The sequence below is a fragment of the Pseudomonas sp. MUP55 genome (genome assembly GCF_034043515.1).
Lineage (GTDB): Bacteria > Pseudomonadota > Gammaproteobacteria > Pseudomonadales > Pseudomonadaceae > Aquipseudomonas.
Map to the genome: position 1 here is coordinate 3551556 of NZ_CP138214.1, position 56413 is coordinate 3607968.

Genomic DNA, 56413 nt, shown 5'->3' on the forward strand with positions numbered 1-56413 from the left:
TTTCTGACTTTCGTATTTCCCCTGATCGGTTTCCTGCTGCTGTCGTTCTCTCGTGGACGCTGGTCGGAAAACCTCTCGGCCCTGATCGGCGTGGGCTCCATTGGCCTGTCGGCCATCGTCGCCGCCTACGTCATCTGGCAATTCAACGTGGCGCCGCCGGAAGGTGGTCACTACACCCTGGTGCTGTGGCAATGGATGTCGGTGGAAGGCTTCAAGCCCAACTTCGCCCTCTACGTCGACGGCCTGTCGATCACCATGCTCGGCGTGGTGGTGGGTGTAGGCTTCCTGATCCACCTGTTCGCCTCCTGGTACATGCGCGGTGAAGCCGGTTACTCGCGTTTCTTCTCGTACACCAACCTGTTTATCGCCAGCATGCTGTTCCTGGTGCTCGGCGATAACCTGTTGTTCCTGTACTTCGGCTGGGAAGGCGTGGGCCTGTGCTCGTACCTGTTGATCGGTTTCTACTACAGCAACCGCAACAACGGTAACGCGGCACTCAAGGCGTTCATCGTTACCCGTATCGGCGACGTGTTCATGGCCATCGGCCTGTTCATCCTGTTCCAACAGGTGGGCACGCTGAACATCCAGGAACTGCTGGTGCTGGCACCGCAGAAATTCCAGGTCGGCGACTTCTGGATCACCCTGGCGACCCTGATGCTGCTGGGCGGCGCCGTGGGTAAATCCGCGCAACTGCCGCTGCAAACCTGGCTGGCGGATGCGATGGCCGGTCCTACTCCGGTGTCGGCACTGATCCACGCCGCGACCATGGTGACCGCCGGCGTCTACCTGATCGCCCGTACCCACGGCCTGTTCACCCTGGCGCCGGACATCCTGCACCTGGTAGGCATCGTCGGCGGTGTGACCCTGGTACTGGCCGGCTTCGCCGCGCTGGTGCAGACCGACATCAAGCGTATCCTCGCCTACTCGACCATGAGCCAGATCGGCTACATGTTCCTGGCCCTGGGCGTTGGCGCCTGGGACGCGGCGATCTTCCACCTGATGACCCACGCCTTCTTCAAGGCCCTGCTGTTCCTGGCCTCCGGTGCGGTGATCGTTGCCTGCCACCACGAGCAGAACATCTTCAAGATGGGTGGCCTGTGGAAGAAACTGCCGTTGGCCTACGCCAGCTTCATCGTCGGCGGTGCCGCGCTCGCCGCGCTGCCGCTGGTGACCGCCGGTTTCTACTCCAAGGACGAAATCCTCTGGGAAGCCTTTGCCAGCGGTAACCAGAACCTGTTGTACGCAGGCCTGGTGGGTGCGTTCATGACCTCGCTGTACACCTTCCGCCTGATCTTCATCACCTTCCACGGTGAAGCCAAGACCGAAGCGCACGCCGGCCACGGTATCTCGCACTGGTTGCCACTGTCGGTGCTGATCATTCTGTCGACCTTCATCGGCGCCCTGATCACTCCGCCACTGGCCGGTGTACTGCCGCAGAGCGTCGGCCATGCCGGCGGCGACGCCAAACACAGCCTGGAAATCGCCTCGGGTGCCATCGCCATTGCCGGTATTCTGCTGGCGGCCCTGTTGTTCCTCGGCAAGCGTCGCTTCGTGACCGCCGTGGCCAACAGCGGTATTGGCCGCTTCCTGTCGGCCTGGTGGTTCGCCGCCTGGGGCTTCGACTGGATCTACGACAAACTGTTCGTCAAGCCTTACCTTGCGATCAGCCATGTACTGCGCAAAGACCCGCTGGACCAGACCATCGGTTTGATCCCACGTGCAGCCAAGGGCGGTCACACCGCACTGAGCCGCAGCGAGACAGGGCAATTGCGTTGGTATGCAGCTTCCATGGCGGCCGGTGCCGTGCTGGTGATCGGCGCCATCGTAGTGGTAGCGGTCTGATATGAACTTTGCGAACTTGCGAAAGGAAACGAGCCTGTCATGATTCTGCCCTGGCTAATCCTGATCCCCTTTATCGGCGGCCTGCTCTGCTGGATGGGTGAACGCTTCGGCGCCACCCTCCCCCGCTGGATTGCGTTGCTGACCATGTCCCTGGAACTCGCGCTCGGCCTCTGGCTGTGGGCCCATGGCGACTATTCATTCGCGCCGGCTCCGGGTGTCGATCCAACCTTCGCGCTTGAATTCAAGCACGTGTGGATCCAGCGCTTCGGCATCAACGTGCACCTGGCCCTCGACGGCCTGTCGCTGTTGATGATCCTGCTGACCGGCCTGCTGGGTATCCTCTCGGTACTCTGCTCCTGGAAAGAGATCCAGCGTCACGTGGGCTTCTTCCACCTGAACCTGATGTGGATTCTGGGCGGTGTGGTCGGCGTGTTCCTGGCGCTGGACCTGTTCATGTTCTTCTTCTTCTGGGAAATGATGCTGGTGCCGATGTACTTCCTCATCGCGCTCTGGGGTCACAGTTCTTCGGACGGCAAGAAAACCCGGATCTACGCGGCGACCAAGTTCTTCATCTTCACCCAGGCTTCCGGCCTGATCATGTTGGTGGCGATCCTGGGTCTGGTACTGGTCAACTTCAACAACACCGGCGTGATTACCTTCAACTACGCCGACCTGTTGAAAACCAAGATGTCCCTGACCACCGAGTACATCCTGATGCTGGGCTTCTTCATCGCCTTCGCGGTGAAGCTGCCGGTGGTGCCGTTCCACTCCTGGTTGCCCGATGCCCACGCCCAGGCGCCAACCGCCGGTTCCGTGGACCTGGCCGGTATCCTGCTGAAAACCGCTGCCTATGGCCTGCTGCGTTTCGCCCTGCCGCTGTTCCCGAATGCCTCGGCCGAGTTCGCGCCGATTGCGATGACCCTGGGTCTGATCGGGATCTTCTACGGTGCGTTCCTGGCCTTCGCCCAAACCGACATCAAGCGTCTGATCGCCTTCTCGTCCGTTTCCCACATGGGTTTCGTACTGATCGGCATCTACTCCGGCAGCCAGCTGGCGTTGCAGGGCGCGGTGATCCAGATGTTGGCCCACGGCGTCTCGGCCGCTGCACTGTTTATCCTCAGTGGCCAGCTGTATGAGCGCCTGCACACCCGTGACATGCGTGAAATGGGTGGCGTGTGGTCGCGCATCGCTTACCTGCCGGCAATCAGCCTGTTCTTCGCCGCCGCCTCCCTGGGCTTGCCGGGTACCGGTAACTTCATCGGCGAGTTCCTGATCCTGATGGGTGCCTTCGTGCAGACGCCATGGATCAGCGCCATTGCCACCTCCGGCCTGGTGTTCGGTTCGGTCTACTCGCTGATCATGATCCACCGCGCCTACTTCGGCCCGGCCAAGTCCGACACCGTCCTGCAAGGGATGGATGCGCGCGAACTGATCATGGTGCTCGGCCTGGCGGTACTGCTGATCTACATCGGCGTATACCCGCAGCCGTTCCTGGACACTTCTGCCGCAACGATGCATGGCGTACAGCAGTGGTTCGGCACCGCCTTCTCTCAACTCGCTTCGGCCCGGTAAGAGCGCTATGGAATTCACGATCCAACACTTTATCGCGCTTGCGCCGCTGCTGATCACCAGCCTCACCATCGTGGTGGTGATGCTGGCGATCGCCTGGCGTCGCAATCACTCGCAAACGTTCCTGCTGTCCTGCGCCGGGCTGAACCTGGCCCTGCTGTCGATCATCCCGGCCCTCAAGGTCGCGCCACTGGCGGTTACGCCGTTGATGATGGTCGATGACTTCGCGCTGCTGTACATCGCGCTGATCCTGGTCGCGACCCTGGCCTGCGTCACCCTCGCACACGCCTACCTCGGCGAAGGCGGCACCGGCTATCCTGGCAACAAGGAAGAGCTGTACCTGCTGATCCTGCTGGCTGCGGCCGGTGGTATCGTGCTGGTCAGCGCGCAGCACCTGGCGGGCCTGTTCATCGGCCTGGAACTGCTGTCGATCCCGACGTACGGCCTGGTGGCCTATGCCTTCTTCAACAAGCGCTCCCTGGAAGCCGGCATCAAATACATGGTGCTGTCGGCCGCCGGTTCCGCGTTCCTGTTGTTCGGTATGGCCCTGCTCTACGCCGAAGCCGGCAGCCTGAGCTTCACCGGTATCGGCCACGCCCTGGCCGCCACCAACAGCCCTGCGCCAATCGCCCAACTGGGTCTGGCAATGATGCTGATCGGCCTGGCGTTCAAGCTCTCCCTGGTGCCGTTCCACCTGTGGACCCCGGACGTGTACGAAGGCGCCCCGGCGCCGGTGGCCGCGTTCCTGGCCACGGCCTCGAAAGTGGCGGTGTTCGCGGTGATGGTGCGGTTGTTCCAGATCTCGCCTGCCGCCAATACCGGTGTGCTGAGCAACGTGCTGACGGTGATCGCCATTGCGTCGATCCTGTTCGGCAACCTGCTGGCACTGACCCAGAACAACCTCAAGCGTCTGCTGGGTTACTCGTCCATCGCTCACTTCGGCTACCTGCTGATCGCCCTGGTGGCGAGCAAAGGCCTGGCCGTGGAAGCCATCGGCGTGTACCTGGTCACCTACGTGATCACCAGCCTCGGCGCGTTCGGGGTAATCACCCTGATGTCGTCGCCGTACAAAGGCCGTGACGCCGACGCCCTGTACGAATACCGCGGCCTGTTCTGGCGCCGTCCGTACCTGACCGCCGTGCTCACCGTGATGATGCTGTCCCTGGCGGGTATCCCGCTGACGGCCGGCTTTATCGGTAAGTTCTACATCGTTGCCACCGGCGTCGAAGCTCACGAGTGGTGGTTGGTAGCGTCCCTGGTACTGGGCAGCGCCATCGGCGTGTTCTACTACCTGCGCGTAATGGTCACCCTGTACCTGATCGAGCCAAACCTGCGCCGTGTGGATGCCGAGCTGCATTGGGAACAGAAGGCAGGCGGCGTCATGCTGCTGGCCATCGCCCTGCTCGCGTTCTTCCTGGGCGTGTACCCACAACCGTTGCTGACGCTGGTGCAGCACGCGGTGCTGGGGGTTTGATCGCTTAAGTTGATGCAGCAAACAAAACGGCGCCTTCGGGCGCCGTTTTGCGTTTCCAAGGCCTGGTTCTCGCCCTTCCCTGCTCGCTGACTTTTCCTTCTTGACCCGCCTCCTCATCTGGCATCTACCCGCTGGACGCGGCCTTAAGGTGGTTGCGTTTTAAGAAAGTTCCCACAGCAAGGTCACTTGACCCGTTGCGAGTGGGCCACCAAACTATACGCAGGCTACGTACAGAACATGGATGCTCTATTTATCGAACTGCCGGCATTCGAACGGCATCGCAGGGACTATCTGAGTGACGAGCTTTTCCAGGGTTTTCAACAAGAACTGATGAAAAACCCGGAAGCGGGAGACGTGATCGAAGGAACGGGAGGGTTACGCAAGGTTCGCTTCGTCGATGAGCGACGAAACAAAGGCAAGCGCGGTGGCCTGCGGGTCATTTACTACTGGTGGTCAGGCGGCACGCAATTCTGGTTATTCACTTTGTATGGCAAACACGAACAGAGCGACCTGACACCCCAACACAAGAAAGCCCTTAAACACATGCTGGACAGGGAAATCAAAGCGAGAGCACACAATGAAACGTGAAATTTTTTCCGAATTGGTCGAGGGCTTTGACGCCCTGGCCGACGAACGCCAAGGCAAAATCACCCTGCGCACCCATAAAGTCCACCTCAACAAACTGGCGCCGCTGACTGCCGACGAAGTGATCGCAGTGCGTCAGCAACTCAACCTTTCTCGGTCGGTATTTGCGATGTATCTGCGTACCAATACCCGCACCTTGGAGAATTGGGAGCAAGGACGAGCAAAACCAAACGCACAGGCCGTTACCCTGATTCGCCTGGTGGCGCGTTTTCCGGAAACCGTGGCGCAACTCGCTGTATTAAATTGAGAGATGCTCGTTAGGGAATGTGGGGGTTGGCCCCCCACATCCAGGGCAGTGCCTTAGAACGCGATACCGACCTTGAAGCCGTACTCGTCACGCTTGAGCTTGGTGTTGTCAGCGACATAGGAGTCGTCATCAAGCTTGTATTCGGTGCGAGTGTAGTAAAGGCCCGCCATCACCGGCATGTTGCCCTTCTGGTTCATCAGCAGGCTCACTTCGGCGTATGGGTTGGTGCGGTCCTTGAGGTCCACGCTGTCGCTGCCGATGCCGTCTACCTTGAGCTTGGCGCGGCCATCAATGGTGTGACGGGCGCCGGCTTCAACGCGCAGGGTCATGTCATCGAACTGGTGGTTGTAGCCCAGCGCCGCCTTGGCGAACGGCGACTTGTTGGTGAGCTTCATGTCGTAGCCATTGGTGTCCGGCTCGTAACGGGTCCAGGTGTAGCCACCGCCGACGATCACGTCGACGAAGTTGCGTGCATCCAGCGCGGCACGCCAGCCGAGGTCGAGGTCAGCCTGGCCTTCCTTGAGCTTGTTATCGCTTTTCTCGCCGTACTTGGCTTCGATACCGGCCTGGTAGATGAAGCCCGATTCGGCGGTGAGCTTGTTGCCGAAGTTGTAGAACAGGCCCGCCTCGGGCATGTGGTCCTTGTCGCTTTCGCTACCGCCTTCGAGTTTGAAGTCGTTATAGCTGCCCAGGATACCGAAGGTGGAAATCGGGTCGGTGGACGGTGCAGCGAACACCACGGTTGGCGCCGCTACCAGGGCCAGCAACGAAGTGTTCTTGAGGAATTTTCCGAATAGTCTGGACATCGTTTTACATCTCCATTTTTTGAGTGGGCAAAGTATTCAGGAACCGGTTCGAACCTTGGCGTTTGCAAAAAGTTCGAACGGATTTGCACCAAAATGAAGAAAAAACGGTTCAGCGAAGGCTCTAGGTCAATACTCTTGGCTTTGGGCCAGGACCAAGCCTTCAAGTGCCGCGTGTAACTGCGGATGATCCGGCAGGCGAATGGCAAAGGTGTCGCGCAGCAACGCGAGCATCTGGTCGGCACTTTTGATAGCGCGCTTTTCGCTGGGCCGATCCAGATAATGGGTCGCATAGTGGGCGTTGGCCAGGGTATGGCGCTTGCCAGGGACCAACAGCGCCGCTTTCAGTTGCCCCATGAACGGTGAGCCAGGGTGGGTGGAGACGTACCAGTTGCCCACTTCATAATCGATGTCGGTTTGCACCTGCAGGTCGAACACGTACAGGCCGCGCCACGCCTGGGCGACCTGGGCCCAGAGCGTGTAGTGGCCCTCATTCAAGGTCAGCCGGTAGGGTTCATGGGCGGTGGCCTGGGGCGCGTCGCTGTCCAGCCGTAATGGGCTGCTGGGCACCATGCCGCCAAAGCCGACATCGCTGATGTAACGCACGCCGTCCACGGTCACCAGGCTCAGGCGGTGGGTGCGCGCGGTGCGTGCATCCGGCGGGCCGCCCATGACCACCCATCCGGTGATACCGCGGGCATCAAACCCCAGCTCCAGCAACAGCGCGAGGAACAGCTGGTTCAATTCGTAGCAATAACCTCCGCGCCCGTCGAGCAGCACTTTTTGTTCGACGCTGGGCAGGTCGATCGGCACCGGCAGGCGTAGAAGGGTCGACAGGCTTTCAAAGGCAAAGGTGCACACATGGCGCAGTTGCAGGTCGCGCAGGGTCTGCAGAGTGGGCGGCGGCGGCGAGTCGTAGCCCAGGCGTTGCAGGTACACGCGGCTATGGGTGAGCGAGGTCATGGCGCGCTCCTTCGACGCAGTCTGAAGGCGCCACTATGCCGTGCATCGGCGCGAATTGTCATTTTGAATGAACCTTTGGCGGCGCCTGCCTATCCATCTATAACAAGACAGGGAGGCAACATGAGTACCGCTAAAATCTACACCATTCGCTATCAGCTGCACGGTAAACCCAAGTCTTTCGTAGTGCGCGCCGAGGTAATGAACAGCACTGAGGCCTGGCACTGGGCGGCAGTGGATGCCGATATTGCACATGTCAGTCGCATCGGCCGCGTCGGGCACGAGCAGGTGAAAAAGACCACCCGGCCCTGGGCGGAAAAGTTCGGCATCACTGACGTCAGCTGGAACCCACCAAAATAAACACAGCCCCGCACCTGTGCGGGGCCTGGTTCATTTCTTCAAGTCGCCCAGCGGATCGTAAGGCGGCTTTTTTTCCGACTGCTTTTGCTTGTCCAGCGGTGCAATGGCCGGGCCGATGGGGTCGACCTGCGGGTCGGCCAAGTCCGGCGAGTCGGGATCGAACCCCAACTCTTCCTTGCCGCTGGCATGTTCATCGGAACGCGGGCCGTTCGGGGGATTACTCATAAACACCTCCTTGCTTACAGCGGACGGGCTTTGTCGTGGAGGTTTTCCAGGTCTTGTTCGACCCGCTCCACATCGTCGTGATCCTGACGTTCCGCCGGATCGTTAGGGCGCAGTGCATCGTTATCGCGCTCCTCTTCGCCGGGGGTGCGATTGGGATCGGGCGTGCCAGGCGGCGGTTGCTTGTGTTCGGACATGGTCGTGACCTCATGGAGACTTCATGGATTTAGAGGAACCCCCGGTGGCCATCGTTCAACTTGATTGCTTCAAGCATGAGAAGATGCCTCCCCGCTCCGGAGACCTGACCCGCATGTTCGAGCTCAAACCCTGTGACCCCGCCCTCTATCGACAGCAGACCCGCCGCAGCACGTTGATCATCGCCATGGTGTTCCTGGCCCTGGCCATGTTGCTGTCGAGCCTGGCGGTGATGCTGTTCGGTGAACCGGGCGGCGATAACTTTCGCTTCAATGTCGGCGGTGTGTTTACCGGGGTGTTGATCACCGTTGCCCTGGTGCGTGGCCCCTTGCGGACCCAGCCGTGGATGGCAGCGGCGGTATACGGCTGGCAGCTCAAGCGCAGCCTGATGAGCGTGACCAATGTGATGCACAAGGTCAGCGAACGAGTACAGGCCAATGACCCGACCGCTATCAAGCTGTTGCGCTTCTACCACCTGGGGCTCACGCAGATGCACGCTCTGGACGCCAATTCCAGCGCACAGGCGCAACTGGCCGGTGAGATAGCCGCACACAAGGCGAACATGCAGGCACTGGGGATCGAGACGGAACAAACCCGCCTTGACCCTCTCTGGTTGGACAGCGTTAAAGGCGCTTGAGCCTCTCACCTCGTCAGAGCGAAACCCTGGCCCGCCAGCAAAACACCGCGCTGACGGCAATCGCCGCACCCGCGATGCCAAATACCCATTGCGCCGATGCAATCGGCAGCAGCAGACCCGCCAGCAACGGCCCCAGCCCCGCGCCGATATCTCGCCACACGGCGTTGGACGCCAGCGCGGACACGCGCATTGAGCCCGGATTACGCTCGGCCACCAACGTGGTCACCAGCGGCAATTGCAGCGCCCGCAACACCAACACCACCGCAGCGCCGACAATCACCCAATAACTGCCGAACGCCGTCAGTGCCAAGGCGCTTAAAAACGAAAACAGCAGCAGCATCGAGGTGGCACCGAAGCGCTGCGCGGCGCGCCCGCCCAAGGGGCTAAGCAGCAGTTCCGAGAGGTAACGCAGAGCCATTAGCCCGCCGGCAATCAAGACCGCGTCACCGCCCATGATTTTTTGTGCCTGGACCGACAGACCAAAGATAAACAAACCATCCAGCGCCACGCCTTCGATAAACGACCACATCGCAACGCTGTCGGGCCACTTGAAGCGTCGCCCGGGCGTGCCGTGCAGGTCATGCCCCGTAGCCGGCAAGCCTCGGGCGAACCAGAGTCCGATCAGACAGCACCCGGCGAGCACCAGAAAGATTGGGCGCGGTCCCGCCCATAAGGTCAGCACGCCGCCCAGCGGCAACGCCAGCATCGGCCCGCAGGCGATCAACGCACGCGAGCGCCCTGCACGGCGAGCGGCGCCTTGCGGCTCGGAAGTGGCGAGGACCTGGGTCGACAGGTTCAGCGCGGCGAAACACAGCCCCCAGACCAGACGCAAGCCCAGCAATGCGGCGAACCCCGACAACACCGAGTTACCCAAGGCACACAGGGCAGCAGCGCCAGCGGCGAGCATGCAGGTCAGGCGATCACCGTTGCGTGCGTAGAAATTCAATACATGCCGGTAGCCGAAAATCCGTACCAGGCGGTTCGCGGCCAGCAGCACACCGGCTTGAGCCAGGGTGATACCGAAAGCGTCCGACTCCATGGGTAGCAGCAGGTAGAGCAAGACGTCACTGGGCAGGCAGAAGCCGAGGGTCAGCGCGGCGCGACGGGACGATACATCAGCGGTGCGGTGGGCCAGGCTGGGCATAAACCGAAACATTCAGAAATATTCAGTCGCCACACTAGCCTTCCCCTGCCCTGTTTTACAAGGATTCCACGCTGCGTTGATAAGGCAGTAAACGCAGCCCACTGGCGACAGCCCCTACCAGCGCGAACACGCACCCCAGCCACAGCGCGTACTGCGGGCCGCTGTCGACAAATAGATGAAAACACAAGGCCACCAACGAGGCACCGAGGGTCTGCCCCAGCAACCGCGAGATCGCCACGATGCCACTGGCCCCGCCGCTGCGCGCCAACGGCGCACTGGTCATCAGGGCCTTGAGGTTGGGCGACTGGAAGAAGCCGAAGCCGGCGCCACACAAGGCCATGCGCCAGCCAATCTCGAAGGCCGAGGCGTCGTTGCCCAGGGTCGCGAGCGCGGCCATGCCAACGCTGAGCATCAACAGGCCGATGCCGCACAGCAGGCCCAACGAAACCCGATCAGCCAAACGCCCTGCAATCAAGGCCATGACCGCCACCACGGCCGGCCAAGGCGTCATCAGAAAGCCGGTCTCCACTTGGCTGTGGCCCAACGTCGACTGCAACAGAAACGGCAACGCTACGAAAGCCAGGCCTTGGGCGCTGAAGGCGCAGATCGCCGTCAGCGAAGACAATGCAAACACCGGGCGCTTGAACAAATCCACCGCCAGCATCGGCGCCGGGTGCCCGGCCTCGCGGCGCAGCAGCAACGCGCCAAACACCAGCGCCAGCCCGATCAGCCCCAAGGTCAGCGCGCCTTGCGCGCCATGCACAGCGGCGCCCAACCCCAGCACCAGCAAGGCGAACAGACCTGCACACAGCAGCGCTGCCAACCGGTCGAAGGCGTGCCAGGTGATGGGCAGCGTGGGTAACGAACGCAGGCCCAGGCCCAGGGCCATCAACCCCAACGGCACGTTGATCAGGTACAGCCAATGCCAAGTGGCCACCGAGAGGATTGCCGATGCGGCGGTGGGGCCCAACGTGAACGCCAGCCCCACCACCAGCGAGTTATAGCCCAGGCCACGCCCGAGCATTTTTGCCGGGTAGATATGCCGCAGCAGCGCGGTATTGACGCTCATCAGCGCCGCCGCGCCCAGGCCCTGCGCCACCCGTGCGGCGGTAAGCGTCAGCAGAGAACCGGCCAGCCCGCACAACAGCGACGAGACAATAAACAGCAGCAATCCGCCCAGATAAACGCGACGATGTCCCAGCACATCGCTGAGCGAAGCAAACGGCAGCACCGTGGCGACAATCGCCAGTTGGTAGGCGTTGACCACCCAGATCACCGAAGCCGAGTCAGTGCCAATCCCGTCGGCCAGCGTCGGCAAGGCGGTATTGACGATCGCGGTGTCCAGCGTTGCCATGCCGATCCCCAGAGAGAGGGCAATCACGGCCGGCAAGCGTTTATTGAGGGGCAGCCCATCGGCAACAAGAGACATGAACAATCCGCACAGGTGGCAAGGCGCCTAGATTACGGCCAGTGCGGATTTTTTTCAGCGGCCATTGGCGTGGCTGTCGATTTTTTCATGTTCGCAAGGGACAGCCGGTTACCGTTGAATCGGCTTGGCCAGCGTGATCGCGCTCAGGTCCAGATGCCCTTGTTTCAATGGCGGGCACCAGTAGTAGCCACCGGTCAACGGCGTACTGATGCGATACAAGCCATCGACAACCCCGTCTTCCAGCCCGCTCATGCGCCGCAGTTGCGCTTCGAACGCATCGAAGGAGTGCCCGAACGCCAGAAACATCAGCCCCGCCTGGCCGTTTTCGGCCCATGGCATTGAACGACGCACCACGAAGGCTTCCGGTGTGAAGCTTTCCTGGGCGGTGCGCTTGGTGTGGGCAAATTCGGGGGCGTCGTCGATTTCTTCGTTGTCGCCATGGCGACGGCCGATGATGTGGTCGCGCTCCTGGGCTGGTAACGCAGCGAAACCGTCGAGGTCGTGCTGCCACTGCTGGATGGCGGCGAAGCTGGCGCCGCTGTCGGTCAGGGCCGCCTCCACGGCTGCGTCGTCATGGGGGTTTTCGGTGCCGTCTTCGTAGTCGGTCAGGTCGAAACCGGTCTTGTAGCGAAAGCCTTCGGTCGATTGCACCAGGTGCAACGCCGGCGCCAGGGCTTTTTCGAATGCGCGGCTGCGCAGCAGCAATTCACCACGGTCCACGCCATGCAGCCATACCCACAACGCCTGCTGGGTCGACGGGTTATGCGCGCCCGGGCCGCTGACCGCAGGGAAGGCCCGCAACCCAGCGATGTCGGCACCCAGCGCCTTTACCAGCGGCTCACCGAAACCGACCACCGCCGCTGAATCCGTCAGTTGCACCAGCGCGTCCAGCGCAGCGGGCAAGGCGCCTGTGGACTCAATGGCAAAAAACAGATGGCGTGCCTGCAACGGCACCGGTGCGGCAAGAATGCCCGGCTGGTACTGACTCATGTGAACTCCTTCAAGAAAGCCGCGCAGTTTATCCCGAAGCGCCTGGAATGCGCAGTGCAAAGCGCGCAAGCCTTGCCACAGAGCCCGTGTATGGGTGACTCTCTAGTCATGTTTTGCAACTATTCCAGGAGTAGTGACATGACCACCCGTAACCTGCTCGCCCAACTGTTTCCCGCCTCCACCGCCGACATTCCCGAGGCCTTTCGCCTCGGGGAGCCGATTGAACAGCGTGATTACCTGGTCGACGGCCAGCTACGGGTGTGGAATGGCCCGTTGGCGCGCATTCAAAGCCCGGTGCAACTTGGCGACGAACGCGTGTACATCGGCAGCACACCGCTGCTGGACGCCGAGACCGCCCTTACTGCCCTCGACGCCGCGGTGCGCGCGTATGACCGGGGCCAGGGCGTATGGCCGACCATGCGCGTGGCTGACCGCATCCTGCACGTGGAAGCCTTTTTGCGGCGCATGCGCGAACAGCGCGATGCGGTGGTCAAGCTGCTGATGTGGGAGATCGGCAAGAACCTCAAGGACTCGCAGAAAGAGTTCGACCGCACCTGTGACTACATCATCGACACCATCAACGCCCTCAAGGAACTTGACCGCCGTGGCAGCCGCTTCGAGCTGGAGCAGGACACCCTGGGGCAAATCCGCCGCGTGCCGATGGGCGTGGCGCTGTGCATGGGGCCGTACAACTACCCGTTGAACGAGACCTTCACCACGCTGATCCCGGCGCTGATCATGGGCAACACTGTGGTGTTCAAGCCGGCCAAGCTCGGTGTGCTGTTGATCCGCCCGTTGCTGGAGGCGTTCCGCGACAGCTTCCCGGCCGGGGTGATCAACGTGATCTACGGCAGCGGCCGCGAAACGGTCAGCGCGCTGATGGCCAGCGGCAAGATCGACATCTTTGCGTTTATCGGCACCAACAAGGCGGCCAGCGACCTGAAGAAGCTGCATCCAAAACCGCACCGCCTGCGCGCCGCATTGGGCCTGGATGCGAAAAACCCCGGCATCGTGCTGCCCGAGGTCGACCTGGACAACGCGGTCAGCGAAGCGCTCACCGGCTCGTTGTCGTTCAATGGCCAGCGTTGCACCGCGTTGAAAATCCTGTTTGTGCACGAGGCAGTGGCTGACCAGTTCATCGAAAAATTCAACGCAAGGCTGGCGACATTGAAACCCGGCATGCCGTGGGAAGACGGGGTGGCGCTGACTCCGCTGCCGGAAGTGGGCAAGGTGGACTACCTCAACGACCTGGTGGCCGATGCCGCACAGCATGGCGCCAACGTAGTGAACCCCGATGGCGGCACCAGCCTGGGGTCATTCTTCTACCCGGCTGTGTTGTACCCGGTAAACCCGCAGATGCGCGTGTACCATGAGGAACAGTTCGGCCCCGTGGTGCCGATCGTGCCCTACCGTGACCTGCAGACAGTGATCGACTACGTACTGGACTCGGACTTCGGCCAGCAATTGAGCCTGTTCGGCACCAACGCCGGGGAAATCGGACGCCTGGTGGACACCTTCGCCAACCAGGTCGGCCGGATCAATATCAATGCCCAATGCCAGCGCGGGCCGGATACCTTCCCCTTCAACGGGCGCAAGAACTCGGCCGAGGGTACGTTGTCGGTACATGACGCCCTGCGCGTGTTCTCGATCCGCACCCTGGTGGCGACCAAGTTCCAGGAGAACAACAAGGCGTTGCTCGGTGACATCCTGCGCAACCGTGACTCGAACTTCATCAGCACCGACTACATCTTTTAAACACTCAGCTAAGTGAACAGGGGGAGCGAGCGGGCGTGCTCGCTCCCGCCTTCATATTGCAGCGCCACTACCGGAGGACACCTCAATACCGATGAACCTGCCCCTCTTCGCACGGCGCCTGCTGCGTCCGCTGCTCGACCCGTACCGGCGCTATCGCCATGCCAAGCTGATCCACGCCGTGCGCGTGTCCATTGGCCTGCTGGCGACGATTCTGCTGACCACCGGTATCAACCTGCCCCACGGTGAGTGGGCGTCGGTGACCATGCTGATTGTGATCGGCGGTTTGCAACATCACGGCAATATCGGCAAGAAAGCCGTGGAACGCGCCTACGGCACGTTGATCGGTGCCAGCGTGGGTTTGTTGGTGGTGGTTCAACATGCCTGGCTAGGCATGCCGCTGCTGACGTATCTGCTGATGTCGGCGGTATGCGGTTTTTTTTCCTACCACGCCATCGGCAAGGGCGGCTATATCGCACTGCTGTCGGCGATCACGGTATTCATTGTTGCTGGGCACGGTGACAACCCGATTTCGGACGGGTTGTGGCGCACCGTCGACATCCTGATCGGCATCGCGCTGGCCCTGGCGTTTTCCTTCGCCCTGCCGCTGTACGCGGTGTATTCGTGGCGCTACAACCTGGCGAGCGCCCTACGCGATTGTGCGGCGATCTATGGCCGGATCATCAATGGCCAATCGGTCACCGACGATGAACACCTCAAACTGCTCAACCGCTTGAACGCGGCGATGCTGCAACTGCGTTCGCTGATGCCGTCGGTGTCCAAGGAAGTGCGCATCTCAATGACCGAGCTGGACAAACTCCAGCGCCACCTGCGCATGTGCATCAGCACGCTGGAGATTCTTGGCAATACCCGCCCGGACCCGCGGGACGAGCAGTCCACGGCAAGGATGCGTGTGATGCTCAAGGCCGAGCACCGGCAGATTCGGGTTCAACTGGTGGGGATGGCACGGGCGTTGAAATCAGGCGTCACCGAGCGTCTGGAACGCCCGCATAACGCCAGCAGCCCGCCAACCTCGCTGGACGCCCCCGTATACAGCGCGCTGGATGGCTATCGCTTATTGACCGTACAGCTGGCGGCTAACGTGGACCAGATGCGTCAGCGCCTGGCGAAAAGCGCACCCCGCTGGAAGATTTAGTGTGACCGTTGAATAAGTTTGCTTGATTTAATGCATTCACACTTTCTCTTACATATTTTTCACGCTTTATTCACAAGCCGGAACGTAGTGTGAAGCCTCATCCGTTACAAACGTTGCATATCAAGCCCGCCGCCCCAGCGGGCTTTTTTTTGCCTGCTTTCTGGCGCTGGAAAACGCCCCGCCTTTGTAGGAGCGAGCTTGCTCGCGAAGAACGTAATAGCGGCGCGGCTCACCAGAATGCCCGCGTTATCGTTGACGTTTTTCGCGAGCAAGCTCGCTCCTACAGGGGTTTGGGGTTTGGCTTCAGCGTGTGGCCTGCTCACGAATCGCGCGCTGGGTCTCCAGCACTTTGGCCAAAGCCGTCTCAGCCTCTGCGCTCTGCTGCGGCACGCGGATGGCCGCCGATACCAGGGTAATGAGCTTGGCCATCACTTCGGCATCCGTGGCCGGGCGGCCCAGGCTCATGGAATTCATCAGCAGGCGCAATTCAGTGCCAGCCATCACCCCGGAAATCGCCTTGAGGGCAAATTGCAGGCGCACGCCCAATTCATTGCGCGGCAAATCCGGCAGCGCCAGGGCAAAGGCTTCGAAAAAGCGCTGGAACACCGGCTGGTAATGCACCTTGAGGTATTCCTGGATAAACGGCGAGGTGTCGCTGTACACACGACCGAGAAACCGGATGAATGAACGCCCTTCCCCACTGGCGGGGTCACTGCGCTCCAGGCCCATGGCCGGGGCGAACAGTACGCCCAACAGCGTATCGCAATCGAGCGGGCCGCTGGCCTCGGCTTCACAACGCGCCAGCAACTCCAGACGCTGCTCATTGAGCGGTTCGAGGCGCTGCATCAGCAGGGTTTTCATCAGGGAATCCTTGTCCCCGAAGTGATAGTTCACCGCAGCCAGGTTGACCTGGGCGCGCTCGGTAATCTGCCGTAATAAAACCGCGTCATATCCGTACTTGATAAAGAGAGCCTCTGTCGCATCCAGCAGTCGAGTCTTGGTGATGTTTGGAGCGCTGAGTTTCTTCGCGACCATAAGGGTTCCACGGGTGGGAAATATTGTTTAAAAAAATTATTTGATTTTTTATACCGGGGCCTTCGTTCGAAAGCAAGCAATGACACGGTGGCATAGTCTTGAAAGCTTTTGCCTACAGCAACATAGAAGGTCGCCAACATTGGTTTGCGCGCCCCGCGGCGTCTGGGCACACGGCATTTCAACGCCTCAAACCGCTCTAAATCCACCGCTGGCGAAGCCGTTTGAACGCGGTTACTATTCAAACAATTTTTTAAAAACAAGAAATAAAACCAGTCCGTAACGGGCACCGGCAGCCCCCCAAGTTGTTACAAAGATTTACAGGGCAGCCCAGCACCGTCGAGACTGCAGGCGTAGTCATGATGACAGAGACCCCCGCGCACCACAGCTTGGTTTCCCTGCACGGCATCGGCAAAAGCTATCAGCTTGCCGGGCAGCGCCTGTCCATTCTCAATGATGTGTGCCTGTCGATTGCCAGCGGCGAGAGCTGCGGCATCCTCGGTGCATCCGGTTCCGGCAAAAGCACCCTGCTCAATATCCTCGGCCTGCTGGATTTGCCCGACTGTGGCCAGTACCACTTTGCCGGCCACGACATTTTCAACGCCACGCCCGACGAACTGGCGGCACTGCGCAACCAGCAGATCGGTTTCGTGTTTCAGAGTTTCAACCTGTTGCCGCGCCTCAGCGCCCTCGACAACGTCGCACTGCCCCTGAGCTATCGCGGCGTGTCTCGTCACGAATCGGTGGAGCAGGCCTTGCGCATGCTCGAGCAGGTCGGCCTGGCCGAGCGTGCCCACCACCGCCCCGCCGACCTTTCCGGTGGCCAGCGCCAACGGGTCGCCATTGCCCGTGCATTGGTCGGCAAACCCTCGGTGATCCTCGCCGACGAACCCACCGGCAACCTCGACAGCAGCACCGCACAGGACATCATGAACCTGCTGCTGGCGCTCAATCGCGAGCAGCAGGTAACGCTGATCATCGTCACCCACGACGCGCAGATCGCCGAGCGGCTGGAGCGCAAGATCCTGGTGCGCAACGGTGTGGTGCACGAGGACCTGCGCCCATGAGCCTGCGGGTCGAGCAGAGCCTGAGCCAACTGCTGCATGAAGCGTTCATCAGCCTGCGCACCCTGGGCAAACGCTCGGTGCTGGCCCTGCTGGGCATCGTGATCGGCAGTTCGTCGGTGGTGGCGCTGATCAATATCGGCCATAACGCCGCAACCGACGCCGCGATGATATTCAAGGACATGGGCACCGACATCCTGGTCGTTCAGTTCCCGCCCAAGGGCACCAGCAACGTCCCGATGCGTACCCAACTCGACTTGGGCTCGGTGCGCCAGGCCGTGCCAGGCATTGCCCATATCGGCGCGCTCAGCTTGTTCAGCGGGCCCATTGTGTTCCATGGCCGCACCGCCAATGCAAACTTCGTCGGCAGCACCTCGGATGTGCAGGCCGCCATGCGTCTGGTGGTGCGCGAGGGGCGATTGCTGTCAGCCTTCGATGCCAGCGAAACCTATGGAGTGATCGGCGACCAGGTCGCCCAGGCCCTCGGCGCACCCGGCGATCCGCTCAAGCTGGGTGATCGCGTGCGCATCAACGACTACCTGTTCCTGATCGTCGGCATCCTGCATAACCAGCCCCGGGCCATGCTGATGCCGGTGCAAGCCAATGAATCGCTGTTCATGCCTGCCGAAGGCATGCGGCGCATCTTCGCCAGCCCGCAGATCAACAACGTGATCATCCGCGCCCAGCCTGGGCAAGACATGGAACGCGTGGCCCGGGACGCCGCCGCTGCGCTGCAACCGCAACTGACCGAGCACAATGTCGACATCACGGTGCCCCAGCAGATGATCGACGGCATGACCCGCCAAAGCCGCACCTTCGCCTATCTGCTGCTGGCCCTCGGCGCGATTTCGCTGATAGGCGGCGGTGTCGGGGTGATGAATGTGATGCTGATGAACGTTTCGCAGCGTCGCCGCGAGATCGGCATCCGCATGGCCCTGGGCGCGCGCCAGCGGGATATCCGCAACCTGTTCCTGCTCGAAGCCGTCACCCTGACCGCCGTCGGCGCGCTGTGCGGCGCGGTATTGGGCATGACCGCCGCCTGGTTCTACGCGTGGCTGTCGGGCTGGGCCTTTTCCCTGGCGGTGGCCGCCCTGCCCCTGGGCGTCGGCAGCACGTTGCTGGTGGGTCTGTTCTTTGGCATCTACCCGGCGGTCTCGGCCTCACGCCTGCAACCGGTGGAGGCCCTGCGCGATGAATAGATGGCTACTGCTGCTGGCGCTGATCGGCCTGCCCGCCATGGCGGCTGACGTGGTCGTCACACCTTCGGCGCCGAGCACCACCCGCAGCGGCTATGACCGGGGCGTATCGCTGAACGCCCAGGCGACAACGTTGACCCTGGGCGACGCGGTGTACCTGGGCCTGCGCAACAACCCGGCGATCCGCAGCGCTTACCTGCAGCGCGTGGCGCAAAAGTTCGACCTGCGGGTCGCCGAAGACGTGTTCAACCCTAAGCTCACCCTCAACAGTTACTACCGCGGCACCCGAGGCTCCCAGGACAGCGCGCGCAACGCCAACCTGGCACCGTCCACCAGCCTGCTCGGCGAGTACGGCACCCGCCTGAGCATGGCCTGGACCCAGCAACTGAACAACGCCAACCGCGCCGGCCGTTACCGCAGCGACGGCCTTGACCTGGCCGTCATCCAGCCGCTGATGCGCGGCGCCGGCTGGGACGCCACCACGGCGCCGCTGCGCCTGTCGCGCCTGGCGGAACAGGCCAACCGCCTCAACCTCAAAGCCACCGTGGCGCAGACCATCAGCCAGATCATCGCGACCTACCGCGAGTTACTGCGGGCCCAGGAGCAACAGTCGATCGTGCAGGAAGCGCTCAAGCGTTCCACTACGCTGCTGGAGGTGAACAGGGCGTTGATCAGCGCCGGACGCATGGCCGAGTTCGAGATCGTGCAGACCGAAGCCGATATCGCCACCCAGCAATTGGGCGTGGAGGAAGCGCAGAACCAACTGGATACCAGTCGCCTTGCCCTCCTGCGCCTGCTGGCCCTGGACCTGTCCACGCCGATTCGCGCCACCGAAGCCCTGGAGGCCAGGCCCATGGAAATCGACAGGCGCCAGGCGTTCAACCTGGCGCAAACCCAGCAACCGGAATACCTCGCCGCCCTGCTGGGCAGCCAGCAAGCCGACCTGAACCTGGTGATCGCCAAGGACTCCGGGCGTTGGCAAGTGGACCTGGTGGCCGGTGCAAACCAGGTGCGCGATGCCTTTGACAGCGACAACGGCCGTACCAATAACCGTACCTGGGACAGCTACGCCGGGGTACAGGTGCAGATCCCCATCGGTGACATCAGCACGCGCCAGGCCGAAGTTCGCGCGCGGGTGAATGTCGAGGACCAGGAGATCCGCATCACCGACGCCCGCCAGGAGCTGGAACGCAACGTCAACGACGTGGTGCGCGACCTCGGCACCCGCTGGCGCCAATACGAAATCTCCCAGCGTGCCGTGGAGCTGTCGCGGCGCAAGATCGAGATCGAACGGGAAAAACTCAGCGCCGGGCGCTCCACCAACTTTCAGGTGCTGAGCTTCGAGACGGACCTGCGCAACGCCGAAAACGCGCGGCTCAATGCGCTGATCGCTTATTTGAACGCTCAGACCCAGCTGGACTTGACGCTGGGCATGACCCTGGAAAGCTGGGAAATCGCCCTCAATGACTACTAATCGCAAACGCCTGCTGGGTGCTGTGTTGATCGTGCTGATGGCCGGCGCAGGATTGGCCTTGCGCGGCCCGGCGCAAGGCCCGGCCAGCGCCGGTGAACACTGGCTGGCGGTGAAGACCGACCCGCTGGTGCACCAGATCGGCCTGGTCGGCAAGATCGAGCCCGACACCACCGTCACGCTCACCGCGCCATTCGACGGCAATGTACTGGCGAACCTGGTCGAGCAAGGCCAGCGCGTCGAGGCCGGGCAGGTGCTGCTGCGCATGGACCCGGCCACCCTCGAAGTGCAACTGCGCGAGGCCCTCTCCGCCCAACTCAAGGCCCGGCGCACCGTGCAGGAAATGCAGGACTGGGACAGCAGCGCCGCCGTCACCCGGGCCCGGCGCAGCTTGCGCACCGCAGAGATGAGCGCCGGTAACACCCAGCGCAAACTCACCGAAAGCGAAAACCTGTTCAAGCGCGGCATCATCCCGCGCAACGAACTCGACGACCTCAAGCAACAGGCCCAGCAGCAACAGCTGGACCTGGCAGCGGCGCGCAGTGAACTGCAACAGGCGCTGGACCAGGGCAAGGGCGAATACCGGCAGATCGCCGATATGGAGTTGACCAACGCCACGGTGAAATATGATGCCCTGCACACGCTGCTCGAAGGCAAAGAGGTCAAGGCGCCCTTCTCCGGCATCGTGGTCCCGGCCCCCGGCATCAGCACCTCGTCCGCAGGCGGCGGCAATAACAACGCACCGGTCCAGGCTGGCAGCAAGGTCAGCCAGGGCCAGGTGCTGTTCGGCCTGGCCAATATCGAACGCTTGAAAATCGTCGCCAGGGTCTCTGAGTTGGACATCAACCAACTGCATCAAGGCCAGGCCGTGGAAGTCATGGGGGACGGGTTCGACGGTGAGCGGCTGACGGGGTCGGTCAGCGTCGTCAGCGGCCTGGCCATCGCCAACGACAGCCAGGGCAGCGCGCAGTTTCCAGTAACGTTGGCAATCCCCACACTCACCCCGCAGCAGTTACAGCGGGTGCGCCTGGGGATGAGCGCACGGTTGACCATTGTGACGTACAGCAATGCGCAGGCGATCGTGGTACCGAGCGAGGCGATCCGGGCGGACAACACCGTCGAGTACCGGGCGGCGATGGACCAGCCGGTGGAGCGGGTGAAGGTGACCACCGGGCAATCGACGCCGCAGGGCGTCGAGGTGTTCGGCCTCAAGCCCGGGTTTGTAAATACCTCAAGATAAACGCCGATCAACCTGTGGGAGGGGGCTTGCCCCCCGATGGCGGTGGGTCAGTCACAGGTGCAGTGGCTGATATGCCTTCATCGGGGGCAAGCCCCCTCCCACAGGGGATCATCATTGTTACGAGGCATTTATTTATGCAGCCACCGTCGATCATGCACAACCTGCAGACTGCCTGACCCAACCCGGTCCAAAAATGTGGCAGGGGCTTGCCTTCGATGGCGGTGGGTCAGTCACAGGGGCAGTGGCTGATATACCTTCATCGGGGGCAAGCCCCCTCCCACAGGGATCATCATTGTTTCGAGGCATTTATTTATGCAGCCACCTTCAATCATGCACAACCTTCCACCGCCTGACCCAACCCAGTCCAAAATGTGGGAGCAACTGTCTTATTGGATTCAATTCAGAAGTCATTTTCATAGGCAGCAAAGCTCCCACAGCTTAGGCCGTGCAATGCTGAAGGAAATTGCTGCTACCGAGCTAATCGGTGCGCTCTTTCCATTCAGTGCGGTCACGCAGCATCGCGTTCAGACGTACCAACAAAACGCGCATACAGGCGATCAACGCGACTTTGGCGCATTTCCCTTTATCACGTAGCGCCTTATATCGAGTCCCGAATTCTGGCTGGTCACGGATAACCACCCAACAGGCCATGTAAAGTGAGCGACGGGCTGAAAACCTTCCGCCACTAATATGGCGTGCACCTTTATGCCTTCCGCTGTCGTTGTTGTACGGAGCGAGGCCCGCTAGTGCCGCGATAGGGCGCCCTCCAATCTCTCCCAGCTCAGGCAGGTAAGCCATAAGACTGGTGGCAGTAACCAGCCCGATTCCTTTGACTGAACACAGTCGAGCCACCTTTTCGCTATCTAACTCGTTCGCACTTTGACGAATCAGTTGATCTATCGCCTCCACTGCCACGGTCAAATAGTCGATATGGTTCTGTAATGCAGGCTTTACCGCATCGCAGGAAGCTGTTTTCAGGCGTCGTCTGTCGTCATCTCTTTGCTGAACAAAATGCTCCCGCTGCTGGACCAACGCGCGCAGCTTATCGTGCTCCGGGCTTGTAACTCGGGCGCTTGGCGAGTCTAGAACAGCTGCATAGTGCGCAAGAGACTTTGCGTCTATCGGGTCGGTTTTGGCTTGTTTGCCCATCGCCCTGGAAAAACTCTTGGCTCGGTGCGGATTGATGCAGATGACATCAAGGCCCGCAGCCTGAAGCGCCTTCATGACTTTGCGCTCATAACCGCCAGTAGCCTCCAATACCACGCGACCAACCTGGTGAAGCAATAGCCACCCAATCAACCCAGGGAAATCTTCTTCGGCGTTAGCGCAATTTACCCCAACGTCAACCTGATTAACTCGAGCCTCAAGGCTGTCCTTGGAAACATCAATACCTGCTGGATAGGAAAACATAGCCAAATCCTCTTACACTTAATGTGAGAGCGCTCTGGCTTGGCCCACGCTTGTAACTGTTCGAGGTGGGCTCGTTCAACTGTTCGGGCTCATGTCCAGAGCGGAGAGGTGAGTAGCAGCGTGGGCTCCCACACGTGCTTTAAGCACTCGGGGCATTCAGCTTGCTACTCACCGCTCTCACCCTCAGTCTAATCCTGGCTCAAGACACAAGGGGGCTTGCCCCCGATGGCGGTGGGTCAGTTACAGGTGTATTGGCTGATACACCCTTATCGGAGGCAAGCCCCCCATTAGATTTGTGTCAGTTTCAAGGCCAGTGCCTTGGCCTGGATTGCCACATCCGTGACGGCGGTACTCTCCCACCACATCCCCCGCAACGGCGGGCCCATGGCGAACAGCCGCTCACTCACCTGGCCTTGGGCATCCCGCACGGCGCCAGAGGCATCCGCTGCAATCCCCAGCGCCAGCGGCCCAGGCTGGATCAACCCGCGTTTGAGCAGTTGCTGCGGCAGTGGCCGGGCCACGCGGCGCCAGTCGTATTCGATGCCGCTGGAGTTGATCAGCGCCGCGCCGGACACGTGCGTCACGGTCTGCTCGCCGCGATGGCGCAAGCCAATCGTCACGCCGCTGGCCGACGGCACCAGGCCCTTGAACGAGGCCGCCCGTATCTGCAAGCGCCCTTCGCCGTGCAAGCGTTCCACCAACTGCGCACTCAACGGCGGCGAACGGTGGTGGTGGCTTTCCCACCACGGCCGCACATGCCGCACGAACTGGCGCTTTTCGCGCTCGCTGGCCTGGCTCCACAACCTGGCGATGTGCACCCGGACCGTGTCCAGCGGCGCCTGCCAATCGACGTCCTGGTCCAGCGCGATACGGCATTGACGCCGCACTTCGCGCACCAGTTGCCGAGGGCTGCGCAGCGCGGGATCAGCGCCAAGAAAGTCGTCCCAGCTCGGCGGCTGGCGGCGCACATGGGGCAACAGACCATGGCGCGAGAACACCTCGATCGGCCCACGATGCCCGGCCTGTTCCAGCGACACCACGGCATCCACCATGGTCAGCCCGGAGCCGATGATCAGCACGGTCGCATGCGGGTCGAGCCGGGTCATGGCCTGCACGTCCCACGGGTCCAGCGCCGCAGCGTTAAGACCGCTGGATTCGGTCTGCGGCGTGCGGGCCGCCGGGAACATGCCGGTGGCCAATACGGCAAAGGCGCCACGCAGGCGCTCGCCGCTGTCCAGGGACACCAGGGTGCCGGCAGCATCGACCTGCAAGTCGACCACTTCTGCGCGAACATGCTCCACCGTGGAAGCCGACAGCGCCTTGGCCTCAGCCAGGCGCTGCTGTGCGTACAGGCCAAACATCCCGCGTGGCGGGAACAGTTCGCTGACGGGCACCGGCTGTTGCGCCGCCTGCGGCCAGCCCCCGGCGCCGATGTAGTCGGTGAGCCATTGGGTCAGGTCATCGGGGTTGTCCGGGTCGACACTCATGCGCGCCGCATTGCCGTTCAAGGTGTGGCCCAGCTCGACCGCGCTATAGGCCTCGCCACGCCCCAGTTCCGCGCGCGGTTCGATCACCAGGATGCGCCGCCGGCCTGGCAGGCGCAGCAGTTGCACCGCCAGCATCGTGCCGCTCAGGCCGCCGCCGACGATCAGTACATCAGCGTTGCGGATGGATTCACTCATGCACGTCCGCCCTTAACGCTTACCCAGATAGATGTCATGCAAATCACCTCGCGCCAACAACTCGGCGGCGCTGCCACTCAGCACCACCCGCCCAGTATCCAGCACGTAGCCCTGGGACGCATAGGTGAGCGCGACGTTGATATTCTGCTCAGCGATCAAAAAGCTCACCTGCTGCTCGCGGTTGAGCTGCGCGATGATCGCGAAAATCTCCTGCACGATCATCGGTGCCAGCCCCATCGAAGGCTCATCGAGCAGCACCAGGGCCGGCCGGGTCATCAGGGCCCGGCCAATGGCGACCATTTGCTGTTCGCCGCCGGAAGTCAGCCCGGCGCGGGTGTGGCGCTTGGTCTTGAGCCTGGGGAACCAGGTGTAGATGCGCTCCAGATCGTGGGCCAGCTCCTTGCGACTCAAGCGCCGCACAAAGCCGCCGCTGCGCAGGTTGTCTTCGACGGTGAGCTGGCCGAACACATGCCGGCCTTCCAGCACATGCACCATGCCCTGGTGCACGCGCTGGCTGGGGTCTACGCCGGCCAGGTCGTGGCCGGCGTATTCGATCAGGCCACGGCTGACTTCGGCACGTTCGGCGCGCACCAGCCCGGAAATGGCCTTGAGCGTGGTGCTCTTGCCGGCGCCATTGGCGCCGAGCAGCGCCACGATTGCGCCTTTGGGCACACTCAGCGACACCCCGGCCACCGCCAGGATCGCACCGTCATAGATCACCTCGATGTCGTCGACCGTCAGCAAAGACTCGCGCCCTGGCTGCGTGGCAGGCTGGCTCATGGTTTATTCATCCCCGGTGCAGGTGCGTGGCGTGAGGTGTTTTTCCTTGGCGAACGCGGCAGATTTTTCATCGATCAGCGGGCGCAGCAGCGCACGGTCGGCGGCGATCCAGTCACTGATCAGCGCCCAGTTGGCGCCGTCCCACTGCTGCACCCGCGCCGAGCCGCCGCCTTCGTGGTCGCGGCAGGACAGCTTGAGGTTCTGCATCAGGCCCAGGTAGCCCATGTCCTTGAGCCGCGCATCGTCGATGTTCAAGTGTTCCAGACCCCAGCGGCCTTCTTCGCCATTGAGCGGGCGCTTACCGAATTTGGCCTGGGCGGTGCGGATCGCCTCCACCGCCACAGCGGCGTTCACCAGGCCTGAGTTGTAGTAAACGCTGCCGAAGTTTTTCAGGTCCTTGAGGTCACTGTGGCCCTTGTCGAGCACGTACTGTTTGAGGCGTTTGTGGATCTCGAAGTCGCTGCCCGCCGGGTAGGGCGTGAGCGCCAGGTAGCCCTTGGCGGCGGCACCGGCGGGTAATACGTCTTCGCTGGAGCTGGCCCAGATATCGCCGATGATATGGTCCACCGGGAAGCCGAAGCGCGCCGCAGTCTTCACCGCCACCGGGGTCGACACGCCCCAGGTGCGCAGGAATACCCAGTCCGGATTGGCCTGGCGTACCTGGCGCCATTGCGCCGATTGCTCGTTGCCGGGGTCGGCCACCGGAATCTGGATATTTTCAAAGCCGTACTTTTCGGCCAGCAGCTTCAGCGGACCGAGGGTTTCGCGACCGTAGGCCGAGTCGTGATAAACCGTGGCGATTTTCTTGCCCTTGAGTTTGTCGAAGCCGCCTTCGCGCTCGGCGATGTAGTTCACCAGGGTCGAGGCTTCACTGTAGAAAGTCAGCATCACCGGGAAGTTGTACGGAAACACCGTACCGTCGGTGGCTTCGGTACGACCGTAACCGAGGGTGATCAGCGGGATCTTGTCCACTTCAGCTCTTTCGCTGAGGGCGTAGGCAGCCGGTGCGCCGTTGGGCTGGTACACCGCGACCGGCGCGCCATCCAGGCCGTTCTTGAAGCGCTCGTAGCACTCGATGCCCTTCTCTGCCGTCCATTCGGTCTCGCATTCCTGCCACACCAGCTTCACGCCGTTGATGCCGCCTTCGACCTCATTGATATAGCGCAGGTAGTCGATCATCCCGGCCCACACCTGCACGCCGCTGGAGGCGTAGGCGCCGACACGGTAGGTGGCCAGGGGAATGAATTGCTGATCGGACGAGGCGCTGGCCTGGGGCACAGCGCCGGCCAGCGCCGCCAGTGCGAATGCAGTACCGACCAGGGAACGTTTCACGGATGCACGCATGGAGATTCTCTTGAGGGAAGGAAGGTTAGAAGCGCAGCGGCCACTGCCGCAGACGGTCACGCAGGTTGTGCAACAGGCGAATCAAGCCCTCGGGTTCCTTGATCAGGAACACGATGATCAATGCGCCAAAAATGATTTTCTGCAGGTTCTGCAACTGCCCCGCATCCACCGCGCCGCCGAACAGCGCCTGCCCGGCGTGGCTGAGCAGGATCGGCAGCAGGCTGATGAACGCCGCGCCGACAAAGTTGCCGGCGATGCTGCCCATGCCACCGATAATGATGATGAACAGGATCTGGAACGAGCGGTTGATATCGAAACTGCTGGCGCTGGCCGTGCCCAGGTAGGCGAAGGCCCACAGCGCGCCGGCGATGCCCAGGTAGAACGAGCTGATCGCAAACGCCAGGCGCTTGTAACGCACCACGGGGATGCCGACCACGGCCGCGGCGGTGTCCATGTCGCGGATCGCCATCCAGTTGCGCCCGACCTGGCTGCGCACCAGGTTGACGGCGGTCCAGGTCAATAGCAGCACCGTGACCAGGGTCAGCCAGTAGCGGCCCAGCGGGGTGTTGAGGTCGTGACCCAACAGCGTCAGTTGCGGCGCGGAAATGGTCCCGGAAGAGCCATAGTTGTAGAACCAGGGGAATTTGACGAACAGCCACTCGAGGAAAAACTGCGCCGCCAACGTGGTGACCATCAGGTAGAAACCCTTGATCCGCGAGCTGGGCAGACCGAACAACAGGCCCACCAGCGCGCTGATAACCCCACCACCGAGCAACGCTACCGGCAAGCCCAACTCCGGCAGGCGCAGCAGGAATCCGTAGGTAGCAAAGGCGCCCACCGCCATGAAACCTGCCGCGCCGACCGACGTCTGCCCGGTGTAACCGGTGAGCAGGTTCAGGCCCAGGCCGGCCAGTGACAGCACCAAAAATGGAATCAGGATCGCATTGAGCCAATAATCATCGCCCCACAGCGGTACCGCGATAAACGCCAGCGCCAGCCAGGCGATCAGGCCCCAGGGCACACGCCGGGTGGTCAGCAGCAGCGGCGCAGTGTGGTGTGCAACGGAGGTCGACATGGTTTCAGACTCGCTCGATGGCGCGCTCGCCAAACAGGCCGGCGGGACGGATATACAGGAAGGCCAGGGCCAATACATAGGCGAACCACGGCGTGATGCCGCCGCCAATCAACGGGCCGATGTACACCTCGGCGAGGTTCTCCGCCGCACCGACGATCAGCCCGCCGACAATGGCCCCGCCAATCGAGGTGAAACCACCGATGATCAGCACCGGCAAAGCCTTGAGCACCACCAGTGACAACGAGAACTGCACACCCTGGCGCGCGCCCCACAACAGCCCCGCTACCAGCCCGACAATCCCGGCCACTGCCCAGACGATCTGCCAGATCCGGTTGAGGTTGATGCCGATGGACAGCGCCGCCGTGGTGTCATCCGCCACCGCACGCAGCGACAGGCCGATACGGGTCTTGTTGAACAGCAGCGCAAGTACCGTCACCAGTACCACGGCCGCGGCCGCGGCGATCAGGTCGAACTGGCTGAGCATCAGCGGCCCGATAAACAGCGGCACATCATCGATGCCCAGGTCCAGTGCACGCACCTGCGACCCCATCAGGCCCTGCGCCAGGCCCTCGATAATGAAGGACAGGCCGAGGGTAGCCATGAACAGGGTGATCTGCGAACGATTCACCAGCGGCCGCAACACCAGGCGCTCGATGAGCAAGGCGCCGACGATCATCACGATCACCGTCAGCAACAACGCCAGGGCAAACGGCACGCCCTGGTCGTGCAGGCTGACGAACGTCAGCGCGGCAAACAGCAGCATCGCGCCCTGGGCAAAGTTGAACACGCCGCTGGCCTTGTAGATCAGCACAAAACCGATGGCGACCAGGGAATACATGGTGCCGGCGAGCAGGCCGCCGAGCAGGGTTTCGAAGAAGAAGGTCATGCTTGAATACTCATGGTTGCGCCACGCCCAGGTAGGCCGCGATCACCTCGGGATTGGCTTGCACCTCGGCAGGCGAACCGTCGCCGACCTTGCGCCCGTAATCGAGTACCACCACATGGTCGGACAAGCCCATGACCACGCCCATGTCGTGCTCGATCAACACCACGGTGGTGCCCAGGTCGCGATTCACGTCGGCGACAAAGCGCGCCATTTCCTGTTTTTCCTCGGCGTTCATCCCGGCCATAGGCTCATCGAGCAACAACAGGCTGGGCCCGGCGACCAGCGCCCGCCCCAGTTCCACGCGCTTTTGCAGGCCATAGGACAGGTTGCCCACCAGCACCTCGCGATGGGCCTGCAACTCGAGAAATTCCAGGATGCCCTGGGCCCGCTGGCGAAACGCGGCGGCTTCTTGCCGTGCGCGCGGCAAGCCGAGGGCCTGTTCGATGAAGGTGCTGCGCATATGCCGCGACAGGCCGGTGAGAATGTTGTCCAGCACGCTCATTTTCTTGAACAGCGCATTGTTCTGGAACGTACGACCAATACCTCGGCGGGCGGCGCCCAGCGGGTCGATACGATGAAAGTGCTGCGCCTGGAACACGATCTCACCGGCATCGAAGCGGTACACACCATTGAGCACGTTGAGCAGCGAGCTTTTGCCGGCGCCGTTAGGGCCGATCAACGCGCAGATCTCACCGCGCCGCACCTCGAACGACAACGCATTGATCGCCTTGACGCCCTTGAACGACAGCGAAACGTCCCGCACCTGAAGGATGGCCTGGCTCATGCACTTTTCCGTTTGAATTCGGCAAGCCACGTCGGCTCAGCAGTGGATTTGAGCGGCTGCCAGATATAGGCCAGACGCTGAAAACCCAGCAGCCTGCGCACACGATTTTTCAGCAACCGGCGCAGGCCGCTTTGGGGGTGGGCGATGGCCCAGTCACACAGGCGTCGGCGCCAGGTGCCGTGAGGGGCGAGGCGGCTTTCGATGTCGTCGGCCAGGCGCTGCAAAGCTTCGGGCGACAGCAGCAGGCCGGTGGGGGCGACTTCGCTGCGATCGCGCCGCGCCGAGGCCGGGCTTTCCGGGAAGGCCAGGCCGTGGCCGCTGTTGAGCCATTGCTGCAGCACAACCGCAAGGCCACCTTGCCAGTGGGTGCCCTCCTCGCTCCACAGCGTGGTTTCGCCGCTGGGATGCCACCAGCGGCTGATGTGCTGCGCGGGGTCCACAGCGCCCAATAGCTGGGCGAAATCCAGGCGTTGAGTAAATTCCCAATCCGGCTGGCGGCCCTGTACGTAGGCGTGGCTGGGACGAATGCGCCATAACTGTTGTTGCAAGGCCTGGGGCGCCAGGCTGTCAGGCAGCGTGAGCACCTGCCCGCCCACCGACTCGGCTGCCAGCGCCAGCAACAGCAGGTTCGGCTCAAACGCGCCGCTGAGCGCCAGCCGCGACTGCTCGTTGTAGCCCTGCTGGCGTAAACCGTCAGCAAGGCGTTCGACGTCGCGCAACACGTCGATCCAGCGCCAGGCGTGCCATTGCCCTTGGCGCTTGTGCCGCAAGGCAATCTGCAGCGGGGTGAGTTGTGCCCAGTGGTGCAGGCGTTCCAGGGCGGCTTGGGGGTCGGGCACGCTCATAGGGGTGATGCTCCTATTGGGTGGTGGGCGTGCGGTGGTCCGCTGGCTGAAATAAGTCAAACGCTGAAGATCAAAATGTGGGAGGGGGCTTGCCCCCGATGGCGGTGTGTCAGGCACCGATCAATTGCTGCCCCTCCGCTATCGGGGGCAAGCCCCCTCCCACAGGGGTCTTGTGTGAAGCTGCCAAGTTGCGATAGCTGGCGCCCGGATGGTCCGGACCGAGCCGCGCACCGTCGCCAAACAACTTCTCACGCAAGGTACCCTGGGCGTATTCGGTCTTGTACACCCCCCGCTTCTGCAACTCCGGCACCAGCCACTCCACTGCGTCGACAAAAGTTTCGTGAGTCAGCGCATAGGCCAGGTTGAAGCCGTCCACATCGGTGTCCTCCACCCATTCCTGCAGCAGATCCGCCACCGTCTGCGGACCGCCGACAAACAGCGGGCCAAAGCCACCGATGCCGACCCAATCGGCCAGCTCGTTCGGCGTCCAGACCTTGTTCGGGTCCGCCGTGGAGAAGGCTTCCACCGCCGATTGAATGGCGTTGGTGTGCACATGCTTGAGCGGTTCATCCGGCTTGAAATGGCTGAAATCGATACCGGTCCAGCCAGAGATCAGCGCCATCGCGCCTTCATAGCTGACATAGGATTTGTATTCATCGAACTTGGCCTTGGCCTGCGCATCGGTCTGGGCGACGATGACTGTCTGCAGGTTGAAAATCAGGATTTTGCGCGGGTCACGCCCCGCCTCGGCTGCGCGCCGACGTATGTCGGCCACGGTCTTTTTCAGCAGGACCTTGGATGGCGCGGCGACGAACACGCACTCGGCCTGTTCGGCGGCGAATTGCTTGCCACGGCTGGAGGCCCCTGCCTGGTAGAGCACCGGTGTACGCTGCGGTGAGGGTTCGCACAGGTGAATGCCGGGCACCTGGAAGTGTTTGCCTACATGGCGAATCTCGTGGATCTTGCTCGGGTCGCTGAAAATTCGGCGCTCGCGGTCACGCAACACCGCGCCCTCTTCCCAGCTGCCTTCCCAGAGTTTGTAGCAAACTTCCAGGTATTCCTCGGCGTAGTCGTAACGTGCGTCGTGTTCGGTCTGGGCCTTCTGGCCGAGGTTCTTGGCGCCGCTTTCCAGGTAGGACGTGACGATATTCCAACCGACACGGCCCTTGGTCAGGTGATCCAGGGTGGAAAGCCTGCGGGCGAACGGATACGGATGTTCGAACGACAGCGACGCCGTCAGGCCAAACCCCAGGTGCTCGGTGACCAGGGCCATTGGCGCGATCAGCGACAACGGATCGTTGACCGGCACTTGCGCCGCCTGGCGGATCGCCGCCTCGCCATTGCCGTTGTAAACGTCGTAGATACCCAGCACATCGGCGATAAACAGCCCGTCGAACTTGCCGCGCTCGAGGATTTTGGCCAGGTCGGTCCAGTATTCCAGGTCCTTGTACTGCCAGGAACGGTCCCGCGGATGCGCCCACAACCCCGGGGATTGGTGGCCGACGCAATTCATGTCGAAGGCGTTCAAGCGGATTTGACGGGACATCACAGCACTCCGTTGAGGTGGTAGTTGCCAACGATCTGGTACTTCCAGCGCAACGGGTCATCGAGCGACGACGGCAGCGCGGTGCGTTGGCCGGTCAGTTCGAATTCAGCATCGCTGGCGGCGATCAGGGCCTGAGCCGCAGCGATCTGGGCTTCGGTGGTGGCCACCGGGCTGGGGTCGGTTTCGGCACGCTCGAACAGCGCGGCGGCCACGTCGACACGAATCTGCAGATCGCCGAAGCGGCTGATCACATACGGGTCATCGCTGCGCTCGACAAAGCGGCGGGTGGTTTCCAGCAGTTGGCGTGCCTGGTTCAGTGCAGTCATTGGTTGTGTCCTCAGTTCCAGGCGTGGCGCGCGGGTTTCACGCCGTTGAGTACGAAGTTGCCGATCAGGTGGTACTTCCAGCGAGCCGGGTCGTGCAGGGTGTGGGTGCGGGCGTTACGCCAGAAACGGTCGAGGTTGTGCTTGCCCGTGACCGAGCGCGTGCCGGCCAACTCGAAGAGCTTGCTGCTGGCGAGCAAGGCCGTTTCGGCGGACAGCACCTTGGCCTGGGCAACGATCAGCGAGGCATTGGCGACGGTGTCTTCAGTCGGTTCGGCGAGGGCCAGGTCGATCGCTCTGCCGGCCTTGGCGAGAATCGCTTCGGTGCCGTGCACGCGCCATTCCAGGTCGCCGATAGCGGCGATGGTGAACGGGTCTTGCCAGCCATGCTCCTGCTGGCTGTCGATCCAGGGCCGCGCTTGGCGCGCATGGAGCTTGGCCTGCTCAAGGGCACCGAGGGCAATGCCGGTGTCGACCGCCGCCTGAATGATCTGCGAAATCGGACCGTTGGCGGTGGGTTGATCAAACGCCTGGTGCGCGGGAATCACCGCACTCGAGGGTACGGTCACACCGTCAAGGGTCACGCCGCCACTGGCCGTCGTGCGTTGGCCGAAGCCGTCCCAGCTGTCGATCACACTGAGCCCGGGGGCATCGCGCTCGACAAAGGCAATCAACGCCTGACCATGCTCGTTATTGCCGACGGTCGGCACGATATGCGCGAACAGCGCGCCGGTGCAGTAGAACTTCTCGCCGTCAATGCGGGCAACGTCGCCCTCCACGCGAATCTGGGTGTCGAAGGTGCCGGCGTTTTTGCTCTTGGCTTCGGAAAAGGCGTTGCCGAAGCGATAGCCCGCCAACACCTTGCCGAAGTAATGGCGTTTTTGCTCCTCGGTGGCGGTTTGCAAGAGGATATCCACCACGCCGAGGTGGTTCTGCGGGATCTGCCCCAGTGACGGATCAGCGGCGGAGATCAACTTGATCACCTCGGCCACCGTCACATAAGACACCTCGGCGCCGCCATAGGCCTTGGGAATGGTGATGCCCCACAGACCACTGGCGGAAAACTCGTCGAGCTCGGCGATGGGCAGGCGTCGCTCACGGTCACGCTCACTCGCCTCAACGGCGAAACGGGCGGCCAGTCGCGTGGCAACTTCGATGGCTTCGGCATCCGAGCGAATGATGTGAGCAGGGTATTGAGGGTGGGCTGACATGGGCCGACTTCCAGGCTGCTAAGGAATAAAAGAGCCTTTGCAGAAGTCGTGCCTGAATTAAATAATGATTTAAATCAAATGGTTATGGATTAACGAAGGTCCCACGAGGGCTGTCATACCAGCAAAGTGTCCATCCGCTGTTGCCGAGCGAACAGTTAGATCACCACGTTGCGTACAAAGCGCACTGTCACGTCGCCATCATTGCGATAGCCGTGCACGTGAAGACTGGCAAACATATAGAACTCACCGGCGGCGACGCGCTTTTCCTCTTCGCCCACCAACAGCGTGAGGCAACCTTCAAACACGAACAGCTGCACGCTCCAGCCGTCCGGGTCGGGGTCCGGGCTGTAACGGTCGCCCGGTGCCAGGTGCATCTCCCACAGCTCGACTTCACGCCGCGCAGTGGCCTTGGCCAGCAACACCGCTTTGCTGCCGGGGATATCACCGGCCCAGGCCAGTTCGTTGATGCGGCTGTGGTCGCCGGCATCCGGCGCCTGGATCAAATCGCTGAAGGCGACATCCAGCGCTTCGGCCACGCGGTCGAGGGTCGACAGGCTGACGTTCTTTTCGCCGGCCTCGATGGCCACCAGCATGCGCCGGCTGACCCCGGACTTTTCCGAAAGCGCGGTCTGGCTCAGGTCGGCGGCATGGCGCAGGCGACGCACGTTCTGGCTGACGTGCTGCAGGACCGAAGCCCGTTGTGGATTTTCTTTGTGCACTATATTGCTCAATGGGTAGGTGTGCGCAGTATACTGCCCAGCGTGCGGCGCATTGTGCGGTCCGTGCCCTTCCCTTGCAAGACCGAGCCGCCATGACTGCCCCGAACTCCCCTTCGCGTTTCAATCGCTTGAGCAAAGCCGAATGCATCCTGGTCGTCATCACCATGATCTGGGGCGGCACCTTTCTGCTGGTGCACCACGCCATGACCGTGAGCGGCCCGATGTTTTTCGTGGGCCTGCGCTTTGCGGCGGCAGCCATTGTGGTCGGCTTTTTTTCCCTGCGCACCCTGCGCGACCTGACCTTGCTGGAGTTGAAGGCCGGGGTGTTCATCGGCGTGGCGATCATGTTCGGCTACGGCTTGCAGACCATTGGCCTGCAGACGATTCTGAGCAGCCAGTCGGCGTTCATCACTGCGCTCTATGTGCCGTTCGTGCCGTTGTTGCAGTGGCTGGTGCTGGGTCGACGCCCAGGGTTGATGCCGAGCCTCGGCATCATGCTGGCGTTTGCCGGGTTGATGCTGTTGACTGGCCCGACCGGTGCATCACTGAATTTCAGTCCCGGTGAAATCGCTACGCTGATCAGTGCCGTGGCGATTGCCGCCGAAATCATTATGATCAGCGCGTTTGCCGGCCAGGTGGACGTGCGACGCGTGACCGTGGTGCAACTGGCCACGGCGTCAGTGCTGTCGTTCCTGATGGTGGTGCCGATGGGTGAGGCGTTGCCGGGCTTTTCGTGGCTGCTGCTGTTCAGTGCCGTGGGCCTGGGCTTGACCAGCGCGGTGATCCAGGTGGCAATGAACTGGGCACAGCAGAGTGTGTCGCCGACCCGTGCCACCTTGATCTACGCCGGTGAGCCGGTGTGGGCTGGCGTGGTGGGGCGACTGGCCGGCGAGCGATTCCCGCCGGTTGCGATGCTGGGGGCGGTGTTGATTGTGCTGGCGGTGATTGTGAGTGAGATGAAGAGAAGCAGCTCGAAAGTGATCGATGCCAAGGTCGAAGTTGAACCGGAAAGTCTGGGGTGATGTTTTGAGCTGCAAGCTACAAGCTGCAAGAAATACGCTGTCGGCTATTCTCTTGCAGCTTGCCGCTTGTAGCTGTTTTCTACTGCATCCGTAGGATCCTGCCACATGTTGCCGTTTGGTGATCGACAAAGCGGCACGTATGATGCATCCCAAACTCCCGCAGATTAGAAGCCTATGTCCCTGATAGTTCTACTGCTTCTGCCATTCATTGGCAGCTGTCTGGCGGCCTTGCTGCCGCACAACGCTCGTAACACTGAATCCCTGCTGGCTGGCCTGGTGGCCCTGGTCGGCACCGTACAAGTCGCCCTGCTCTACCCCCAGATCGCCCACGGTGGCGTGATCCGTGAAGAATTCATGTGGTTGCCCAGCCTCGGCCTGAATTTCGTGCTGCGCATGGATGGCTTCGCCTGGCTGTTCTCGATGCTGGTGCTGGGCATCGGCACGCTGGTGTCGCTGTATGCGCGTTACTACATGTCGCCCGACGACCCGGTGCCGCGTTTCTTTGCGTTTTTCCTGGCCTTCATGGGCGCCATGCTCGGCCTGGTGATTTCCGGCAACCTGGTGCAGATCGTGTTTTTCTGGGAACTGACCAGCCTGTTCTCGTTCCTGCTGATCGGTTACTGGCACCACCGCGCCGATGCCAGGCGCGGTGCCTACATGGCGTTGATGGTCACTGGTGCAGGCGGCTTGTGCCTGCTGGCTGGGGTGATGTTGCTCGGGCACATCGTCGGTAGCTATGACCTGGACCAGGTGCTGGCGGCCGGCGATCAAATTCGCGCGCATTCGCTGTACCCGGTGATGCTGGCCCTGGTGCTGATCGGCGCCTTGAGCAAAAGCGCACAGTTCCCGTTCCATTTCTGGCTGCCCCACGCCATGGCGGCGCCCACGCCGGTTTCGGCCTATCTGCACTCGGCGACGATGGTGAAGGCCGGCGTGTTCCTGCTGGCCCGCCTGTGGCCGTCGCTGTCCGGCAGCGAAGAATGGTTCTGGATCGTCGGCGGTGCCGGCGCCATGACCCTGCTCCTCGGCGCTTACTGCGCCATGTTTCAGAACGATCTCAAGGGCCTGCTGGCCTATTCCACCATCAGCCATCTCGGGCTGATCACCCTGCTGCTGGGCCTTAACAGCCCGCTGGCCGCTGTTGCCGCCGTCTTCCACATTCTCAACCACGCTACCTTCAAGGCTTCGCTGTTCATGGCCGCGGGCATCATCGACCACGAAAGCGGCACGCGGGACATCCGCAAGCTCAGCGGGCTGGTGCGCCTGATCCCGTTTACCGCGACCCTGGCGATGGTGGCCAGTGCGTCCATGGCCGGGGTGCCGTTGCTCAATGGCTTCTTGTCCAAAGAGATGTTTTTCGCCGAAACGGTATTTATCTCGGCGACAAAATGGGTGGAAATCACGTTACCGGTGATCGCGACCATCGCCGGTACCTTCAGCGTGGCTTACGCCTTGCGATTTACCGTGGACGTGTTCTTCGGCCCGCCGGCCACCGACCTGCCCCACACCCCCCACGAACCCCCGCGCTGGATGCGTGCGCCGGTTGAACTGCTGGTATTTACTTGCCTGTTGGTGGGGATCTTCCCGGCCCAGATGGTCGGTTCGATCCTCGCCGCCGCCGCGTTGCCCGTGGTGGGCGGCGTGCTGCCGGAGTACAGCCTGGCGATCTGGCACGGCTGGAATGCACCGCTGATCATGAGCCTTGTGGCCATGTGCGGCGGCGTGGTGCTGTACCTGATGCTGCGCAAGCAACTCAAGCGCGGCCGGTTCGCCTACCCGCCGGTGATCGGCTACTTCAACGGCAAGCGCGGCTTCGAGCGCTGCCTGGTGCTGATGATGCGCGGCGCGCGCCGCGTCGAGAAACGCATCAGCACCAAGCGCCTGCAGACCCAGCTGTTCCTGCTGGTGATCGTGGCGGTGATTGGCGCCCTGATCCCGATGCTCAACAGTGGCCTGAGCTGGGGCGACCGGCCGAAGATCCCGGGTTCCATCGTGTTCGTCACCCTGTGGCTGCTGGCGATTGCCTGCGCGCTGGGCGCCGCCTGGCAGGCCAAGTACCACCGGCTGGCAGCCCTGACCATGGTCAGCGTATGCGGCCTGATGACCTGCGTTACCTTCGTATGGTTCTCGGCGCCGGACCTGGCGTTGACGCAACTGGTGGTGGAAGTGGTGACCACCGTGCTGATCCTGCTCGGCCTGCGCTGGCTGCCACGCCGGATCGAAGAGGTCTCGCCGCTGCCCGGCTCGCTGCGCAAGGCGCGCATCCGCCGCCTGCGTGACTTCCTGCTGTCCACCGTGGTGGGCGGCGGCATGGCGCTGTTGTCCTACGCGATGCTGACCCGCCAGACGCCCAACGACATCTCTTCGTTCTACCTCAGCCGCGCCCTGCCCGAGGGCGGCGGCAGCAATGTGGTGAACGTGATGCTGGTGGACTTCCGCGGCTTCGACACCCTCGGCGAAATCACCGTGCTCGGCGCGGTGGCGCTGACCGTATACGCGCTGCTGCGGCGCTTCCGCCCATCGAAGGAAAGCATGGAATTGCCGCCCCAACAGCGCCAGCTCGCGCCCGATGTGGCCACCGACCTGGTCAACCCGCGACAGGCCAGCGACACCGCCCTGGGCTACATGATGGTGCCGGCTGTACTGGTGCGCCTGCTGCTGCCGATAGCGCTGGTGGTGTCGTTCTACCTGTTCATGCGCGGGCATAACCAACCGGGCGGCGGCTTTGTCGCGGGGCTGGTGATGTCGGTGGCGTTTATCCTGCAATACATGGTGGCCGGCACCCAGTGGGTCGAGGCACAGATGAGCCTGCGGCCGATGCGCTGGATGGGCTTCGGCCTGTTGTCGGCGACCCTCACCGGGCTTGGCGCGTTGTTCGTCGGGTACCCGTTCCTCACCACTCACACCTGGCACCTGAGCCTGCCGGTGCTGGGCGATATCCATATCGCCAGCGCGTTATTCTTCGATGTCGGCGTGTACGCCATGGTCGTCGGCTCGACCCTGCTGATGCTCACCGCCCTCGGCCACCAGTCGGTGCGAGCGCACAAACCGAGCAACCAGCCCAAAACCGTCGCCAACCCACAAGGAGCTGCCGCCTGATGGAAGAAGTCATTGCAATTGCCATTGGGGTCCTGGCAGCCTCCGGCGTCTGGTTGATCCTGCGGCCACGGACGTTCCAGGTGGTGATGGGCCTGTGCCTGTTGTCCTACGGGGTCAACCTGTTCATTTTCAGCATGGGTAGCCTGTTTATCGGCAAGGAGCCGATCATCAAGGACGGCGTGCCGCAGGACCTGTTCAACTACACCGACCCCCTGCCCCAGGCGCTGGTGCTCACGGCCATCGTGATCAGCTTCGCCATGACCGCGCTGTTCCTGGTGGTGCTGCTGGCCTCCCGGGGCCTGACCGGCACCGACCATGTGGATGGCCGGGAGCCCAAGGAATGAATTGGGTCAATCAACTGATCGTCGCGCCGATCCTGCTGCCCTTGCTGACCGCAGCGCTGATGCTGATGCTCGGCGAGAAACGCCGCCCGCTGAAGGCCAAAATCAACCTGGTCTCGAGCATCCTCGGGTTGGGCGTCGCCGTCCTGCTGTTGTACTGGACGCAAAAAGGCGGCCCCGGCTCGATTGGCGTGTACCTGCCGGGCAACTGGCAAGTGCCGTTCGGTATCGTGCTGGTGGTGGATCAACTGTCGGCGCTGATGCTGGTGCTGACCGGGATCATCGGTGTCAGCGCGCTGCTGTTCGCCATGGCCCGTTGGGACCGTGCCGGCACCAGTTTCCACGCGCTGTTCCAGGTGCAGATGATGGGCCTGTACGGGGCCTTCCTCACCGCTGACCTGTTCAACCTGTTCGTATTCTTTGAAGTGCTGCTGGCGGCGTCCTACGGCTTGATGCTGCACGGCTCCGGCCGCGCGCGGGTGTCGTCGGGGCTGCATTACATCGCGATCAACCTGCTGGCATCGTCGCTGTTCCTGATCGGCGCGGCGATGATCTACGGGGTCACCGGCACGCTGAACTTCGCTGACCTGGCGCTGAAAATCCCGCTGGTGCCGGAGGCCGATCGCGGCCTGCTGCACGCTGGTGCGGCGATCCTGGCCACCGCGTTCCTGGCCAAGGCCGGTATGTGGCCGCTGAATTTCTGGCTGGCGCCTGCCTACTCTTCGGCCAGCGCGCCGGTGGCGGCGATGTTCGCGATCATGACCAAGGTGGGCGTGTACACCGTGCTGCGCTTGTGGACGTTGCTGTTCTCCGGCCAGGCCGGCGCTTCGGCGTTGTTTGGCGGTGACTGGCTGGTGTACGGCGGCATGGCCACCATTGTGTGCGCAGCGCTGGCAATGCTTGCGGCGCAGCGCCTGGAACGCATGGCGAGCCTGAGCATCCTGGTTTCGGCCGGGATCCTGTTGTCGTCCGTCGGTTTCGCCCAACCGAGCCTGACAGCCGGGGCGCTGTTTTACCTGGTCAGCTCCACCCTGGCACTGAGCGCGCTGTTCCTGCTGGCTGAACTGATCGAACGCTCGCGCTCGGCCAACGACCTGCCGCTGGACGAAGAAATCGACGCGCTGCCCAAGGCCATGGAGTCCCTGCATCCACGGCCCGGCGTCAACCTCGACGATGAGCAGAAAGCCGTGGTCGGCCAGGTGATCCCCTGGACCATGGCCTTCCTGGGCTTGAGTTTTGTTGCGTGCGCCCTGCTGATTATCGGCATGCCGCCGCTGTCCGGGTTTATCGGCAAGCTCAGTCTGCTCAATGCACTGATCAATCCGCTGGGCCTGGGCAACGCGGTGAACGAACCCATTCGCCCGGCAGCGTGGGGCCTGGTGGCGCTGCTGATCCTGTCTGGCCTGGCCTCGCTGATTGCGTTCGCACGGCTCGGCATCCAGCGCTTCTGGACCCCGCAAGAGCGCCCATCGCCGTTGCTGCGCCGCTACGAATGCGTGCCCATCTTCTTCCTGCTGGGCTTGAGCATCCTGCTGACCTTCAAGGCCGAGCCGCTGATGCGCTATGCCCAGGCCACCGCCGTCAGCCTGAACAACCCGGAACATTACGTGATGGCGGTGCTGGCCACGCGGCCGGTGCCGAGCCCTGAAGCCCAGGCTGCCGCGCTGGAGGTGCAACCATGAAGCGACTGTTCCCTGCCCCCTGGCTGTCCCTGGCGCTCTGGATGCTGTGGTTGGTGCTGAACCTGTCGGTCAGCCCCGGCAACCTGTTGCTCGGTGCGCTGCTGGGTGTGCTGGCACCGCTGATGATGGCGCCGCTGCGCCCGCAACCGATCAGCCTGCGCCGTCCCGGCGTGGTGCTGCGCCTGTTCCTGCTGGTGGGCCGCGACGTCATCGTTTCCAACCTGCAAGTGGCCTGGGGCGTGCTGACCTGCGGCACACGAGCGCCGCGTTCGCGCTTTATCAAGATTCCCCTGGACCTGCGCAGCCCCAACGGCCTCGCGGCGCTGTCGATGATCACCACGGTGATCCCCGGCACCATCTGGTCCGAACTGGCGCTGGACCGCAGCATCCTGCTCCTGCACGTGTTCGACCTGGACGAGGAAGCGCCGTTTATCGAGCACTTCAAAGCCACCTATGAGCGGCCCCTGATGGAGATCTTCGAATGAGCGCCCTGCTCGCCAATGCGATCCTGTTCAGCCTGTTCCTGTTTTCCGTGGCCATGGTGCTGACCCTGATCCGCCTGTTCAAAGGCCCGTCAGCCCAGGACCGGGTACTGGCGCTGGACTATCTGTACATCCTGGCCATGCTGATGATGCTGGTGCTGGGCATTCGCTATGCCAGTGACACCTACTTTGAAGCGGCGCTGCTGATTGCGCTGTTCGGCTTTGTGGGCTCGTTTGCCCTGGCCAAATTCCTGCTGCGTGGCGAGGTGATCGAATGATGCCGTTATGGATGGAAATTGTCGTTGCGGCACTGCTGGTACTCAGCAGTGTGTTCGCGTTGATCGGAGCAATTGGACTGCTGAGAATGAAAGACTTCTTCCAGCGCATGCACCCGCCGGCGCTGGCCTCGACGATTGGCGCCTGGTGCGTGGCGTTGGCGTCGATCATCTATTTTTCGGTGCTCAAATCCGGGCCAGTGTTGCACGGCTGGTTGATACCGATTCTGTTGTCAATCACGGTGCCGGTGACCACTCTGCTATTGGCCCGCACCGCGCTGTTCCGCAAGCGCATGGCCGGCGACGATGTACCCGCCGAAGTCAGCAGCCGCCGCTGATTTAAAATGTGGGAGGGTTATCAGTCAGGCCTGATCAGCCAGTCGCCGGGTCGTCCCTCCCTTCCCGTCTTCCAGCACAACGCCCATTGCGGTCAGTTGGTTTTGATCGCTCCTACGCTCTGCGTGGGAGCGCCGCCTGGGACGCTCCGCGTCCCGCCAGCGACACGAGTCCCGGGGCCTGCGCACTTGTGACGCAGAGCGTCACGGGATGCATTCCCACGCGGAGCTTGGGAACGATCGCAAAGTCAGCAGCCGCCGTTGATTTAAAATGTGGGAGGGGGCTTGCCCCCGATTGCGGTGGGCCAGTGACAGATGAACTGGCTGAACCCACGCTATCGGGGGCAAGCCCCCTCCCACATTTGTATCGGATTATCAGTCAGGCCTGATCAGCCAGCCGCCAGGTCGTGCCGCCCTTCCCGTCTTCCAGCACAACGCCCGTTGCGGTCAGTTGGTTTTGATCGCTCCTACGCTCTGCGTGGGAGCGCCGCCTGGGACGCTCCGCGTCCCGCCAGCGACACGAGTCCCGGGGCCTGCGCACTTGTGACGCAGAGCGTCACGGGATGCATTCCCACGCGGAGCTTGGGAACGATCGCAAGTCAGCAGCCATAAAAACTGTGGGAGGGGGCTTGCCCCCGATTGCGGTGGGCCAGTGACAGATGAACTGGCTGAACCACCGCTATCGGGGGCAAGCCCCCTCCCACATTTGTATCGGGTTATCAGTCAGGCCTGATCAGCCAGCCGCCAGGTCGTGCCGCCCTTCCCGTCTTCCAGCACAACGCCCATTGCGGTCAGTTGGTTTTGATCGCACCTACGCTCTGCGTGGGAGCGCCGGGTCCTGCGCACTTGTGACGCAGAGCGTCACGGGATGCATTCCCACGCGGAGCTTGGGAACGATCGCAGCAAGTATCTGGAAAAACTGTGGGAGGGGGCTTGCCCCCTCCCACATTTGTATGGGGTTACCGATCAGGCCTGATCAGCCAGCCGCCAGGTCGTCCCGCCCTTCCCGTCTTCCAGCACAACGCCCATTGCGGTGAGTTGGTCACGGATACGGTCGGATTCGGCCCAGTCCTTGTTGGCCCGAGCGGTCAAGCGCGCCTGGATCAACGCGTCCACTTCAGCGGCATCCACACGCCCTTCAGCGCCGGCTTGCAGGAAGTCATCAGCCTCCATCTGCAACACGCCCAGCACGCTCGCCAGTTCTTTCAGACGAGCCGCCAGACCCGCTGCCGCCTCGACATCGGTCTCGCGCAGGCGGTTGATCTCACGCACCATCTCGAACAGCACCGCGCACGCTTCAGGGGTGCCGAAGTCGTCGTTCATCACTTCGGTGAAGCGGGCCACGAAGGCTTCGCCGCCGGCCGGAGCCACCGCAGGCAAACCTTTCAACGCATGGTAGAAACGCTCCAGGGCGCCCTTGGCGTCCTTGAGGTTGTCTTCCGAGTAGTTGATGGCGCTGCGGTAATGGCTGGACACCAGCAGGTAACGCACGACTTCCGGGTGGTATTTTTCCAGCACGTCGCGGATGGTAAAAAAGTTGTTCAGGGATTTGGACATCTTCTCGCCATTGATGCGGATCATGCCGCAGTGCATCCAGGCGTTGGCGTAGGTCTTGCCGGTGGCGGCCTCGCTCTGGGCGATTTCGTTCTCGTGGTGCGGGAACTCCAGGTCGCTGCCGCCGCCATGAATGTCGAAGGTCTCGCCCAGGCAGCAGGTGGACATCACCGAGCATTCGATGTGCCAGCCCGGACGCCCGGCGCCCCATGGCGACTCCCAGCTTGGCTCGCCAGGCTTGGTGGCTTTCCACAGCACGAAGTCCAGCGGGTCCTGCTTGGCCTCGTCGACTTCGATACGCGCGCCGATGCGCAGGTCTTCGATCTTCTTGCGCGACAGCTTGCCGTAGCCCATGAACTTGGCGACGCGGTAGTACACGTCGCCGTTGCCTGGGGCGTAGGCGTAACCCTTGTCGATCAGGGTCTGGATCATCGCGTGCATGCCAGGGATGTGGTCCGTGGCACGCGGTTCCATGTCCGGCTTGAGGATATTGAGGCGCGCCTCGTCCTCGTGCATGGCGGCGATCATGCGCTCGGTCAGCGCATCGAACGACTCGCCGTTTTCGTTGGCGCGATTGATGATCTTGTCGTCGATGTCGGTGATGTTGCGCACGTACGTCAAGTCATAGCCACTGAAACGCAACCAGCGGGTCACCAGGTCGAAGGCAACCATGCTGCGGCCGTGGCCGATGTGGCAGTAGTCGTACACGGTCATGCCGCACACGTACATGCGCACCTTCTTGCCATCCAGCGGCTTGAAGACTTCTTTGGTCTTGCTGAGCGTGTTGTAGATCGTTAGCACGATGTTTCCCTTAAATCACTGGCCCCACGAATCTCGCAAGGTCACGGTACGGTTGAATACCGGAGCACCGGGTTTGGAGTCCTTGATATCCGCGCAGAAGTAGCCTTCGCGCTCGAACTGGAAACGGTCTTCCGGCTGTGCGTCACCAAGCGATGGCTCGGCACGACAACCAGTGAGTACTTGCAGGGAGTCAGGGTTGATGTTGTCGAGGAAACTCGCGCTGTCTTCGGCTTTCTCAGGGTTGGCCGAGCGGAACAGACGATCGTACAGGCGCACTTCGCACTTGATGCTGGCAGCGGCCGGTACCCAGTGGACCACACCCTTGACCTTGCGGCCTTCAGGGTTCTTGCCCAGGGTGTCCGGATCGTACGAGCAGCGCAGTTCGACGATGTTGCCATCGGCGTCCTTGATCGCTTCGTCGGCGCGGATCACGTAGCTGCCGCGCAGGCGTACTTCGCCGTTCGGTTCCAGGCGCTTGTAGCCCTTTGGCGGCTCTTCCATGAAGTCATCGCGGTCGATGTAGATTTCACGGGCGAACGGCAGCTTGCGCACGCCGAGTTCTTCTTTCTGCGGATGACGCGGCAGTTCGAGGTTCTCGACCTGGTCCTGCGGGTAGTTGGTGATCACGACTTTCAACGGACGCAGCACGCACATGGCGCGCGGTGCATTGGCATCCAGGTCCTGACGGATGCTGAATTCGAGCATGCCGAAGTCGACCACGCCGTCGGAACGGTTGGTGCCGACCATCTCGCAGAAGTTACGGATCGACGCCGGGGTGTAGCCGCGACGGCGGAAGCCCGACAGGGTGGACATGCGCGGGTCGTCCCAGCCATGCACGTGTTTTTCATCGACCAGTTGCTTGAGCTTGCGCTTGCTGGTGATGGTGTAGTTCAGGTTCAGGCGGCTGAACTCATACTGGCGCGGCTGTGCCGGCACCGGCAGGTTGCTCAGGAACCACTCGTACAGCGGACGATGGCTCTCGAACTCCAGGGTGCAGATGGAGTGGGTGATGCCTTCGATGGCGTCCGACTGACCGTGGGTGAAGTCGTAGTTGGGGTAGATGCACCACTTGTCACCGGTCTGGTGGTGGTGGGCATGGCGGATGCGGTACATGATCGGGTCGCGCAGGTTCATGTTCGGCGAGGCCATGTCGATCTTGGCTCGCAGCACGCGGGCGCCGTCCGGGAACTCACCGGCGCGCATGCGGGCGAACCAGTCGAGGTTCTCTTCTACCGAACGGTCGCGAAACGGGCTGTTCTTGCCAGGCTCGGTCAGCGTGCCGCGGTATTCGCGCGCCTGTTCCGGGCTCAGGTCGTCGACATAGGCCTTGCCGGCCTTGATCAGCTCGACGGCCCAGTCGTGCAACTGGTCGAAGTATTGCGAGGCGTAGCGCACTTCACCGGACCATTCAAAGCCCAGCCACTTCACGTCGCTTTCGATGGCGTCGATGTATTCCTGGTCTTCCTTGGCCGGGTTGGTGTCGTCGAAACGCAGGTGCGTGACGCCACCGAACTCCTGGGCCAGCCCGAAGTTCACGCAGATCGACTTGGCGTGACCGATGTGCAGGTAGCCGTTGGGCTCCGGCGGGAAACGGGTGACGATCTGCGTGTGCTTGCCCGAATCGAGGTCCGCCTGGATGATCGGGCGCAGGAAATTGACCGGGACGGCAGGTCCGGCCTTGGAATTCGAGGTAGGGTCGACAGTGGGCTTGCTCATAGGATCCTTGAACAGACAGGTTCGTGGCCGGTTGGGGCCAGACAAAACAAAGGCGTTATCATAGCTGATGCTGTCAAGCCGCTGACAGCGGTTGAGGTGCATTTAACGCACCGGTGGTAAAAAACCACCTCGAAATTCCTGCGCGGCACGCTAAACTGCGCGCCTTGGCCGACGTTTAGCCAGACAGGTAAGGCGCCCAGGCGCTCAAACCCACGAATTCCCTGAAAAGAGTAGTGAACATGACTCAAGTCAAACTGACCACCAACCACGGTGACATCGTCATCGAGCTGAACGCCGAGAAAGCGCCGATCACCGTCGCCAACTTCATCGAGTACGTCAAAGCCGGCCACTACGAAAACACCGTTTTCCACCGTGTCATCGGCAACTTCATGATCCAGGGCGGCGGTTTCGAGCCAGGCATGAAAGAGAAGAAAGACAAGCGTCCAAGCATCCAGAACGAAGCGGACAACGGCCTTTCCAACGACAAGTACACCGTCGCCATGGCCCGTACCATGGAGCCGCATTCGGCCTCCGCGCAGTTCTTCATCAACGTTGCCGACAACGCCTTCCTGAACCACAGCGGCAAGAACGTGCAGGGTTGGGGCTATGCCGTGTTCGGTAAAGTCACCGCCGGCACCGACGTTGTCGACAAGATCAAAGGCGTGTCCACCACGTCCAAGGCCGGTCACCAGGATGTTCCAGCAGAAGACGTGATCGTCGAGAAAGCCGAGATCATCGAAGCGTGATATTGCTGATTTCAGACTTGCATCTGGAAGAGGAACGCCCGGACATCACCCGGGCGTTTCTGGATCTGCTCCACGGCCGCGCCCGTGGCGCCCAGGCGTTGTACATTCTGGGGGACTTCTTTGAAGCCTGGATTGGCGACGATGGGATGACACCGTTCCAGCGTTCCATCTGTGCAGCGCTGCGCGAACTGAGCGACAGCGGCACTCCGATTTTCATCATGCACGGCAACCGCGATTTCCTGATCGGCAAGGCGTTCTGCAAAGCGGCAGGCGCAACCTTGCTCAAGGACCCGAGTGTCGTGCAGCTCGCTGGCGAACCCGTGCTGCTGATGCACGGCGACAGCCTCTGCACCCGCGACCTTGGCTATATGAAGCTGCGGCGCATCCTGCGTAACCCGATGGTGCTGTTCATCCTGCGCCACCTGCCCCTGGGCACCCGGCACAGGCTGGCGCGCAAGTTGCGCAGTGAAAGCAGTGCCCAGGTACGCATGAAGGCCAACGACATAGTCGACGTGACACCCGAGGAAGTACCACGGGTGATGCAGCAATTTGGCGTGCGCACCCTGGTCCACGGCCACACCCACCGCCCCGCCATTCACAAACTGCAGATCGGTGACCAGGCGGCCAAACGCATTGTGCTGGGGGATTGGGACAAGCAAGGGTGGGCGTTGCAGGTGGATGAGCAAGGCTTTCAGTTGGCCGCGTTTGACTTCGTCAATCCGCAGCTGGCACTGCCTGGCGCTTGAGCCCGAACACCACTGATCCACTGTGAACAGAGAGCAAAATGTGGGAGGGGGCTTGCCCCCGATGGCATTCGGTCAGTTACTGATGAGCTGGCTGACACACTGCTATCGGGGGCAAGCCCCCTCCCACACTTGATTGCATTTCAACTCCTGGGCATCAGTGGCCGGAAGCCTCCGGCACCTGCGCATATCGACACTTGAGCCCGAACACCGCTGATCCACTGTGAACAGAGATCAAAATGTGGGAGGGGGCTTGCCCCCGATGGCATTCGGTCAGTTACCGATGAGCTGACTGACCCACAGCTATCGGGGGCAAGCCCCCTCCCACACTTGATTGCATTTCAACTCCTGGGCATCAGTGGCCGGAAGCCTCCGGCACCTGCGCATATCGACACTTGAGCCCGAACACCGCTGATCCACTGTGAACAGAGATCAAAATGTGGGAGGGGGCTTGCCCCCGATGGCATTCGGTCAGTTACTGATGAGCTGGCTGACACACTGCTATCGGGGGCAAGCCCCCTCCCACATTTGATTGCATTTCACTCTTGGGGGTCAGTGGCCGGACGCTTCCGGCCCGGCCTTCGCCCCGAACGGCGGCTTGGCCAGCCATACCAATAACATCAAGCCCATGAACATCCACCCCAGCAACGTGAAGTAATCCACGGTGGACATCATGTACGCCTGGCTGGTGAGAATCTGGTCCAGCTGCGAATAGGCCTTCTGCCCTGCCCCACCGAGCGCCTGCAAGGCGTCGCGGGTGGCCGAGTCGTAGGTGGTCATGTTCTCGCTCATGTAGGCATGGTGCTGATCCGCCCGGCGGATCCAGATCCAGGTGGTCAGCGACGCCGCAAAGCTGCCGCCCAGTGTGCGCAGGAAGGTCGCCAGGCCGGCGCCGTCGGCGATCTGGTGTGGCGGCAGGTCGGACATCAGGATGCTCAGGGTCGGCATGAAGAACAGCGCCACGCCGATGCCCATGAACAGCTGCACCAGGGCGATGTGCTGGAAGTCCACTTCATTGGTGAACCCGGCCCGCATGAAGCAGCTCAGGCCGATCGCCAGGAACGCCAGGCCCGCCAGCAGGCGCAGGTCGAACTTGTGCGCGTACTTGCCCACGAACGGCGACATCAGCACCGGCAGGATACCGATGGGCGCGACCGCCAGCCCGGCCCAGGTGGCGGTGTAGCCCATCTGGGTTTGCAGCCATTGCGGCAGAATCAGGTTGATGCCGAAGAAGCCCGCATAGCCCAGGATCAGCACGATGGTGCCGATGCGGAAGTTGCGGTAAGCAAACAGGCGCAGGTTCACCACCGGGTGCTTGTCGGTCATTTCCCAGATGACGAACACCGCGAGAGCAATCGCCGAGATCACCGCACCGATAATGATGAAGTTGGATTCGAACCAATCCAGGTCGTTGCCCTTGTCGAGGATGATCTGCAAGGCGCCGACGCCGACGATCAGGCTCAACAAGCCCACGTAGTCCATCGGTTGGTGACTGGTGACCACCGGGCGCTTCTTCAACTGCGCACGCACCACCATCACCGCAAAGATGCCGATGGGCACGTTGATGAAGAAGATCCACGGCCAACTGTAGCTGTCGGTGATCCAGCCGCCGAGGATGGGACCTGCAATCGGCGCCACCACCGTGACCATCGCCAGCAGCGCCAGGGCCATGCCACGTTTGGCCGGCGGGTAGACCGCGATCAGCAACGTCTGGGTCATCGGGTACAACGGCCCGGCAACCAGGCCCTGCAGCACGCGAAAGCCGATCAACTCAGGCATCGACGTGGAGATACCGCACAGAAACGACGCCAGCACAAACAGCAGGGTTGCCCACAGAAACAGCTTCACCTCGCCAAACCGGCGGCTCAGCCAGCCGGTGAGCGGCAGGGCAATCGCGTTGCTCACCGCAAACGACGTGATGACCCAGGTGCCCTGCTCCGAACTCACGCCCAGGTTGCCGGAAATCGTCGGCAACGCCACGTTGGCGATGGTGGTGTCGAGCACCTGCATGAAGGTCGCCAGCGACAGCCCGATAGTGGCCATCAACAGGCTGGGTGGCGTGAACGAGGCGTTATTGCTCATCAGCGTTGCGCAGCCTTGGGAGCGGCGACGCTGTTGTCATGGATCAACTGGTTGATAATGGCATCGGCCTCGGCCAGTTGGCGGTCATACACGTTGGTGGTGAACGACGCCTTCTGCGGCGCCTGTTGCGCCAAAACCGGGCCGCTCTGGTCGTGCAGGTCTACATTGACCACGGTGCTCAAACCGACGCGCAGCGGGTGCTTGGCCAGCTCTTCGGCGTTGATATGGATGCGCACCGGTACCCGTTGCACGATCTTGATCCAGTTGCCGGTGGCGTTCTGCGCGGGCAGCAGGGCGAACGCGCTGCCGGTGCCGGCGCCCAGGCTGTCGACGGTGCCGCTGTACTTCACGTCGCTGCCGTAGATGTCGGATTCGATATCCACCGGCTGGCCGATGCGCATGTCACGCAGCTGGGTTTCCTTGAAGTTGGCGTCGATCCACAACTGGTCCAGCGGGATCACCGCCATCAGCGAGGTGCCCGGTTGTACGCGCTGGCCCAGTTGCACGGTGCGCTTGGCCACATAACCGGTAACCGGTGCGATCAAGGTGCTGCGCGCATTGGTCAGGTAGGCCTGGCGCAGTTGCGCGGCGGCGGCTTGCACATCCGGATGGGACGAAATCACCGTGTCATCTACCAGTGCGTTGCTGGTTTTGAGTTGCTGCTCAAGGTTGGTCAACGCGTTCTTCGCCGCAGTCAGGCTGTCACGGGCGTGGGACAGTTCTTCCTGGGAGATCGCCCCGCCCTGGGCCAGGGTCTTGCGTCGGTTGTAGTTGTCCTGGGCCGTCTGCACATCGGCTTTCTGCGCATTGACCTGGGCTTTCATACCGTCGACGTTGCTGTACAAGCCACGGACCTGGCGCACCGTGCGGGCCAGGTTGGCCTGGGCACTTTGCAGGCCGACGGCGGCGTCGTTGGGGTCGAAATTGACCAGTACCTGGCCTTCGTGAACCAGGTCGCCATCGTCAGCGCCGATGCTCACCACGGTGCCGGTGACCAGCGGGGTGATTTCCACCACGTTGCCATTGACATAGGCGTCATCGGTGCTTTCGTTGAAGCGCCCGTAGAGTTCGTACCAGGCCCAGACGCCGACGACACCCAGGATCACGATCAGCACCAGGCCGATCAGCAGGACTTTGCGTTTGCGTGGGTTGTTGTCTTGGGTGTGTTCGGCTGTGTTGTTGCTGTCGGCAGTGGCCATGAAAAATACCTCAAATTATTCCGTGCGATGGGCTGGGGTGGTCGCGGCCACGTTGTCGGCGTTGAACCCGCCACCCAGGGCCTGCATCAATTGAATCGACAGATCGATCTGCGCAGCATTCAAGGCCGCCAGCTGACGCTGGGCCTGCAGCAATTGCTGCTCGATGCTGAGCACATCCAAGTAGTTACCGATGCCGGAGCTGTAGCGCTGCACCCCGGTGTCATAGGACTGCTGGGCGATGTCCGCGGCGTGTTGCTGGGCCTGGATCTGCCGCCCGGTGTCGCGCAGTTGCGACAGGGTGGTGCCGATATCGCCCAGGGCTTGCACCAGGGTCTTGTTGTACTGCGCCACGGCCAGGTCGTAATCGGCGTCGCGGGCGTCGAGGTCGGCGCGCAGGCGCCCGCCGTCGAAGATCGGCAGCGAAATCGTCGGTGCGATGTTGAAGAAGCGACTGGCCGAGCCGAACATCGCGTCGCCCAGCAACGATTCGGCGCCGGCGCTCGCGCTCAAGTTGAGGTTGGGGTAGAAGCGGGTCTTGCTGGCGGCGATGTCCTTGCTTGCCGCTTCCACCCGCCACCGCGCGGCCACCAGGTCCGGGCGGCGGCCGAGCAATTCGGCGGGCAGCACCGACGGCACGGCGACCGCCGCAGGCTTGAGCACATTCGGGCGAGCCAGTTCGTTGCCACGGTCCGGGCCTTTGCCGAGCAACACCGCCAGGGCGATTTTGGCGCTTTGCAGTTGTTTTTCCGCATCGATCAACTGCGACTGGGAGCTGGCTTCCAGGCTTTCGGTTTGCTGGTATTGGTACTCGCTGTCGATACCGGAACTCAGGCGGCGCTTGCTCAGGTCGAGCATCTGGCGGGTGCGCTTGAGGTCCTCGGCGGCCAGGTCACGCACGATATGCGCCTGGCCCAGGTCGCTGTAGGCCTTGGCCACGTTGGCGGCCAGCGTCAGGCGCGCGGCCTGCTGGTCGACTTCGGCGGCGCGGGCCTGGCCGAGTGCGGCTTCCCAGGCGGCGCGCTGCCCGCCCCACAGGTCGAAGTTGTAATTGAAGCTGGCGCCGATGTTGCGCACCGTCGAATAGGCATCGCCCTCCCCGCGCGGGTCCTGATCCTTGGCCAGCCGCGAACGGCTGACACCGGCGCTGGCATCCACGGTAGGCATGCGCGCGGCGTTGGCGGCATAGGCAGCGGCCTCGGCCTGATGCGCACGGGCGCTGGCCACTTGCATATCGGGGTTGTGTTGCAGGGCTTCCTGGATCAGACCGTCAAGCTGGGGGTCGCCGAGGCTTTTCCACCAGTCGGCGGCAGGCCATGCGGCGCTGGACAGGCTGACGCCGCTCAGGGATTTGCCGGTTTGCAAGGTGTTGGCGTCGAGGCGTTTGCCTTGGGTATCAAGGCCGCTGTAGTTGGCGCAACCGGCCAACGTCATCGCCATCAGCACCAGGCTGAATGCGCGTGTGTTCATCAATGACCTACCCGCTGGAGGGTGATGGGATCACCCGCAGCTATCAGAATTTTCTTGAGGATCCGTTCCAGGGTTTCCAACTCCCCCACCTCGAGTACACCGGCCAACTGGTTGAGGGCCTGGGCGCCGATCTGCGGCAGCATGTCCGCCAGGCGCTGGCCGTCGGCGGTGAGCACCAACTGCACCTGGCGGCGGTCGAGTTCGGAACGCTTGCGCCTGAGCAAATGCTTTTGCTCCAGACGGTCGAGCATGCGCGTCATCGAGCCGCTGTCCAGCGACAGGTTGCGGCACAGCTCGGCCGGGGTATCGACGCCGAACTGGGCCATGATGATCAACACCTTGAACTGCGCGGCGGTGATGCCATGGGGTTCCATGTGGGTGTCGATGATGCGGTCCTTGAGGATCGCAGCGCGACCCAGCAACAGCCCGAGGTGGCAGTTGTGGAAGTTATCCGGGGTGAAGTGAGGCATCGGAAGTCACCTTATTACTGCCTAGGCAGTGAATGTGTGACGAGATATTACTGCTTAGGCAGCGAATGTCAAATTCAATAGTTAGGTTGCTTGGTAATCACATGAAAGTTGAAGTGAAATACATACCCATGTGGGAGGGGGCTTGCCCCCGATAGCAGTCTGTCAGTCAGCTTATCTGTCGCTGACCCACCGCTATCGGGAGCAAGCCCCCTTGTGTCTTGAGCCGGGATTAGACTGAGGGTGAGAGCGGTGAGTAGCAAGCTGAATGCCCCGAGTGTTTAAAGCACGTGTGGGAGCCCACGCTGCTACTCACCTCTCCGCTCTGGACATGAGCCCGAACAGTTGAACGAGCCCACCTCGAACAGTTACAAGCGTGGGCCAAGCCAGAGCGCTCTCACATTAAGTGTAAGAGGATTTGGCTATGTTTTCCTATCCAGCAGGTATTGATGTTTCCAAGGACAGCCTTGAGGCTCGAGTTAATCAGGTTGACGTTGGGGTAAATTGCGCTAACGCCGAAGAAGATTTCCCTGGGTTGATTGGGTGGCTATTGCTTCACCAGGTTGGTCGCGTGGTATTGGAGGCTACTGGCGGTTATGAGCGCAAAGTCATGAAGGCGCTTCAGGCTGCGGGCCTTGATGTCATCTGCATCAATCCGCACCGAGCCAAGAGTTTTTCCAGGGCGATGGGCAAACAAGCCAAAACCGACCCGATAGACGCAAAGTCTCTTGCGCACTATGCAGCTGTTCTAGACTCGCCAAGCGCCCGAGTTACAAGCCCGGAGCACGATAAGCTGCGCGCGTTGGTCCAGCAGCGGGAGCATTTTGTTCAGCAAAGAGATGACGACAGACGACGCCTGAAAACAGCTTCCTGCGATGCGGTAAAGCCTGCATTACAGAACCATATCGACTATTTGATCATGGCAGTGGAGGCGATAGATCAACTGATTCGTCAAAGTGCGAACGAGTTAGATAGCGAAAAGGTGGCTCGACTGTGTTCAGTCAAAGGAATCGGGCTGGTTACTGCCACCAGTCTTATGGCTTACCTGCCTGAGCTGGGAGAGATTGGAGGACGCCCTATCGCGGCACTAGCGGGCCTCGCTCCGTACAACAACGACAGCGGAAGGCATAAAGGTGCACGCCATATTAGTGGCGGAAGGTTTTCAGCCCGTCGCTCACTTTACATGGCCTGTTGGGTGGTTATCCGTGACCAGCCAGAATTCGGGACTCGATATAAGGCGCTACGTGATAAAGGGAAATGCGCCAAAGTCGCGTTGATCGCCTGTATGCGCGTTTTGTTGGTACGTCTGAACGCGATGCTGCGTGACCGCACTGAATGGAAAGAGCGCACCGATTAGCTCGGTAGCAGCAATTTCCTTCAGCATTGCACGGCCTAAGCTGTGGGAGCTTTGCTGCCTATGAAAATGACTTCTGAATTGAATCCAATAAGACAGTTGCTCCCACATTTTTGACCGCGCGATGCTTAGAAATCGCGCTTGTAGAAGATATCCAATGAGCTGGCGACACCCGTGGCCACTTCCAGGTACACCTTCTTGCTCAGCAAGTAGCGCAACGCGATGGTGTTGGCCGGTTCGAACACCCCGACCCCGTAACGCAGGCTCAGCTTGTCGTTGATCTTGCCGCTGGCCACCACCGCTGTGTTGTTGCCGGTGCCCTGGGTATCCAGGTCGAAATCCTGGATGCCCAGTTTGTTGGCGATGTCCGTGGTCACCCCGGCGCTGCCCATCAGGCCCAGGCCCAGGGCGGCTTCGGCGAGCATGTTGTTGTCTTCACCGTTGTTGGTCCGCGAACGTCCCAGCACCAGGTAGGACAGCGCGTCTTCCTGGGCCATGGCAGGCTCGGAGAAGATCTGCGTGGTCGGCTGCTCGGCGCTGCCGCTCAAACGAATGCCTGCGGTAACCGTGCGCGAGGATTCGGTGGTCACGCGCACCGCCTCGATATCCAGGAAGGGTTGGTCCAACGGCCCGGCGAACAACAGCCGCGCCCGGCGTACATTCAGGCGCTGGCCGTAGGCACGATAACGGCCGTCGTTGAGCCACAGCTCGCCACGGGTGTCCATGTTGTCGCCGATATGCACATGGCCCTGCACTTTGGCGGTGAGGCCGAAGCCGGCGAAGTTGAGCTGGTCTTCGCCCACCTCCACGTCGATATCCATGGCCATGGCCATCGGCGGCTTGCCCTCTTCGGTCTGGCTGCCGACGATGACCGTGTCATCGGACACCTTGACCGTCGATGGCGGCAGTTCGCGCACCGTGATATCGCCACGCGGGATGTGCACCTTGCCGGCAATCGCCAGCCTGTCGTCCTTGAGGCTGATCTTGAGGTCAGGCGCCACTTCCAATACGGCGTAGGGCTCCACCGTCACGGGCAGTTGCGCGCCCTTGAGACTCAGGTCGACCACCAGCGCGCGGCCCCAGTCGATCTGCCCCTGCAGGCTGCCCTGCCCGGCCTTGCCACTGCGCCAGGCGCCATTGAGTTGCACGCTTTCGCCAGCGATCAGGGCTTGCACGTTCAAGCCTTCCAGGCTCACGGGCAACTCGGGCCCGGAGATTTCACCGTCTACCAGGTTGACGCTGCCGTTGACCTGGGGCGCGAGCAAGCCGCCGGAAATCCGCCCGCTGCCATTGAGCTTGCCGGTGAGCTTTTCCACCATCGGCACGAACGGGCGCGCCACCGCCAGGTCCAGCCCGGTGAGACTGAAATTGCCGGTGACCGGCTTGCTGGCCGGCAGCGGGTTGATCTGCGCCTGCAACAACAACTCGCCAAGCTTGCCGCCATGGAAGTTCAGCTGGGTGTCGATGCGCTTGGGATTGAGGGTGGTTTCCAGCTTCAGCGTGTCATAAGGGAAATCCAGCCACTGGCCCTTGTCCCTGACGCGCAGGTTGCCGCCCCCGGCGTCCACCAACACCACGCCTTTGGGGCCGCTGGCCGGCAGATCCAGCTGCACATCGGCGTTGAGCCTGCCCTGCCAGGCGAAGTCCTTGGGCAAGAACGCCGCCAGGCTGTCGAGGGGGAATTGCTTGAGGTGGTAACGCAGCTTTGGCTCCGGCATCAGGCGCTGGTCTTCGCCGCACAGGCTGGCGCCACCGGAGACCCAGCAATGGGCGGCAAAGGTCAGCTTGCCATCGGCCAGGCGCTCGATTTTCGCCGGGGCCTGCAGCCGCCAATCCTGGCCGCCCGCTTGCACGTCGCCGCTGGCCAGGCGCCCGCGCCAGTTGCCTTGGTCGAGATTGCCGTCCAGGGCCAGGGCCAGCTTGAGCAGCGGGCCGGCCAGGTCCAGCTGGACCTTCTGGTTCTTGATATCGCCCTGGGCACTGGCGGTGAGGGTACCAACCTGGGTCTCGCCGCTCTGGATGCCGCTGCCCTTGAGGTCGATCCGGGCGCGCTGGGCGCTGTCGAGTGTCGCGCCGAGGCTGAGGCTTTGCAGGCGATTGTCGGCCAATGCCAGTTGCTGACCCTTGAGGTCGAGCTTGCCTTGTGGCGCCTTCAGGGTGCCGGCGACATCGACGCGGCCAGTGATCTGCCCACGCAGCTGCGGCCAGAGCTGGGCCAGGCGCGCCAGCTTGATGTCGATCTGCCCGGCCAGGCGCTGCTGCAAGCTACCGCTGCCGTTGATGCGGTTGTCGCCCAGGCGGATGTCCAGGTTGGCGAGGGTCCATTGCTCCCCCGCGCCTTCGACCTTGGCTGCCAGCACGGCGGTTTGCCCGCGCAGGCGGCCCTTGAGGTCGAGGTCGGCGTTGAGCTTGAGTTGTTCGTTCCTGAATTCGCCTTTGCTGCGCAGGGGCCCGGCCAGGGTGCCGGGCAATTCGGCAACCCAGTACGCCGGGTTCAACGCGGTCAAATCCAACGCGGTGTCCCAGGCGATACCGTCGGCAAATTGCACGTTCACACGGCCTTCGGCCCTACCCTGGCCGGCGGTCAGCTTGAGCTCGGGCAGGAAGATCTGTTTGAGGTCGCCACTGAACGGCGTGACCACATTGAACTTGCCGGCCGGGCCGTCGAGATCGGCCTTGAGGTTGCCCAGGTAGTTGCCGTCTTTGTAGGAAATCTCACCGTTGAAGGTGCGCAAGGCGACCTGCGGCTCGTCGATCAGCGGATAGAGGCGATGCCAGGGAAAGTCCAGCCAGTCGATCCTGGCGTCAGCGCTCAAGCCCTGTTGCCAGTCCAGGTTAGCACTGAGCTTGAGGCTTTGCTGGTCGCCGGCCTTCAGGTCCAGGCCGGCGATCTGCGCGCCTTTGGCATCCACCTTGCCGCGCAGCAGCAGGTCCACCGGGCCTTTTTCCGCCGGTAGCAGCGCTTTGCCCAGCAATTGGTAACCGTTTTTCAGGTCACCCTTGGCGCTCAGGTCC

General features: G+C 62.1%; 51 protein-coding genes and 3 pseudogenes (2 of these 54 only partly in view). 23 read left to right on the forward strand and 31 right to left on the reverse strand.

The annotated features are described in order from the left end of the window. From nuoL to SC318_RS15930, 5 genes are all read left to right on the forward strand, one after another. A protein-coding gene (nuoL, locus tag SC318_RS15910) for an NADH-quinone oxidoreductase subunit L (RefSeq protein WP_320427563.1) crosses the window boundary here: on the forward strand, positions 1-1842 show its 3' portion. It extends 12 nt beyond the left edge of the window; 1842 of the gene's 1854 nt are visible here — the last part of the coding sequence; the start codon falls outside the window, past its left edge; it ends in the stop codon at positions 1840-1842. Between the two features lie 39 nt (positions 1843-1881). Further along, a complete protein-coding gene (gene nuoM, locus SC318_RS15915; protein WP_010209575.1) occupies positions 1882-3414 on the forward strand; it encodes an NADH-quinone oxidoreductase subunit M in 1533 nt (510 codons plus the stop codon). Positions 3415-3421: 7 nt separating this feature from the next. Next, entirely contained in the window at positions 3422-4885 is a 1464-nt protein-coding gene (gene nuoN, locus SC318_RS15920; protein ID WP_003192122.1) for an NADH-quinone oxidoreductase subunit NuoN, read from the forward strand. 237 nt (positions 4886-5122) lie between these two features. Then, a complete protein-coding gene (locus SC318_RS15925) occupies positions 5123-5473 on the forward strand; it encodes a type II toxin-antitoxin system RelE/ParE family toxin (protein WP_124387138.1) in 351 nt (116 codons plus the stop codon). Further along, positions 5463-5777 (forward strand): type II toxin-antitoxin system RelB family anti-toxin transcriptional regulator, encoded by a 315-nt coding sequence (locus SC318_RS15930; protein WP_320427564.1) that lies wholly within the window; start codon positions 5463-5465, stop codon positions 5775-5777. The genes SC318_RS15925 and SC318_RS15930 overlap by 11 nt, the downstream gene beginning before the upstream one ends. Before the next feature lie 53 nt (positions 5778-5830). Here SC318_RS15930 and SC318_RS15935 read toward each other — a convergent pair whose 3' ends face one another. Together SC318_RS15935 and SC318_RS15940 are read right to left on the reverse strand one after the other, a co-directional pair. Beyond that, entirely contained in the window at positions 5831-6583 is a 753-nt protein-coding gene (locus SC318_RS15935; protein WP_320427565.1) for an outer membrane beta-barrel protein, read from the reverse strand. Positions 6584-6709: 126 nt separating this feature from the next. After that, complete coding sequence (locus SC318_RS15940; RefSeq protein WP_320427566.1) at positions 6710-7543, reverse strand: arylamine N-acetyltransferase family protein; 834 nt, start codon at positions 7541-7543, stop codon at positions 6710-6712. A 120-nt stretch (positions 7544-7663) separates the two neighbouring features. Between SC318_RS15940 and SC318_RS15945 the strand changes: the two genes are divergently transcribed. Continuing rightward, positions 7664-7900 carry a DUF6555 family protein gene (locus SC318_RS15945; protein WP_320427567.1) on the forward strand — a complete coding sequence of 79 codons (237 nt, stop codon included), beginning with the start codon at positions 7664-7666 and terminating at the stop codon, positions 7898-7900. A 30-nt stretch (positions 7901-7930) separates the two neighbouring features. On the opposite strand, the gene SC318_RS15950 is transcribed toward SC318_RS15945, so the two are convergent. Both SC318_RS15950 and SC318_RS15955 read right to left on the reverse strand, forming a co-directional pair. Further along, the gene (locus SC318_RS15950) at positions 7931-8125 is read right to left on the reverse strand and encodes a DUF6021 family protein (RefSeq protein ID WP_124387143.1); all 195 of its coding nucleotides are present in this window, start codon (positions 8123-8125) and stop codon (positions 7931-7933) included. A gap of 14 nt (positions 8126-8139) precedes the next feature. Further along, on the reverse strand, positions 8140-8319 hold the full coding sequence (locus tag SC318_RS15955) for a hypothetical protein (protein ID WP_320427568.1): 180 nt from the start codon (positions 8317-8319) through the stop codon (positions 8140-8142). A gap of 113 nt (positions 8320-8432) precedes the next feature. Here SC318_RS15955 and SC318_RS15960 point away from each other — a divergent pair, with 113 nt between their 5' ends. Further along, complete coding sequence (locus tag SC318_RS15960) at positions 8433-8954, forward strand: DUF3087 family protein (RefSeq protein ID WP_320431246.1); 522 nt, start codon at positions 8433-8435, stop codon at positions 8952-8954. Between the two features lie 13 nt (positions 8955-8967). Here the strand turns inward: SC318_RS15960 and SC318_RS15965 are convergent, their stop codons facing one another. The 3 genes from SC318_RS15965 to SC318_RS15975 form a co-directional block, all read right to left on the reverse strand. Continuing rightward, positions 8968-10098, reverse strand: coding sequence for an MFS transporter (locus SC318_RS15965; RefSeq protein ID WP_320427569.1), 1131 nt, complete (start codon positions 10096-10098; stop codon positions 8968-8970). Positions 10099-10153: 55 nt separating this feature from the next. Beyond that, positions 10154-11527, reverse strand: coding sequence for an MFS transporter (locus tag SC318_RS15970; RefSeq protein ID WP_320427570.1), 1374 nt, complete (start codon positions 11525-11527; stop codon positions 10154-10156). Between the two features lie 108 nt (positions 11528-11635). After that, entirely contained in the window at positions 11636-12517 is an 882-nt protein-coding gene (locus SC318_RS15975; RefSeq protein WP_320427571.1) for a Dyp-type peroxidase, read from the reverse strand. Between the two features lie 138 nt (positions 12518-12655). On the opposite strand from SC318_RS15975, the gene SC318_RS15980 reads away from it, so the two are divergent. Together SC318_RS15980 and SC318_RS15985 are read left to right on the forward strand one after the other, a co-directional pair. Then, the gene (locus SC318_RS15980; protein ID WP_320427572.1) at positions 12656-14272 is read left to right on the forward strand and encodes an NADP-dependent glyceraldehyde-3-phosphate dehydrogenase; all 1617 of its coding nucleotides are present in this window, start codon (positions 12656-12658) and stop codon (positions 14270-14272) included. Positions 14273-14363: 91 nt separating this feature from the next. Then, positions 14364-15425, forward strand: coding sequence for an FUSC family protein (locus SC318_RS15985; RefSeq protein ID WP_320427573.1), 1062 nt, complete (start codon positions 14364-14366; stop codon positions 15423-15425). A 104-nt stretch (positions 15426-15529) separates the two neighbouring features. Here the strand turns inward: SC318_RS15985 and SC318_RS15990 are convergent, their stop codons facing one another. Both SC318_RS15990 and SC318_RS15995 read right to left on the reverse strand, forming a co-directional pair. Next, on the reverse strand, positions 15530-15697 hold the full coding sequence (locus SC318_RS15990; RefSeq protein WP_320427574.1) for a hypothetical protein: 168 nt from the start codon (positions 15695-15697) through the stop codon (positions 15530-15532). A 31-nt stretch (positions 15698-15728) separates the two neighbouring features. After that, positions 15729-16460, reverse strand: coding sequence for a TetR/AcrR family transcriptional regulator (locus SC318_RS15995; RefSeq protein WP_306493484.1), 732 nt, complete (start codon positions 16458-16460; stop codon positions 15729-15731). A gap of 356 nt (positions 16461-16816) precedes the next feature. Here SC318_RS15995 and SC318_RS16000 point away from each other — a divergent pair, with 356 nt between their 5' ends. The 4 genes from SC318_RS16000 to SC318_RS16015 are packed head-to-tail and all read left to right on the forward strand — an operon-like array spanning position 16817 to position 21428. Continuing rightward, positions 16817-17524, forward strand: a complete 708-nt coding sequence (locus SC318_RS16000; protein WP_320427575.1) for an ABC transporter ATP-binding protein — start codon at positions 16817-16819, stop codon at positions 17522-17524. Next, entirely contained in the window at positions 17521-18720 is a 1200-nt protein-coding gene (locus SC318_RS16005) for an ABC transporter permease (protein ID WP_320427576.1), read from the forward strand. The genes SC318_RS16000 and SC318_RS16005 overlap by 4 nt, the downstream gene beginning before the upstream one ends. Continuing rightward, the gene (locus tag SC318_RS16010; RefSeq protein ID WP_320427577.1) at positions 18713-20191 is read left to right on the forward strand and encodes a TolC family protein; all 1479 of its coding nucleotides are present in this window, start codon (positions 18713-18715) and stop codon (positions 20189-20191) included. Before SC318_RS16005 ends, SC318_RS16010 begins: the two co-directional genes overlap by 8 nt. After that, the gene (locus tag SC318_RS16015) at positions 20181-21428 is read left to right on the forward strand and encodes an efflux RND transporter periplasmic adaptor subunit (RefSeq protein WP_320427578.1); all 1248 of its coding nucleotides are present in this window, start codon (positions 20181-20183) and stop codon (positions 21426-21428) included. Before SC318_RS16010 ends, SC318_RS16015 begins: the two co-directional genes overlap by 11 nt. Positions 21429-21905: 477 nt before the next feature. On the opposite strand, the gene SC318_RS16020 is transcribed toward SC318_RS16015, so the two are convergent. From SC318_RS16020 to SC318_RS16075, 12 genes are all read right to left on the reverse strand, one after another. Next, complete coding sequence (locus SC318_RS16020; protein ID WP_320427579.1) at positions 21906-22838, reverse strand: IS110 family transposase; 933 nt, start codon at positions 22836-22838, stop codon at positions 21906-21908. Positions 22839-23125: 287 nt separating this feature from the next. Beyond that, positions 23126-24520, reverse strand: coding sequence for an FAD/NAD(P)-binding protein (locus SC318_RS16025; protein WP_320427580.1), 1395 nt, complete (start codon positions 24518-24520; stop codon positions 23126-23128). A 12-nt stretch (positions 24521-24532) separates the two neighbouring features. Further along, positions 24533-25300: an ABC transporter ATP-binding protein gene (locus SC318_RS16030; protein ID WP_320427581.1), complete on the reverse strand. Its 768-nt coding sequence runs from the start codon at positions 25298-25300 to the stop codon at positions 24533-24535. A 3-nt stretch (positions 25301-25303) separates the two neighbouring features. Beyond that, positions 25304-26644 carry an ABC transporter substrate-binding protein gene (locus SC318_RS16035; protein ID WP_320427582.1) on the reverse strand — a complete coding sequence of 447 codons (1341 nt, stop codon included), beginning with the start codon at positions 26642-26644 and terminating at the stop codon, positions 25304-25306. A gap of 25 nt (positions 26645-26669) precedes the next feature. Then, positions 26670-27719: a branched-chain amino acid ABC transporter permease gene (locus SC318_RS16040; protein WP_320427583.1), complete on the reverse strand. Its 1050-nt coding sequence runs from the start codon at positions 27717-27719 to the stop codon at positions 26670-26672. A 4-nt stretch (positions 27720-27723) separates the two neighbouring features. Further along, a complete protein-coding gene (locus SC318_RS16045) occupies positions 27724-28605 on the reverse strand; it encodes a branched-chain amino acid ABC transporter permease (RefSeq protein ID WP_320427584.1) in 882 nt (293 codons plus the stop codon). 10 nt (positions 28606-28615) lie between these two features. After that, on the reverse strand, positions 28616-29389 hold the full coding sequence (locus SC318_RS16050; RefSeq protein ID WP_320427585.1) for an ABC transporter ATP-binding protein: 774 nt from the start codon (positions 29387-29389) through the stop codon (positions 28616-28618). After that, positions 29386-30234: an acyl-CoA synthetase gene (locus SC318_RS16055; RefSeq protein WP_320427586.1), complete on the reverse strand. Its 849-nt coding sequence runs from the start codon at positions 30232-30234 to the stop codon at positions 29386-29388. Before SC318_RS16055 ends, SC318_RS16050 begins: the two co-directional genes overlap by 4 nt. A 109-nt stretch (positions 30235-30343) precedes the next feature. Beyond that, positions 30344-31780: an LLM class flavin-dependent oxidoreductase gene (locus SC318_RS16060; protein WP_320427587.1), complete on the reverse strand. Its 1437-nt coding sequence runs from the start codon at positions 31778-31780 to the stop codon at positions 30344-30346. Further along, a complete protein-coding gene (locus SC318_RS16065; RefSeq protein ID WP_320427588.1) occupies positions 31780-32106 on the reverse strand; it encodes an acyl-CoA dehydrogenase in 327 nt (108 codons plus the stop codon). Before SC318_RS16065 ends, SC318_RS16060 begins: the two co-directional genes overlap by 1 nt. Positions 32107-32117: 11 nt before the next feature. Then, complete coding sequence (locus tag SC318_RS16070; RefSeq protein WP_320427589.1) at positions 32118-33314, reverse strand: SfnB family sulfur acquisition oxidoreductase; 1197 nt, start codon at positions 33312-33314, stop codon at positions 32118-32120. A 155-nt stretch (positions 33315-33469) separates the two neighbouring features. After that, the gene (locus SC318_RS16075) at positions 33470-34033 is read right to left on the reverse strand and encodes a type II toxin-antitoxin system RelB family anti-toxin (protein WP_320427590.1); all 564 of its coding nucleotides are present in this window, start codon (positions 34031-34033) and stop codon (positions 33470-33472) included. A gap of 92 nt (positions 34034-34125) precedes the next feature. On the opposite strand from SC318_RS16075, the gene SC318_RS16080 reads away from it, so the two are divergent. The 7 genes from SC318_RS16080 to SC318_RS16110 all read left to right on the forward strand — a co-directional run bounded on the left by SC318_RS16080 (position 34126) and on the right by SC318_RS16110 (position 41272). Continuing rightward, positions 34126-35055: a DMT family transporter gene (locus SC318_RS16080; RefSeq protein ID WP_320427591.1), complete on the forward strand. Its 930-nt coding sequence runs from the start codon at positions 34126-34128 to the stop codon at positions 35053-35055. Between the two features lie 174 nt (positions 35056-35229). Next, the gene (locus SC318_RS16085) at positions 35230-38154 is read left to right on the forward strand and encodes a monovalent cation/H+ antiporter subunit A (RefSeq protein ID WP_320427592.1); all 2925 of its coding nucleotides are present in this window, start codon (positions 35230-35232) and stop codon (positions 38152-38154) included. Then, positions 38154-38498, forward strand: a complete 345-nt coding sequence (locus tag SC318_RS16090) for a Na+/H+ antiporter subunit C (protein WP_320427593.1) — start codon at positions 38154-38156, stop codon at positions 38496-38498. Before SC318_RS16085 ends, SC318_RS16090 begins: the two co-directional genes overlap by 1 nt. Next, a complete protein-coding gene (locus SC318_RS16095; protein WP_320427594.1) occupies positions 38495-40177 on the forward strand; it encodes a monovalent cation/H+ antiporter subunit D in 1683 nt (560 codons plus the stop codon). The genes SC318_RS16090 and SC318_RS16095 overlap by 4 nt, the downstream gene beginning before the upstream one ends. After that, the gene (locus SC318_RS16100; protein ID WP_320427595.1) at positions 40174-40662 is read left to right on the forward strand and encodes a Na+/H+ antiporter subunit E; all 489 of its coding nucleotides are present in this window, start codon (positions 40174-40176) and stop codon (positions 40660-40662) included. The genes SC318_RS16095 and SC318_RS16100 overlap by 4 nt, the downstream gene beginning before the upstream one ends. Beyond that, positions 40659-40937: a K+/H+ antiporter subunit F gene (locus SC318_RS16105; RefSeq protein ID WP_003174765.1), complete on the forward strand. Its 279-nt coding sequence runs from the start codon at positions 40659-40661 to the stop codon at positions 40935-40937. The genes SC318_RS16100 and SC318_RS16105 overlap by 4 nt, the downstream gene beginning before the upstream one ends. Next, positions 40934-41272, forward strand: a complete 339-nt coding sequence (locus tag SC318_RS16110; RefSeq protein WP_306493506.1) for a Na+/H+ antiporter subunit G — start codon at positions 40934-40936, stop codon at positions 41270-41272. The genes SC318_RS16105 and SC318_RS16110 overlap by 4 nt, the downstream gene beginning before the upstream one ends. Positions 41273-41296: 24 nt before the next feature. Here the strand turns inward: SC318_RS16110 and SC318_RS27100 are convergent. The 5 genes and pseudogenes from SC318_RS27100 to SC318_RS16120 all read right to left on the reverse strand — a co-directional run. After that, a pseudogene (locus tag SC318_RS27100) lies at positions 41297-41374 on the reverse strand (hypothetical protein); the annotation flags it as partial. Positions 41375-41648: 274 nt separating this feature from the next. Then, positions 41649-41726: pseudogene (locus SC318_RS27105) on the reverse strand (hypothetical protein); the annotation flags it as partial. 266 nt (positions 41727-41992) lie between these two features. Then, positions 41993-42070: pseudogene (locus SC318_RS27110) on the reverse strand (hypothetical protein); the annotation flags it as partial. A 165-nt stretch (positions 42071-42235) separates the two neighbouring features. Then, on the reverse strand, positions 42236-43624 hold the full coding sequence (gene cysS, locus SC318_RS16115; RefSeq protein ID WP_320427596.1) for a cysteine--tRNA ligase: 1389 nt from the start codon (positions 43622-43624) through the stop codon (positions 42236-42238). A 15-nt stretch (positions 43625-43639) separates the two neighbouring features. Beyond that, positions 43640-45340, reverse strand: coding sequence for a glutamine--tRNA ligase/YqeY domain fusion protein (locus tag SC318_RS16120; RefSeq protein WP_320427597.1), 1701 nt, complete (start codon positions 45338-45340; stop codon positions 43640-43642). A 239-nt stretch (positions 45341-45579) separates the two neighbouring features. Here SC318_RS16120 and SC318_RS16125 point away from each other — a divergent pair, with 239 nt between their 5' ends. Both SC318_RS16125 and lpxH read left to right on the forward strand, forming a co-directional pair. Next, positions 45580-46086 (forward strand): peptidylprolyl isomerase, encoded by a 507-nt coding sequence (locus tag SC318_RS16125; protein WP_065877469.1) that lies wholly within the window; start codon positions 45580-45582, stop codon positions 46084-46086. Further along, positions 46083-46832, forward strand: a complete 750-nt coding sequence (gene lpxH, locus SC318_RS16130; protein WP_320427598.1) for a UDP-2,3-diacylglucosamine diphosphatase — start codon at positions 46083-46085, stop codon at positions 46830-46832. The genes SC318_RS16125 and lpxH overlap by 4 nt, the downstream gene beginning before the upstream one ends. Before the next feature lie 549 nt (positions 46833-47381). On the opposite strand, the gene SC318_RS16135 is transcribed toward lpxH, so the two are convergent. Genes SC318_RS16135 through SC318_RS16150 form a run of 4 tightly spaced genes read right to left on the reverse strand, consistent with a single transcriptional unit; the run spans position 47382 to position 52047 of the window. Further along, positions 47382-48911: a DHA2 family efflux MFS transporter permease subunit gene (locus tag SC318_RS16135; RefSeq protein ID WP_320427599.1), complete on the reverse strand. Its 1530-nt coding sequence runs from the start codon at positions 48909-48911 to the stop codon at positions 47382-47384. After that, positions 48911-50110, reverse strand: coding sequence for an HlyD family secretion protein (locus tag SC318_RS16140; protein ID WP_320427600.1), 1200 nt, complete (start codon positions 50108-50110; stop codon positions 48911-48913). The genes SC318_RS16135 and SC318_RS16140 overlap by 1 nt, the downstream gene beginning before the upstream one ends. Positions 50111-50125: 15 nt before the next feature. Beyond that, positions 50126-51577, reverse strand: a complete 1452-nt coding sequence (locus tag SC318_RS16145; protein ID WP_320427601.1) for an efflux transporter outer membrane subunit — start codon at positions 51575-51577, stop codon at positions 50126-50128. Continuing rightward, positions 51577-52047, reverse strand: a complete 471-nt coding sequence (locus SC318_RS16150) for a MarR family winged helix-turn-helix transcriptional regulator (RefSeq protein ID WP_320427602.1) — start codon at positions 52045-52047, stop codon at positions 51577-51579. Before SC318_RS16150 ends, SC318_RS16145 begins: the two co-directional genes overlap by 1 nt. Positions 52048-52468: 421 nt before the next feature. Between SC318_RS16150 and SC318_RS16155 the strand changes: the two genes are divergently transcribed. Beyond that, positions 52469-53401, forward strand: a complete 933-nt coding sequence (locus SC318_RS16155) for an IS110 family transposase (RefSeq protein ID WP_320427603.1) — start codon at positions 52469-52471, stop codon at positions 53399-53401. Between the two features lie 125 nt (positions 53402-53526). On the opposite strand, the gene SC318_RS16160 is transcribed toward SC318_RS16155, so the two are convergent. Continuing rightward, positions 53527-56413: the 3' portion of a translocation/assembly module TamB domain-containing protein gene (locus tag SC318_RS16160; RefSeq protein WP_320427604.1), read on the reverse strand. 800 nt of this gene lie beyond the right edge of the window; the window shows 2887 of its 3687 coding nt (coding positions 801-3687); the start codon falls outside the window, past its right edge; its stop codon occupies positions 53527-53529.

What these genes read in the sequence shown, in the direction of transcription:
- nuoM (WP_010209575.1), top strand. Translation starts at nt 1,882, where the DNA reads ATGATTCTGCCCTGGCTAATCCTGATCCCCTTTATCGGCGGCCTGCTC.
- nuoN (WP_003192122.1), top strand. Translation starts at nt 3,422, where the DNA reads ATGGAATTCACGATCCAACACTTTATCGCGCTTGCGCCGCTGCTGATC.
- SC318_RS15925 (WP_124387138.1), top strand. Translation starts at nt 5,123, where the DNA reads ATGGATGCTCTATTTATCGAACTGCCGGCATTCGAACGGCATCGCAGG.
- SC318_RS15930 (WP_320427564.1), top strand. Translation starts at nt 5,463, where the DNA reads ATGAAACGTGAAATTTTTTCCGAATTGGTCGAGGGCTTTGACGCCCTG.
- SC318_RS15935 (WP_320427565.1), bottom strand. Translation starts at nt 6,583, where the DNA reads ATGTCCAGACTATTCGGAAAATTCCTCAAGAACACTTCGTTGCTGGCC.
- SC318_RS15940 (WP_320427566.1), bottom strand. Translation starts at nt 7,543, where the DNA reads ATGACCTCGCTCACCCATAGCCGCGTGTACCTGCAACGCCTGGGCTAC.
- SC318_RS15945 (WP_320427567.1), top strand. Translation starts at nt 7,664, where the DNA reads ATGAGTACCGCTAAAATCTACACCATTCGCTATCAGCTGCACGGTAAA.
- SC318_RS15950 (WP_124387143.1), bottom strand. Translation starts at nt 8,125, where the DNA reads ATGAGTAATCCCCCGAACGGCCCGCGTTCCGATGAACATGCCAGCGGC.
- SC318_RS15955 (WP_320427568.1), bottom strand. Translation starts at nt 8,319, where the DNA reads ATGTCCGAACACAAGCAACCGCCGCCTGGCACGCCCGATCCCAATCGC.
- SC318_RS15960 (WP_320431246.1), top strand. Translation starts at nt 8,433, where the DNA reads ATGTTCGAGCTCAAACCCTGTGACCCCGCCCTCTATCGACAGCAGACC.
- SC318_RS15965 (WP_320427569.1), bottom strand. Translation starts at nt 10,098, where the DNA reads ATGCCCAGCCTGGCCCACCGCACCGCTGATGTATCGTCCCGTCGCGCC.
- SC318_RS15970 (WP_320427570.1), bottom strand. Translation starts at nt 11,527, where the DNA reads ATGTCTCTTGTTGCCGATGGGCTGCCCCTCAATAAACGCTTGCCGGCC.
- SC318_RS15975 (WP_320427571.1), bottom strand. Translation starts at nt 12,517, where the DNA reads ATGAGTCAGTACCAGCCGGGCATTCTTGCCGCACCGGTGCCGTTGCAG.
- SC318_RS15980 (WP_320427572.1), top strand. Translation starts at nt 12,656, where the DNA reads ATGACCACCCGTAACCTGCTCGCCCAACTGTTTCCCGCCTCCACCGCC.
- SC318_RS15985 (WP_320427573.1), top strand. Translation starts at nt 14,364, where the DNA reads ATGAACCTGCCCCTCTTCGCACGGCGCCTGCTGCGTCCGCTGCTCGAC.
- SC318_RS15995 (WP_306493484.1), bottom strand. Translation starts at nt 16,460, where the DNA reads ATGGTCGCGAAGAAACTCAGCGCTCCAAACATCACCAAGACTCGACTG.
- SC318_RS16000 (WP_320427575.1), top strand. Translation starts at nt 16,817, where the DNA reads ATGATGACAGAGACCCCCGCGCACCACAGCTTGGTTTCCCTGCACGGC.
- SC318_RS16005 (WP_320427576.1), top strand. Translation starts at nt 17,521, where the DNA reads ATGAGCCTGCGGGTCGAGCAGAGCCTGAGCCAACTGCTGCATGAAGCG.
- SC318_RS16010 (WP_320427577.1), top strand. Translation starts at nt 18,713, where the DNA reads ATGAATAGATGGCTACTGCTGCTGGCGCTGATCGGCCTGCCCGCCATG.
- SC318_RS16015 (WP_320427578.1), top strand. Translation starts at nt 20,181, where the DNA reads ATGACTACTAATCGCAAACGCCTGCTGGGTGCTGTGTTGATCGTGCTG.
- SC318_RS16020 (WP_320427579.1), bottom strand. Translation starts at nt 22,838, where the DNA reads ATGTTTTCCTATCCAGCAGGTATTGATGTTTCCAAGGACAGCCTTGAG.
- SC318_RS16025 (WP_320427580.1), bottom strand. Translation starts at nt 24,520, where the DNA reads ATGAGTGAATCCATCCGCAACGCTGATGTACTGATCGTCGGCGGCGGC.
- SC318_RS16030 (WP_320427581.1), bottom strand. Translation starts at nt 25,300, where the DNA reads ATGAGCCAGCCTGCCACGCAGCCAGGGCGCGAGTCTTTGCTGACGGTC.
- SC318_RS16035 (WP_320427582.1), bottom strand. Translation starts at nt 26,644, where the DNA reads ATGCGTGCATCCGTGAAACGTTCCCTGGTCGGTACTGCATTCGCACTG.
- SC318_RS16040 (WP_320427583.1), bottom strand. Translation starts at nt 27,719, where the DNA reads ATGTCGACCTCCGTTGCACACCACACTGCGCCGCTGCTGCTGACCACC.
- SC318_RS16045 (WP_320427584.1), bottom strand. Translation starts at nt 28,605, where the DNA reads ATGACCTTCTTCTTCGAAACCCTGCTCGGCGGCCTGCTCGCCGGCACC.
- SC318_RS16050 (WP_320427585.1), bottom strand. Translation starts at nt 29,389, where the DNA reads ATGAGCCAGGCCATCCTTCAGGTGCGGGACGTTTCGCTGTCGTTCAAG.
- SC318_RS16055 (WP_320427586.1), bottom strand. Translation starts at nt 30,234, where the DNA reads ATGAGCGTGCCCGACCCCCAAGCCGCCCTGGAACGCCTGCACCACTGG.
- SC318_RS16060 (WP_320427587.1), bottom strand. Translation starts at nt 31,780, where the DNA reads ATGTCCCGTCAAATCCGCTTGAACGCCTTCGACATGAATTGCGTCGGC.
- SC318_RS16065 (WP_320427588.1), bottom strand. Translation starts at nt 32,106, where the DNA reads ATGACTGCACTGAACCAGGCACGCCAACTGCTGGAAACCACCCGCCGC.
- SC318_RS16070 (WP_320427589.1), bottom strand. Translation starts at nt 33,314, where the DNA reads ATGTCAGCCCACCCTCAATACCCTGCTCACATCATTCGCTCGGATGCC.
- SC318_RS16080 (WP_320427591.1), top strand. Translation starts at nt 34,126, where the DNA reads ATGACTGCCCCGAACTCCCCTTCGCGTTTCAATCGCTTGAGCAAAGCC.
- SC318_RS16085 (WP_320427592.1), top strand. Translation starts at nt 35,230, where the DNA reads ATGTCCCTGATAGTTCTACTGCTTCTGCCATTCATTGGCAGCTGTCTG.
- SC318_RS16090 (WP_320427593.1), top strand. Translation starts at nt 38,154, where the DNA reads ATGGAAGAAGTCATTGCAATTGCCATTGGGGTCCTGGCAGCCTCCGGC.
- SC318_RS16095 (WP_320427594.1), top strand. Translation starts at nt 38,495, where the DNA reads ATGAATTGGGTCAATCAACTGATCGTCGCGCCGATCCTGCTGCCCTTG.
- SC318_RS16100 (WP_320427595.1), top strand. Translation starts at nt 40,174, where the DNA reads ATGAAGCGACTGTTCCCTGCCCCCTGGCTGTCCCTGGCGCTCTGGATG.
- SC318_RS16105 (WP_003174765.1), top strand. Translation starts at nt 40,659, where the DNA reads ATGAGCGCCCTGCTCGCCAATGCGATCCTGTTCAGCCTGTTCCTGTTT.
- SC318_RS16110 (WP_306493506.1), top strand. Translation starts at nt 40,934, where the DNA reads ATGATGCCGTTATGGATGGAAATTGTCGTTGCGGCACTGCTGGTACTC.
- SC318_RS16120 (WP_320427597.1), bottom strand. Translation starts at nt 45,340, where the DNA reads ATGAGCAAGCCCACTGTCGACCCTACCTCGAATTCCAAGGCCGGACCT.
- SC318_RS16125 (WP_065877469.1), top strand. Translation starts at nt 45,580, where the DNA reads ATGACTCAAGTCAAACTGACCACCAACCACGGTGACATCGTCATCGAG.
- SC318_RS16135 (WP_320427599.1), bottom strand. Translation starts at nt 48,911, where the DNA reads ATGAGCAATAACGCCTCGTTCACGCCACCCAGCCTGTTGATGGCCACT.
- SC318_RS16140 (WP_320427600.1), bottom strand. Translation starts at nt 50,110, where the DNA reads ATGGCCACTGCCGACAGCAACAACACAGCCGAACACACCCAAGACAAC.
- SC318_RS16145 (WP_320427601.1), bottom strand. Translation starts at nt 51,577, where the DNA reads ATGAACACACGCGCATTCAGCCTGGTGCTGATGGCGATGACGTTGGCC.
- SC318_RS16150 (WP_320427602.1), bottom strand. Translation starts at nt 52,047, where the DNA reads ATGCCTCACTTCACCCCGGATAACTTCCACAACTGCCACCTCGGGCTG.
- SC318_RS16155 (WP_320427603.1), top strand. Translation starts at nt 52,469, where the DNA reads ATGTTTTCCTATCCAGCAGGTATTGATGTTTCCAAGGACAGCCTTGAG.